Below are 57,079 nucleotides of genomic sequence, written 5' to 3'. Positions count from 1 at the left end.
GACTATCTCTCTAGGATGACTACCTAGAGGGATTTTTTATTTTCATATTTGAAAATGGCTAGTAATTATGATAGAAAGTGATATAATAATATTTGTAAGCGCTTTAAATCAAACGATTAATCATCATTTTTGGGAGGCTACGATGTTTAAAGAAATTTGGGCATATATTAGGATAGTTGATTTGTTACTTGCTATTTTGTTGGTACTGGATAGAGGTGTTAAAAGCATTCTAGTGCTTGCGATAGCTATTTTTATCATTTCTGCTGCTGTGCAGTTTATGATGTCTTATAAACGCTTAAAATTCACAGCGCATCCGTAACATTTATTGTAGAGGTAGAATAAAAAACATAGATTAAGTCTTGGACATTGTGTCCGAGGCTTTTTGCTTTTGCTAAAAATCACGTGTGATACTAAAATAATTTCTTACAATTCTGTAAGAGTTTGTGGTGAAAATTTGGTTAAACTGAACTTTAGAGGAATTGCCACAAATTTGCCCTAGTTTTGCAACAATTTGCCCAAGATTTCTCCAGTGAATTTGATTATACTGATTTAGTATGAGGAGCAAGTCATGAAAGAAATAAGTCAATTTATCCTAAAGACATTATTTTATGTGTTGATTTTTTTAGCATTAATTTACTTTTTCAGTTATCTTGGGCGTGGTCAGGGTAACTTCATCTACAACGAATTTTAGAAAGGTAAGTTTTCATGTTACACGATATGATTGAAAGAATTGAGCATTTTGCACAAGTACAAGCTGATTTTCCTGTCTATAATATTCTGGGAGATGTTCACACTTATGGTGATTTAAAGGCTGATTCAGATGCCTTGGCAACCTATATTGATTTTTTGAAAATCGAGGAAAAGTCGCCAGTTTTGGTTTTTGGCGGTCAAGAATATGAAATGTTAGTCAGTTTTGTTGGGCTGACAAAGTCAGGTCATGCTTATATTCCAGTTGACCAACACTCAGCTCTTGAGAGAATTGAAGCTATTTTGGCAATAGCAGAGCCAAGCTTGATTATTGCCGTTGGTGATCTTCCTTTGGAAATTACACACATTCCTATCATTAAATCTGCAGAGCTCAAGACTATTTTTGCTCAACAATCAGATTATCATATCACACATTCTGTCAAAGGTGATGATAATTATTATATTATTTTCACATCTGGCACAACGGGTCAGCCAAAGGGCGTGCAAATTTCGCATGATAATTTGCTTAGTTTTACCAATTGGATGATTGAAGCAGAGGCTTTTTCTGTTCCGCAGCGCCCACAAATGCTGGCGCAGCCACCGTATTCATTTGATTTGTCGGTCATGTACTGGGCACCGACTTTAGCATTGGGTGGCACGCTTTTTGCGCTTCCAAAAGAGTTGACAACAGACTTTCAACGTCTTTTTATGACGATTAATCAATTGCCGATTGGTGTTTGGACATCAACGCCTTCTTTTGTTGATATGGCAATGTTATCAAATGATTTTAATCATGAAACCTTACCCAACTTGACGCATTTTTATTTTGACGGCGAAGAATTAACGGTGAAAACCGCTCAAAAATTGCGCAGTCGTTTCCCAAAAGCTCGCATTGTTAATGCTTATGGTCCAACGGAGGCGACCGTGGCTCTTTCTGCGGTAGCTATCACAGATGAGATGTTAGCGACTTGCAAGCGTCTGCCAATTGGTTACACCAAAGCCGATTCTCCCACTTTTGTCATCGATGAAAATGGCAATCCTTTGCCAAATGGAGAACAAGGCGAAATCATCGTATCCGGTCCAGCTGTTTCTAAAGGTTACCTCAACAATCCAGAACGCACGCAAGCTGCTTTCTTCGAATTCAATGGTTTGCCAGCCTATCACACAGGTGACTTAGGTATCATGACTGACCGCGGTATGCTTCTTTACGGTGGGCGCATGGATTTTCAAATAAAATTCAACGGCTACCGTATCGAGCTTGAGGAAGTCTCACAAAATCTGAATAAATCAACCTATATCAAGTCGGCTGTGGCTGTCCCGCGTTACAACAAAGACTACAAAGTACAAAATCTGCTGGCTTACGTTGTTTTAAAAGACGGTGTTGCAGAGCAATTTGAGCGTCAACTGGACATTACTAAGGTAATCAAAGAAGAACTCAAAGACATCATGATGGATTACATGATGCCGTCTAAATTCCTCTATCGTGACAGCTTACCACTCACACCGAATGGAAAAATCGATATTAAAGGCTTGATGAACGAGGTAAATCGCCGATGAGTGAGTTTCTTCAGCAATTACCGCATTTAGAAGCTTATGGCAATCCGCAATATTTTCTGTATTTGATTGTGGCTGTGCTTCCCATTTTCATCGGATTATTTTTCAAGAAACGCTTTCCGCTGTATGAAGCTTTGGTTAGCCTAGCTTTCATTATTTTGATGTTAACAGGAAAAACGGCTAATCAGCTTGTGTCGTTGTTAGCTTATGTCGTTTGGCAAGTAATTCTCGTCTTTTCCTACAAGATTTACCGAAAACGTCATAATCATAAATGGATTTTCTATCTTTGGGTGTTTTTGTCTATTTTGCCATTAGCTTGGACCAAGCTGACACCCTTGATGACCATTGATAATCACCAATCACTTTTTGGTTTTTTAGGAATTTCTTACCTGACTTTTCGTGCGGTTGGTATGATTATGGAAATGCGAGACGGCGTGCTGAGTGAATTTACCATGTGGGAATTCTTGCGTTTCTTGCTTTTCATGCCGACATTTTCAAGTGGTCCGATTGACCGTTTCAAACGGTTTAATGAAGATTACGAGAATATTCCTGAAAAAGCTGAGCTTCTGAATATGTTAGAAGAAAGCGTGCATTACTTGATGTTTGGTTTTCTTTACAAATTCATTTTGGCTTATGTTTTTGGTAGCTTGCTATTGCCACAGCTAAAAGAGTGTGCCCTGCAAATGGGTGGTGTGTTTAACATTGCAACGCTTGGTGTCATGTATGCTTATGGGTTTGATTTGTTCTTTGACTTTGCAGGTTATAGCATGTTTGCCCTTGCTATTTCTAATCTTATGGGCGTTAAGAGCCCTGTTAACTTCAATCAACCTTTTAAATCACGTGATTTAAAGGAATTCTGGAATCGTTGGCACATGAGTTTGTCATTTTGGTTCCGTGATTTTGTTTTTATGCGTTTGGTCAAGGTTTTAGTTAAACACAAAGTTTTTAAAAATCGAAACGTCACCTCAAGTGTTGCCTACATTGCCAATATGCTAATCATGGGCTTTTGGCATGGATTGACTTGGTATTATATCACTTACGGTCTTTTTCATGGTATTGGGCTTGTGATTAACGATGCTTGGGTGCGAAAGAAGAAAAAGATTAATCGAGAGCGTAAGGCGCAAGATTTGCCACCTTTGCCAGATAACAAATGGACTCAGGCACTTGGTGTTTTTATCACATTTAACGTTGTGATGTTGTCATTTTTACTATTTTCAGGTTTCTTAGACCAGTTGTGGTTTCCAAAAACAGTTGGGAAATAAACCGTTTCAGATTTAAAAGGAGTTTATCACATGGATATTAAAACAGATGTATTAGCGATTATTGATGACCTTTTCATGGAAGATGTTTCTGACATGATGGACGAAGATTTATTTGATGCGGGTGTGCTAGATAGCATGGGAACGGTAGAACTCATTGTGGAATTGGAAAGTCATTTTGACATTGATATTCCGATTTCAGAATTTGGGCGTAATGACTGGAACACAGCTAATAAAATCATTGCAGGAATAGAGGAGCTTTGCCATGTTTAAGCGCCTCTGGCAGATTTTAGGACCAGTTGTCTGTGCTGTACTGATTGTTCTTTTGGTTTTTATCTGTGTTCCAACAGCTAATCAAAAGCATGATTTAAAAGCTGAGAAAAAAGATGCGGTCTCATTAAGCAAAACGAGTTTTAAGAGTAAATATAAAAAGGTACGTGCTTTAACAGATGCTAAGCACCGTTTTGTGCCCTTTTTTGGCTCTAGCGAATGGCTGCGCTTTGATAAAATGCATCCGTCTGTCTTGGCAGAAAAATATCATCGCAACTATACGCCTTATTTACTCGGACAACGTGGCTCGGCTTCACTAACGCATTATTTTGGTATTCAGCAGATTAATAAAGAACTCAAAAATAAACAAGCTGTTTATGTAATTTCACCACAATGGTTTACATCTAAGGGAGCGAGCGCTAGCGCTTTTCAAGAATATTTTAGCAGCGGACAAGCGATTGATTTCCTAAAACATCAAAACGGCAGTGTTTATGACCGCTACGCTGCTAAACGCTTTTTGAAAATGTACCCTGACTCTTCTTTTAAGGATATGATGGAAAATGTTGCGGCAGGAAAATCGTTGACTGCCTCTGACAATGAAAACCTCAACACGCAACAGATGATTTTCCAGAAAGAAGATGCTCTTTTTAGCCAAATCCCTATGTTTGACAATTACGACAGCAAGATTAAACCGCAAGCTAAGAAATTGCCAGCTTGTTTTTCTTACAGCAAACTCGGTGGCATAGCTATTGCTGACGGAAAAAAACGAAGTAGTAATAATACCTTTGATATCGACAACACTTTTTTTGACACACGTCTTAAAGCGCAACTCAAACGATTAAAACAGTCTCAAACAAAATTTAATTACTTAAACTCTCCAGAATACAATGATTTACAACTAGTGCTCAGTCAATTTGCACAGGACAATACCAATGTTCTCTTTGTTATCCCACCAGTCAACAGAAAATGGGCAAATTATACTGGTCTTAATCAAGCTATGTACCAAAAAACAGTCGCTAAGATAAAGTATCAATTACAAAGCCAAGGCTTTACCAATATTGCTGATTTTTCAAAAGATGGCGACAAACCTTTCTTTATGCAAGATACTATTCACATGGGGTGGACTGGCTGGTTAGCCATGGACAAAGTTGTTAATCCGTTTCTAAGTCAGAAACAAGCCACGCCAAGTTATCACTTAAATGACCAATTTTTAACGAAAGTTTGGGCAAGCTACGACGGCTCTGTTCAGCAGTTTAATGCAAATTCTTAAAAAAATTCCTTGTCATAATCGGCAAGGAATTTTAATATTTCTGTTGTTGAATTTTCATATTTGAAAATTTCTGAAAATAGTATCTTTTGGGAGTACAATATCCTTGTGAGCGCTTTATGGATCGAAAATCATTACATTTTAGTAACTTTTCTTGGGTAATAAATGTCGTTACATGGTCAGGTTTAACGGGCATGGTTGCGACAAACCCAACCAATGGTGGTGACGCCCAAGTCAACGGCGTTTCTTATAACAATATTTTCGACTGGCTAAACGCCCAAAACGCAACCAATTAATCACCCCCCTCCTTATAGGATTTATAAGGAGGGGTTAGTGTTTATAAAGTTATTATCATTTTGCTAAGGAAAGTCCACTAAGAAATTTTTTCGATTAGGCGGACCAAATCTTTGGCTTCTTTTGAGAGGATAGCATGTCGTGAATGGGCGTAGCTGACGTAGAAAGAGATACGGTCTTGCTCAGCCAGAGGCACTTTAACCAATTGGTCAGAACCTGACGTTAGCGCAATATCAGACAGCAATGAAATGCCCATGTTTTCCGAAACCATTTGCTTAATCACCGAAACATCATCGATTTTAAACAAAATTGAAGCTTGGTCATGGTAACGATGATTGAGCTGATTAAAAGCGGTTAGGTGGATATTATGCTCATCTAACAAGATAAATTTTTCGTAAAGAATATCCTGAAAAGACAGTTCTTTCTGGTTTGCCAAAGGGTGTTTTGGAGAAAGAATGACATAAAAATCTTTTTTAAACAGCGGATGAATAATCAACTGGTCATTTTTGAGCGGCGCTAGCGAACCCAACAGACTGAAATCCAATTCTCCATCTAGCAATTTCATCATTAAACTATTAGAGCCACCACGCACAGCCTTAACTTGTGAAAATGGGGCGATACTTTCATTTTTGTGAAGGAGTTCCGTCAGCAAATAATTGCAGATAATCGGTGGCAATCCAACAGCCATCATAGGATCGAGTGACTGATGCACCTCGTTGACCGCTGTCTTTATTTGAAGTAGAACATCTTCAACATGGCTTTGAAAAATATCACCTTGCAAAGTAAGTGCTGCTGAGCGATGTGACGGGTCTTTGATGACCAAATCACAGCCTAATTCTTTTTCAAGCCGTTTAATAGCATAAGTAATTGTCGGTTGACTAACTTGAAAATACTGTGCAGCAGCGGTATAAGATTTTAGCTTTGCTAATTGGTAAAAATATTCTAAATCTCGTAAATTCATTCAGACCTCCTTGCTTTATTTTACCATAATCTTTTAAAACTTATTATAAATAATATTTATTAAAACTAAGGTGTTTGACTATAAGAACTGGAACAGTTTATAATGACCCGCGTAAGAAATTTCATCTTATTTAAATACATCTTTAGGAGGATACGTCATGCGTGGACATGATATTTTAAACAACCCATTCTTAAACAAGGGTACTGCTTTTACCATGGAAGAACGTAAAGAACTAGGATTGCTTGGTATTTTACCACCTTACGTTCAAACAATCGAAGAACAAGCTGAACAAGCTTATCAACATTTCTTGCGTAAACCATCAAATCTTGAAAAACGCCATTTCTTAATGGAAATTTTCAATACAAACCGTACGCTTTTCTACTACCTATTCAACCAACACATCGTTGAATTTAACCCAATCGTGTATGACCCAGTTATCGCTGAAACAATTGAAGAATATAGCGAATTGTATGTTGACCCACAATACGCTGCTTACCTTGATATTAATCACCCAGAAAACATCGAAGAAACACTAAAAAATGCTGCTGGTGACCGTGACATTCGTTTAATCGTTGTGACAGATGCCGAAGGAATTCTTGGTATTGGTGACTGGGGTGTCCAAGGTGTGGATATTTCTGTTGGTAAATTGATGATTTACACAGCTGCTGCTGGTATTGACCCTGCTTCAGTTATGCCACTTGTTATCGATGCTGGTACAAACCGTAAAGAACTTTTGGAAAATCCAATGTATCTTGGGAACCGTCACGAACGTGTTACTGGTGATAAATACTATGAATTTATCGACAAATTCGTTCAAACTGCTGAAAATATGTTCCCTAAATTGTACCTTCACTGGGAAGACTTCGGTCGTTCAAATGCTGCCAACATTCTTAACAAATACAAAAAAGAAATTCCAACATTTAACGATGACATTCAAGGAACTGGTATCGTTGTTCTTGGCGGTATCTTTGGTGCTATGGACATCACAGGTGAAAAATTAACTGACCAAGTTTACCTTTGCTACGGTGGTGGTTCTGCTGGTGCTGGTATTGCTGACCGTGTTCACGCTGAAATGGTTTCAGAAGGACTTTCATCAGAAGAAGCTTACAAACATTTCTTCATGATTGACAAACAAGGTCTCCTTTTTGACGATATGGAAGATTTGACACCTGCCCAAAAACCATTTGCTAAAAAACGTGAAGATTTTGCAAATTGCGGTGATATGACTAAACTTCTTGACGTTATCAAAGCTGTTAAACCAACAATCTTGGTGGGAACATCAACAGATGCTGGTGCTTTCACTAAAGAAGTCGTTGAAGCAATGTGCGAAAACACTGAACGCCCAGTTATCTTCCCAATTTCTAACCCAACTAAGAAATTAGAAGCAACTGCCAAACAAGTTATCGAATGGTCAGACGGTAAAGCCTTCGTTGCGACTGGTATGCCTTCAGGTACAGTAAGCTACAAAGGTGTTGATTACCAAATTGGTCAAGCAAACAACGCCCTAATCTACCCAGGTCTTGGTCTTGGTATGTTGGCTTCTGAAGCATCACTTCTTACAGATGAAATGATTGGTGCTGCAGCTCACTCACTTAGTGGTCTTGTAGATCCAGGTCAACCAGGAGCACCTGTTCTTCCTCCATTCCAATACGTTGCTGAAGTGTCAATCAAAGTTGCGGAAGCTGTTGCTAAAAAAGCTCAAGAACAAGGCTTAGCTCAAGCTGAAGAAAAAGACATGGCTAAAGCTGTTCGCGAGCTTAAATGGTATCCAAAATATTAGTTTAGGAGGATAACCATTCGTATGAAAAAGTTATCTAATATCAAAATTGCGGGGCTTTCTCTTCCGCTTTATACGGCTCTGGTTATTATTTTAGCTGTTGTTATTGCAATGGGGAAACTACCGCTTAACATGGTTGGAATCACTTTCATGTTGGTCGTTTTAGGACATCTTTTCTATTTCCTTGGTGAACGATTACCGTTTTGGAATACTTACCTTGGTGGTGGGTCAGTCTTTACCTTGCTGTTAGCCGCAATCTTAGCTTCAACAGGGTTGATTCCAAAATCAGTTGTCTCAGCCACTTCTACTTTTATGAGTGATTGGGGCTTTCTAGATTTTTATATTGCAGCGCTTATTTGTGGCTCAATTCTAGGAATGAACCGCAAACTTTTGGTGAAAGCCTCTGCTAAATTCATTCCTGTCGCTCTTTTATCAATGGTTATCGGTTTCTTTGCCACTGGTGCTGTTGGAGCTTGGCTTGGTCAAGGCTTTGGACATTCTGTCATGTACATTTCATTTGCCCAAATGGCAGGAGGGATGGGTGCAGGAATCGTGCCATTATCTAAAATCTATGCGGCTGGATTGCACACAGATGCCTCATCAATCTTGTCACAATTAGCCCCAGCAACCACGCTAGGAAATATCTTTGCCATTATCGGTGCCATTGTGTTAGCGCGTGGATTTGCTAACACCAAATTCAATGGGAATGGTGTGCTCATTCGTGTTGATAAAGACGATTTGAAAAAATCTGAAGCTCCGCTTGACCCTACAAAAATCGGTGTCGGAATGATGCTTGCCTTTGCCCTTTTCCTTATCGGCGTTATCTTAAATGCCTTTATTCCAAAAGTGCACAGCTATGCCTTTATGATTATTATTGTCTTCGTTCTCAAAGCGCTTGATATTGTACCAAAACCATTAGAAGAAGCAGTGGTCATGTTTAATCGTGTGATTATGACTAACTTGACACACGCTGTTTTGGCAGGTATCGGGCTTTCAATGATCGATTTGAGTTCTTTAGCGCAAGCCATGACATGGCAATTTGTCCTTATCAGTTTAACATCTGTTGTGTCAATGGGACTTGCTAGCTGGATTTTGGGACAAGTTCTCGGTATGTATCCAGTCGAAACAGCTATCGGTGCTGGGATGATTAACAATTCCATGGGCGGTACAGGAAATATCGCTGTGCTTTCTGCGGCGGACCGCATGGAAATGATTGCCTTTGCCCAAATGGCAAATCGTCTAGGTGGTGCAATTGTCCTCATTTTAGGAGGAATCCTCATCCAATTTTTACATTAATTCAACAACTTCTGGAAAAATATTCATCCTTGTTCTTTGGCAAGATTGAATATTTTTTAGATGATATAAGAACCATGTAAGCTATCTGTAGTGAGTTGAAAAATGACTAGAAAGTTCTAGTCATTTTTTTAAGCTCTAAATTTTAATCAACTTATTTTTAAATAATACTTGACACCGTAATTTAATTAAGTTATATTAAATATAAAATTAAGCACACTTAATTTTGCGAATATAAATATTTTAAGGGGAGTTCTATAATGAAAAAGATAACATCACTCATATGTTTATTACTAATAATATGTATTTTGGGAGCATGTGCTACTACAAAGACATCAGAAAAGAGTAAGTTAAATGTTGTTGTGACTAATTCTATATTAGCTGATATTACTCAAAACATTGGTAAGGATAAAATAAACCTACACAGTATTGTTCCTATCGGTCAGGATCCACATGAATATGAGCCACTTCCTGAAGATGTTAAAAAAACAACAAATTCAGATATTATTTTTTATAACGGTATCAATTTAGAGACTGGTGGAAATGCATGGTTCACCAAATTAGTTAAAAATGCTCATAAAGAGGCTAATAAAGACTATTTTGCGGTAAGCGATGGTATTGATGTCATATATCTTGAGGGAAAGAATGACTTAGGAAAAGAAGATCCACATGCATGGTTAAACTTAGAAAACGGTATTATTTATGCAAAAAATATTGCGAAACAATTGATAGCTAAAGATCCTAAAAATAAAGAATTTTATACCAAAAATCTTACTAGCTATATTAATAAACTTGATAAATTAGATCAGGAAGCTAAGCAAAAATTTTCAAAAATCTCAGAAAATAAAAAATTAATTGTTACAAGTGAAGGATGTTTTAAATATTTTTCTAAAGCGTATGGCGTGCCATCAGCCTATATTTGGGAAATTAATACTGAGGAAGAAGGAACACCTGAGCAGACTACTAGCTTAGTTAGGAAATTAAAAGAGGGACCAACGCCGTCAGCATTATTTGTGGAGTCAAGTGTTGATGACCGTCCAATGAAAACAATTTCTAAAGAAACAGGAATTAGTATCTATTCAAAAATTTTTACGGATTCTATTGCTAATAAAGGTGAAGAAGGGGACAGCTATTATAGTATGATGAAGTGGAATTTAGATAAAATAGCCGAAGGATTATCTCAGTGATGATATGTATGATAAAGTTGGTGAAACTATGAAAGGAAATAAATGATAGAGATACAAGGATTAAATGTTATTTATAATAATGATTATCAAGCCTTAGCTAATGTGTCAATTACTTTAGAAGAAGGAAATATTATTGGTGTTATTGGACCAAATGGTGCAGGGAAATCAACTTTTATGAAGGCACTATTAGGGTTGGTTTCTTGTACAGGAATGATCACTATTTCACACGAAAGAGTTAATAGTTTACGTGGGAAAGTGGCTTATGTTGAGCAGAAAAGTCATGTTGACTATCATTTTCCTATTACTGTTAAGGAGTGCGTATCCCTTGGTACTTATCAGCGAGTTGGACTTTTTCGACATTTAAGCAAAAAAGAGTGGGGAAAGGTTGAGAATGTTTTAAGGCAAGTAAAGTTAGAAGAATTTAGTAATCACCCTATTTCCACTTTATCCGGAGGACAATTTCAACGAATGTTAATTGCTCGATGTTTGATTCAAGAGCAAGATATTCTTTTTCTAGATGAACCATTTGTTGGGATAGACCTAGTGAGTGAACAAATTATTATGAATTTATTGCAATCACTAAGAAGAGAGGGAAAGACAATTGTGATTGTTCATCATGATTTAAGTAAGGTAGTGGATTACTTTGATAAAGTAGTCATTTTGAATAAAAAGTTGGTAGGCTATGGGAACGTAGCTACTACTTTTACTCCTGATGCTTTAAAAAAAGCTTATGGGGATTCGATTGTTATATTATAAGAGGGTATTTATGGAATTTATTAACGATTTAATGACCTATCATTTTTTACAAAATGCTTTGGTAACGGCTGTTGTTATTGGAATTGTTTCAGGAGCTATTGGCTGTTTTATTATTTTACGTTCAATGTCACTGATGGGAGATGCAATCTCACATGCAGTATTACCCGGAGTAGCTATATCTTTTATTTTAGGAATTAACTTTTTTATTGGAGCAGTTATTTTCGGTATATTAGCTTCTTTCATCATAACTTTTATTAAAGAAAATAGTGTTATTAAAGGGGATACAGCTATTGGTATTACGTTTTCTTCTTTTCTAGCGTTGGGTGTTATTCTGATAGGAGTAGCCAATAGTTCAACAGACCTCTTTCATATTCTATTTGGAAATCTTTTAGCCGTACAAGATAGTGATAAATGGGTTACCATAGTTATTTCAGGAATTGTAATAGGGCTTCTTATTATTTTTTTCAAAGAATTGTTAGTAACCTCTTTTGATCCAATTTTAGCGGAATCAATGGGGATGAATGTCAAATTTTTTCACTATCTTTTGATGGTACTATTAACTTTAGTTTCTGTAACAGCGATGCAGAGCGTAGGGACTATTTTAATTGTAGCAATGCTGATTACCCCCGCGGCTACAGCCTATCTTTATGTGAATAGTCTTAAGGTGATGGTACTCCTATCATCAGGAATTGGAGCGATTACTTCGATTGTAGGGTTATTTTTAGGCTACACGTTTAATATAGCAGTAGGCTCTAGTATCGTTTTAACCTCAGCCTTTATCTTCTTAGTTAGCTTTTTCATATCTCCAAAACAATCTTTTATGAAGTGATATTAGGTAAACAATGTATCCTAATAGAAATTAGAACCTATTTTATTGTAAAAGTCTAAACGCTTAGATATCTGGAATATGAAGAAATACGTTTGTATGTGCTAATAATAAAGATATTAATTACTATCAGTTCAGAAATACCTTATTTTTAGAATTACCAAGTACTGTCAGCTAGTTGATAACCATAGTTGTAGTGCAGAGCGTAGGCAAACCCTCTCAGCAGTATAAATATTGTAAATTTAGAGTGTGTCTACCGATTTGAACAAACTCTTAAAAATGCTGATATAACGGCGTTTCTAAGAGTTTTTATTTTTTAACAAAAAGAAAAAAGATTGAAGAAAAATATCCAAAATGGACTTTTCTTCAATCTGACAGTTACTAATAAGTACCTGTTTTGTACGGTATAAAAGCTGTATTTTCTACTAGTTTTCCTCGTAAAATAGATTCTATATCTCTATAATTTGGTCAAATAGTGCTCTATTTTCGTCATAGAGATGATGAGTAATCATGATAACTGTTAGTTCTTTGGTCTGAAGCAGACGTCGTTCAATATTAATAGCGGTCGTTTTGTCTAGGTTTGAAACACCCTCGTCCATGATGAGTATTGGTTTGTTACCAATTAATTCACGGGCAATAGAGATTCTTGCTCTTTGTCCACCAGACAAGTCATCGTTGTAGATTTGATTCAAACGTCCCTCAATAAAGTTGTCCACATGTGACAGTGATAAAGTTTTTTCAAACTGCTCTTTATCCACAGAACGACCAAGTGTCAGATTATCAAGTAAAGATTCTTTAAAAATATGTGGTTTTTGAGGAATCAAGGCAAAAATAGTTTGTAAACTTTCTAGCAACGTATCTTTGTAATGATGATTATCAATCACAATGTCACCGTCATAGCGGGTCAACTCTCCTGTTAATACTCGGATTAATGTTGATTTTCCAGCGCCCAATCCGCCAACAATAGCAACCTTTTCTCCTTTCTTAATCGTAATATTAGGATAAGTGATGCTATTGCTATTTTCAAAAGTGACACACAAATCGTGAATAACCAATTCTTGATTAAAGTTAGTTACAGTATCGAGATTCTCAATACTTACTTTTTTAGGATATTTCTCTAGCAATTTAAAGGTCGCTTTAAAGGTAACAATGTTATAAGCAGCTCCTCTGGTGTAGTTGAATAGGCAACTGGTTAGATTGGCAATTGAGAAAATAACCCCCGTAGTGATTTCCCCCTTAATGACTAGATAACCAGTAACCATAAAAATAATTACTTGTGCCACAACACTTGACATCAATGAAAGAGAATTAGCCGTACTAGAGCTTCTTGCCAACTTAACCTTGGATTTTACCACTGTGGAAAAGTCTGCTAAAATGCGATTTTTAAAGTAAGCAGTTTGATTATTGTGGAAAAAAATGTCAAAACCACTTAAATAATCACTTGTACGATTTAAAGCAACAGTCAAATCAGATGAGACAACCTCCGTTTCTTGTGCAATATTATTTTCAAAAATTTTAGGAAGAAAGTAAACTAAAGCAGTCATTAAAATACTAACCGCAAGTAGTAGCCAATGAAAATAAATGATAGCAAAAGCGTTAAATAGCACAGTTATAATACTTTCAATGGTGTTGTATAACTGATTAAAACCGTTATCTTTTAATAAATTCATGTCATTAATTAACCATGAATTGTATTCGTCCTTGCTATGATGAGAGTTACCTGCATATGAATGACTAATTAAAGAATCTAATAAATCATTACGAATAAGATTGACTTCTTCCTGACACAGCTTTTCTTTCAAGGAATCTTTCCAAATCTGAAAAATACTGTATCCTCCCCAACAAAGAATATCAATCACACTCCAAAAAACAAAGCTATCCCATCTACTTTTTATCAATGAATCCAACATCCATGTCAAGGATAGCGAACTCATGACATTAGTAATAACCCAGAAAATGATGATAGCAAGCAAAAGTAGATTTTCTTTTTTAAATTTCCATAGATATGTCAACATAGGCATCCAGCTCTTCTTTTTTTAATGTTTTGTTTATATTTATTATACAAAATAAACGCCACCAAGCAAGCGATTGCATAAAGGGGGGAGAGAGAAAGAGTTAAAGGTAAGAAATAAAGTAACTAAAGAACCATTTTTGAATTTTATTATCTTATTTATCTTTGATATTTCACCATTTTCTTCGCACTTGGTTTTGGTCTCTCTTGTGGTCTGTGTTATAATAAAATCATGGAAATATTTGACACACATACGCATTTAAACGCCGATGATTTTGCTGGGCGTGAAGCAGAAGAATTGGCACTTGCTAAAGAAATGGGCGTCACTCGACATAACGTTGTTGGGTTTGACGCACCAACTATTAAACGTGCTATTGAGTTAGCTGAAAAATACCCTGAAATCTACGCCACGATTGGGTGGCACCCAACGGAAGCAGGTTCATATACTCAAGAAATTGAGGATATGATTGTTGCCCATCTATCACACCCCAAAGTGATTGGTCTTGGTGAGATTGGACTAGATTATCATTGGATGGAAGACCCAAAAGACGTCCAAATTGAGGTTTTTAAACGTCAGATTCAGCTTTCAAAAGATCACAACCTCCCTTTTATTGTCCACACTCGTGATGCGCTTGAAGATACTTACGCTGTCATCAAAGAAGCAGGCGTTGGACCTCGCGGCGGGATTATTCATTCATTTTCAGGCTCTTTGGAAATGGCAGAGCGTTTTATCGAGCTTGGCATGATGATTTCATTTTCAGGGGTTGTTACCTTTAAAAAAGCACTTGATGTTCAAGAAGCTGCGCAGAAATTGCCGCTTGATAAGATTTTAGTTGAAACGGATGCGCCTTACCTTGCTCCCGTTCCAAAACGTGGTCGTGAAAACCGCACCGCTTATACTCGCTATGTTGTAGATAAAATTGCAGAGCTCCGTGGTTTGACCAGTGAAGAAGTGGCAAAAGCGACATCAAATAATGCAAAGAGGTTGTTTAACTGTGACTGAAAAAATCAAAATTCAAGAAGTGCTTGTTGTTGAGGGGAAAGACGATACCGAAAATTTGCGCCGTTTTTATGATGTAGATACCTATGAAACCCGCGGGTCAGCTATCAATGATGACGACCTTGAACGTATCGAAAAATTAAATGACCTTCGTGGGGTCATTGTCTTTACGGACCCAGATTATAACGGAGAACGCATTCGCAAAATCATCATGAATGCTATCCCAAATGTTAAACACGCTTTTTTAAATCGTGATGAAGCTGCGCCAAAATCAAAAAGTAAAGGGCGTTCACTCGGCGTTGAGCACGCAAGTTTCGAAGATTTGCAAAAAGCCCTTTCTGGCGTATTAGGAAATTTTGATGATGATAATCAATTCGACATCACAAGAGCTGACCTAATGCGTATGGGGCTTTTAATGGGAACTGATAGCCGCAGGCGCCGTGAATATTTGGGCGAAAAGCTCCGCATTGGTTACAGCAACGGCAAACAACTTCTCAAACGCCTAGAACTCTTTGGTATCACTTTAGCCGAAGTAGAAGAAGCTATGGAGAGATATGAGGGATGAAAAAAGTTGCGCTTTTACGGGGAGTTACGCCAGTTGGGCAGAATTGTATTCCTAAAATGGCTTATCTGGCAGAGATTTTAACAGAAGCAGGTCTTGAAAATGTTAAGACATATATTCAAAGTGGCAATATCGTTTTTGAGACAACCTTGTCTGACGGTGACGTTTGTGCATTGATTCATGACACGATTCAGGCAAAAATCGGTGCTGATTTATCGGTTATCCTCAAAACGCAAGCCCAGTTTACGACGGCTCTTGCTGAAAGTCCCTTTGATGAAAGCTACGATGACTCACGTGTTCACTTGGTATTTACCAATGACCATCTTGACCAAGAGATATTAAATGAACTACTAGAGATGGATTTTGGTGCTGAAATTTTGAAAGCTGGTAGTGAGTGCCTGTACCTCTATTTACCAAGAGAAGCAAAGAAAAAGCGACTGAATACCAATTACCTTGAAAAACAGTTACATATCACAGCAACCATGCGAAAACGTCGCAGTATTTTGCGATTGAGCCAGATGTGATACAATAGTAACTTGCATTGATAGAAATGAAAGGAAAGACATCCCTTAACTAATGACATTATCGGTTGGGATTATTAATTATGAGAATTGCAGATTACAGCGTGACGCGTGCTGTCCTTGAGCGTCATGGATTTACGTTTAAAAAATCATTTGGACAGAACTTTTTGACAGATACAAACATTCTTCAAAAGATTGTGGATACTGCTGAAATTGACAAGAACGTCAATGTTATCGAAATCGGTCCTGGTATCGGTGCTTTGACAGAATTTTTGGCTGAAAATGCTGCCGAAGTCATGGCATTTGAAATTGACGACCGTTTAATTCCGATTTTAGCTGATACGCTCCGCGATTTTGATAATGTAAAAGTTATCAACGAGGATATTTTGAAATCAGACCTACAAAGTCGCATCAAAGAATTTGCTAATCCAGACCTTCCAATTAAGATCGTGGCAAATCTTCCTTACTATATCACAACACCAATCTTGATGCACTTGATTGAATCAAAAATCCCATTTGCGGAATTTGTCGTGATGATGCAAAAAGAAGTGGCAGATCGTATTTCGGCAGAGCCAAACACCAAAGCTTACGGCTCGTTATCAATTGCGGTGCAATATTACATGACCGCTAAAGTTGCTTTTGTTGTACCGCGTACAGTCTTTATACCAGCACCAAATGTGGATTCAGCGATTTTAAAAATGACTCGCCGTGAACAACCACTCGTTCAAGTCAAAGACGAAGATTTCTTCTTCCGTGTTTCAAAAATTAGCTTTATTCACCGCCGCAAAACCCTTTGGAACAACCTAACAAGCCATTTTGGAAAAGCAGACGAAACCAAAGCCAAACTTGAACAAGCGCTTGAAATCGCAGAAATCAAACCATCTATTCGCGGAGAAGCCCTCTCAATTGCCGAATTTGCCAAACTAGCAGACGCCTTAAAAGAAGTCGGATTATAAAAATGAACCTCAGTCATTATTATGGCTGGGGTTAAATAATCTACTATTTATTTGATATAAAAATCCATTTTTTATTACTATGAATTTTAAGAGAATTTATTTATAGTAATTATGAGCTATTCTTATCAAAATATCAAAAATCTTTTAATAGCTTGTCTTTGTAATAATTAAAGAAAGTTTTTTTGCCGATAGTGCTGATTGTTTTGCCTTGTAAACCATATTTTAATTTGGAGCTATCTTGTTTATCAGCGGTGGCTAGTGCTGTCACCTCAAAGATATTTCCTTCTTTGGTTTGTGTGGCAGAACTTGCAATTTTACTGATTTTGCCAGTGATAACAATAGCGTGATTGCTAATTTTTTCAAGGGTTAGGCGAACAGTCTGTCCTTTTTTCAATTGACTAACATGAGTGGAGTCAACGTAATAGCGGATAGCGACTTGCTGTGTTTTGGCAATATCTGGGTAAATCTCTGCAATCTGACTGCCTTGCGGCAAGAGCGTTTGCCCTTCAAATTCATCAGAAACATGTAAAATGCCACTTTGACTAGCTTTTAAAACGGTGTCAGCTTTGGAGAGATTTGTCTGGTCAAGCTGCGCTTGCAAATTTTCTTTTTCTTGAGTAATTTGCGTAAGTTGTGTTTCAGCTTGTGTCAATTCCTGCTGACGCAAGCTTTCAATTTGATTAGTGGCACTAGTGTCATAACTTCCCGTTGAATAATTGGAAGCAGCTTGTGTTTGCAAACTAGAGATAGAGGCATTAATGCTATCAATCTGCCCTTGTAGGTCTGTTAAAAATTGATTTTTAACGCTTTCTTTGCTAGCAGAATTGTTGTCAGTTGAACTGCTTTGTGTATCAATTGTTTGAATTTGGCTAAGATAGCTATTAAGAGTAGCTGCATATGGATTATTGCCAGATACGTTTGTTTTATCAGTTTGAATAGCATCTTTAACTTCTTGATATTGACTGGCTTGGGTTTGTAGGTTAGCAATCTGATTGGCGATAGCTGCATTTGCTTGGTTGACACCAGCTTCTTGTTTAGCAACTGATTGGTTTGATTGAGAAACTTGAGCAGTAATTGTTTGAGATTGATTTAAAAAACGCTCAACGGTTGCTAAATAACCAAATTCATCATCACCTGTAAAAAGGTTTTGTCCTTGCTTTAGACTTTCTTTCAATTGATTGAGTGCCTCTTGTTGGCGTTCATATCTTTCGATTTGTGTTTGAATGGCATTAAGTTGACTATCTTCCAATTTGTCGGAGTATTGGATGAGTAAATCCCCCTTTTTGACTGCCTTATTTTCACTAAGATTATTGGTTAAAACGGTGTTATTGCTACTTGATTGGACAACAGCGATGACTTTTGTTGGTCGGATACTACCAAGTGTCGTAACGGTAATTTCCTTTTTACCAATGAGAGAAAAGGCAAGGAGAAAAAAGACCAAGAGTGTCATTGGAATCACTAAGACAGTCGCAAAATTATGATAACGCCTATGATAAAATTCAGCAGATTGAAATAATTTAGGATTCATATGGTCTCCTTTTATTCATGAAATAACTGTGCATAGAAACCTTGATTTTGGATGAGTTGTTTATGATGCCCTTCTTCGATAACTTGTCCTTTATCTAGAACAATGACACGGTCAGATTGTTCAGCAATGCTCAAACGGTGGGCAACAAAAATAATAGTCTTGTCTGTGAGAGATAGTAAATTTTTAATCACACGTTTTTCCGTTAGAACATCAAGACCACTTGTGGCTTCATCTAAAATCAAGACGGGAGCTTGTGTCAGTAAAGCGCGTGCTAAAGCTAAACGTTGCTTTTGCCCACCAGATAACCCAGCACCATCTGAAAGTTCGGTATGGTATGCTAGTGGCATCGATTCAATATCAGCACGGATTTCAGCGATTTCACAAGCATTCAAAATTTCTTCTTGCGTGATATTGTCAGGTGCTCCCAAGGTTAAATTTTCTAAAATCGTCCCTGAAAAGACGTAAGACTGTTGTGGTAGGTAATTAATGTATTGGCGAATGGCTTTTTTATCAATGGTTTTTAAATCGTAGCCACCAAGGGTAATCTGTCCATGGTTAGGTGTGTAAAAATTGACAATCATTTTAGCTAAGGTCGTCTTACCAGAACCGCTGATACCAACTAGGCTAATTTTTTCACCCTTTTTAATGTGTAAATTTACATGACTCAGCGTGTCACGACCAAAACCATATTTATAAGAAACATCATCAAAAATAATATCTCCTTGTAGAAAATGGCTGTCATTTAAGAGTTGTTTGCCATCAAATTCAGACGACACTAAGTAAACTTCATTGAGACGATTGTTAGCTACTTTGGCAGATTGTAGTTTGGTTTGCAGATTAATAATATTTTCCATTGGCGTTGTAAAGTATGACAGAAGCGTATTGTAAGTAATCAATTGTCCTACTGAAATGTTCCCAGCCATGACTAAATGTGAACCATACCAGAGAATGACAACGTTTAAAATCAGCTGTGCTCCCTGTTTTAACGACGTTTGCACAGCTTCATACTTACTAAGCGTAAAACTTTTATCCAAATAATCCACAAATTCACGGTCAATATTTTGATAACGGACTTCCTCACTAGTCAAAGATTTAATTGTTTCAATACCATTGATATCTTCGATAATCGCAGAGCTAACCATAGAATTGGCTTGCATGACATCGTGATTCATTCGCTCAAAAGGCTTCATAAAAGCCAAAATAATAATAGCATAGATAGGCAATGCTATTAAGGTGATGAAAAAAAGATTGGCATTTTGCAGAATTAAGACACTTCCGACAATAAACAAAATACTCACATCTAAAAATAAAGAGAGAATCGTTGATGCCAGTGCATCAATAATCGAGTTGGCATCGGTGAAACGTGAAATAACTTCACCTGTCCGCCTTGTGGCAAAAAAGGACATGGGCAATTCAAAAATGTGACGAATATAAGACAAAATCACGTCAATCGTTAACCGTTGGCTCAGCACAACAAGTAAATAATTTTGTGAAAAGCTCATGATTTGTTGCATTATATAGGTTACAATCAACCCAACCGAGACAATGCCAAGAGTGGATTGCAAATGATTAGGAATATAATCGTCTAAGATTCCTTGCAAATAGTAAGAACCGACAATATTAATCAAGGTCACGAGCAAACTTGCCAGAATGATATAAGTTAGCAGTACCTTTTGTTTGAAAATAATTGGTAAAAAGCTTGTTAAGCCATTTTTCTTATCTTTATGCGGTTGATAATGCGGAGCAGGCGCTAAAAAGATAGCAACCCCAGTCCATTCTTTGGCAAAATGCGCTTTGGACATTTTAGTGACCCCAACGCTCGAATCAGGGTCACCGATAATAAGATAATCTTTTTTTGCTTTGTAGATAACATAGTAATGCGGGAGTTTGCCTTCTTTATTAACATGAACAATAAAAGGATAGGGAATATCAGCCATATCAAACAGTTCCATATTAGCCTGAACGGCGCGTGTTTCAAAGCCGATTGCTTTAGCTGCCTCAACTATCCCTAATGCTGTTGTCCCTTCCTTAGTTGTTTTGGCTAATTCTCTCAAATGAGCCAACGAGAAATCTGATCCATAATGTTTGGCAACTGATGCCAAAGCTGCCACACCACAGTCTCGCAAATCAATCTGACTAACATATTTATATCTTCTCATAACCTTTCCCTTTTAAAAATGAAACTAGAACTATTGTGCCATAAAACAAGATTAAAAAACGCCCAAGTCGTAAAAAGTCAAAAATGGGTCGCAAACGGTCAAAAAATCATGAAAATACAAAAAATTTTACCATTTACGACCTAAAAATGACAAATTACGACTTGGACGTTTATTTTTTCGAAAAAGTATTATACTAAGATTGTAAAGGTTACAACCCTAAAAAATAATTTAAGGAGGTATTCAAATGAATATAAAAACTTTTGAACAATTTGATGTAATGACAGACGCAGAACTTGCTAAAGTTGAAGGTGGAGGCATGGAATGGATTGGAGATGTATTGGGTGCTATAGGTAATGCTGCGCATCCTGTTAACCCTCGTCAAGTGGTAGATCAATTAAATGGAAAGTATCCACGTCGTGGTTCTGTTCGTTCTTGCCCTCCTGGAGGAACACCTAATGCTTGTTGATAATTTGTCTGTAGAAATTTCTAAATAATGTTATTTTAAAGATAATTTAGAAGTTTTTTAGTAAAAAAGAAATACGGTATGTAAATTATGAAAGCATTATATAATGGTCGTCTGTCTGATGTATGGGAAATAAGTAAGACGAATGTTCAACCAGTATGGGTTCAGCAAGCCTTTAAACAAAATTATCTGAAATGGAACGATAATAAATTAATAATTTCTATGAGCGGAATAAATCCGTCTATGAAATTTAATTTGAAAATTAGCTTATTGAGTTATCCTGGTTACGCCTCTTATCCTGTGGGGTATATCGGAGATTTTTTAGATATTACTAACCATCGTGTTGTTTCAAAAAAACAATTTCATAAACATTATCAAATTATTGAGGAGGATCCTCTATAATTCTCATTTATATCTAAAACTACAGTTTAAAGCAGCATAATAGAGATGCCATTCATATTACCCCATTCCCTTATATTTGCAGAGAAAATCGCGGTAAAAAATAATAATTTATTCTGGAAGAAGTTAAGCTACCTTACTTGGCTTCTTTCTTTTTTTAAAAGGAGTATCTATGATAGAAAAACTAAAAACCAAGCTCGTGCCAAAATTGTTAGCTTTATTTTTTATCGTTTTCGAACTATTTGGTGTTGCTGAAATAATGAGTATTATTTTTTGGCAATTTGATTTATCAACAACAGATTATTTTTATCTTGTTCTTAATAGTTTAACTATTCTTTTTGTTGTAGTATAGTCATTTACCTAAAACGAATAAGACCAGAAATGTTTCAAATAACGTCGCTAAAACCTTTGGATTATTTACTAACTCTGCTTGCTTTTTGGTTGATATACGCCTACTATGGCAAACTTTTATTTGTTGGGGCTAATCCTGATTTTGATTTGGTGTTTTTCCGTCACTCACCTCAGGAGTTTTTGGTGGCTTTACAACCCTTGGTTGTTGATCCAATCTTAGAAGAATTACTTTACCGTGGCGTTTTAATGACTAGCTTTTTTGAAAAATCAAAGTATTTCCTCGATTGCTTGTTATCTGCTATTTTATTTTCATTTGCACATTTGCTTTCCTATGGTTTTAGACTGGATTTATTTGAGAAATATGTTGTTTCGGCTTGATTTTAGCCCTTCTTTTCAGAAAAACACGGTCAATTTCCCCATCAATTCTTGTTCATATGGCATGGAATATTTATCTGAGCTGGCACCTTATTACCTTTGTTTTCTTTGGTCAATAAAAATAGTCACATAGTATGAATATAAAAACTTTAAAATAAGTCGCAAACGGTCAAAAAATCATGAAAATACAAAAAAATTTACCATTTACGACATAAAAACAACAAATTACGACTTGGACATGCATTAACCGCACAATCTGTTAAACTAAAATCTGTCAGTTGCGATGACAAAAATTATTGGGAGGTATTCAAATGAATACAAAAACTTTTGACCAATTTGATGTAATGACGGATGCAGAACTTTCTACTGTGGAAGGTGGAGGATGGGTAAAATGTGGACTAGGAACAGTTGGAAGCGCACTAACAGGAGGAGTTGCTGGTGCTGCTGTAGGAACCGTTACGTTACCTATTTTTGGGACAGTATCTGGGACTGCAGCTGGTTTTTGGGGAGGTGCAGCGACTGGAGCTGCTACATTCTGCTAAAAGTCCTTATCATTTAGGATGCGAAATTATTTTAAGGAGGTAGTTAGTATGGATAAGAAGAAAGGTATTTCAACTATTGTATCTATAGGATTTCTTATAGTTTCAATATCAAATTTTTTTAGAGAGCTGTCTCCTATACTTTTCCTCTTGAACATTATTGGATTCTTCTGTTTCCTATTATTACTCTCTGTTAATATTAAAAAAATGGTTCTTAACAAGTGACTTATGCGGCACCAGTTTAAACTGGTGCTGTTTTCTTCAACAATAAACATGCTAGTTTAGAATGAAAACACCACTTTAGGATTTGGCTGAAAAGAAACCAGATTAAGTAATATATTAAACGTATTAAGATTGAAACACGACAAAATAAAAAATATTTCACAGGAGGCATTTGTTGTATGAATATAAAACGTTAAAAATAGGTCGCGAATGGTCAAAAAATCATGAAAATACAAAAACTTTTACCATTTACGACCTAAAAACAACAAATTACGACTTGGACATGCATTAACCGCACAATCTGTTAAACTAAAATCTGTCAGTTGCGATGACAAAATTTATTAGGAGGTATTCAAATGAATACAAAAACTTTTGACCAATTTGATGTAATGACGGATGCAGAACTTTCTACTGTGGAAGGTGGGAAGACAATTTATTATGGTAATGGATTATACTGTAATGCAAATAAATGTTGGGTGAATTGGTCACAAACAGCTACAACGATTGCAAATAATTCAGTAATGAATGGCCTAACAGGCGGAAATGCTGGATGGCATTCAGGAGGAAGAGCTTAATGGCGGGCTTAAGGTGGTTTTCGGGTGGAAAAGAAAGAAAAAATGAAGCAGTAATTATTATTGATGAATTATTAGTATCTTTGAGTGAGGATTCAAAATATATACCGCTTAAAGAATTTTTTCTTTTTTATCGTAAGGAATTAGAGTCAAGTGGAACTTCTACGCCATTGGTATTAAGTAGGATGAATGTAGAGTTATCTAACATTCTGATAGAAAATAAACTTCAATTATCTGATAAACAGTCAGAACAATTAAAGAGACTAAGAAGTTTATCAAATATTAGATATGGTTATTAGATAAAACATTTATTTTCAAGCTGATAGATTGCCTATCAGCTTTTGTTTTAATCAAATTTTACCGTTTACGACCTAAAAATGACAAATTACGACTTGGACGTTTATTTCCAAGAGAATTTGTTAAACTGAACTGGTCAATCGCGGTGACAATCTTAATTAAAAGGAGATTTTATGAAAAAGAATGTTTTAAAATCAACAATTTTATTATTTGCAACTGTTTTATCAATGGCTACCGTTTCTGTCTTTGCTGATGATGAGCTTGTGCCTACAACTGAAACGACAGAAGTTGTGGATAATGGGGATAATGTTACAGAGAATCTAGCAACAGATATTATTGAGCCATCAAATGATATTTCAGAAAGTCAATCCGAAAAAACTGAGGAGGAGTCATCAATTGAAACGGCTGATAATTCAGCAGTTTCAATGGAATCAACCGAAGCAACGGAAACGATAGTATCAGACACATCAGATGAGCCAGAAGAAGCTGAAGTCACCATTCCCCAATATGAAGAAAATGTCGCAGACTTTAATCACGTTCCAATGACAGATGTTTATGCTATGTTCACAGAGGACGGAAAAGAGCACGTGATTTATGTTGGACGTCCGACTTGTTACTATTGTCGTCAGTTTTCCCCAGCTTTAAAAGAGTTCAACACTTTAATGAATAATTGTCTAGAGTATTCCAATACTGACAGTCAGGATTTTGATGAAGAAGCAGCGAACTTTCTTTTTGGAACAGTCGGTATTCCAGGAACGCCTACCATTATTTGTTTGCAAAATGGTCAAATCGTGAGTGCGTGGATTGGTGGCGGTATTTCTGGACAAGAACTTTATGACTATCTCTTTTATGGGAAAATTCCAGCGGCTATGGCAGTAGCAATGTCTGAACAATCAAATGAAGATAATACAGAAACGATAACCTCTGACGCTAAAGAAATAAAAACTGATTCTAATATTCAGAATGTGATTTTTTCACCGCAAAATGATGTTAAAACTGCTGACAGAGCCTTAATTGCTCCAGAAAGCCCACAAGCTTTCTCTAAAAATGAAATAAAAACTAATAACAGCAACGCCCTACCTAAATTAGGCATTAAAGCAAACAACTTTTCAGCATATGGACTGTTAATTTCTCTGTTTGGACTGATTTTAATGAAACTTGGCAGAGGAAAAGTAGCAAATGAATGATAAAGTTTGTAAAAATAGTTTATACACAGCTCTCATATTTGACTTTCTTGGAATATGCTTAATGTTGTTTAATTACTTTGTGTACAATAAAGATTTTTGGAATTCAACAACTTACAATTTATTATTTGGCGGGTTGTTTGTGTTGCTTTTATGCAAAAAAATGTTTCAAAAAAGATATATACTTTATGTATGAACAAGCTAAAGCAATTAGCTAAACTTGTTCAAAATAATATTGAAGCATAAAGGAGACTATTATGGTAACTAAAATCGCTGGTGTTGTGTGCTTATTAATAGCAGTATTTCAATTTTATAACACTTATAAGTTACTTACTGACACTAAAGTAGATGGCAATGAAAACACATCGCAGTTTCTGTTGGCTAGTTTATGGAGCGGCGGCCTATCTGGGATTATTCTTTTTGTTCTTAGATTAGGTTTGTTACTCAATGTCTTTTAATCACTTCTCTAATATGGAAAAACAAAAATTATTCACTAGTTGTTAGTGTACTTAATTTTTGTTTTTTTAGTATATCAGAATATTATTTTACTATGTTACAATAAAAAGTGACCGTTCGTGACCTTATTTTGTCTGTTTATGACTTGGAGATTTTTTTATCAATATTTCCTTTATAATGTTATTGGAGGGAATAATGATTTATGAAATATTTTAAATTTACAATTAACAGGAGAGATTATAAATTGGCTATTGACGATATCCTTTTTATTCAAGTCTCTAAAGAAAAAATTCATATGGTCAAGGTGGTAACCGCCGATAAGGAATATCACATTTATCATCAATTAAAAGATATTGAAAGAGAATATCATCAGTTCCTTAGGTGTCACCGTGATACTTTGGTAAATAGGGATACAATACGGATAATGGATAGAGAGCAGCGACTTTTATATGTTGGAGATGAAAAGCGACCTGTACATTATGCACGAAGTAAAGGAAGTCAACTAAAAGAAATCATCTCAAATGACTGATTTTTAGAGGAGATTTATGTTAGATATTTATGTACTAGAGGATAATATCATACAGCAATTTCGTATGGAACGCGAGATTGCGACCATTATGGCAAAAAATAATTGGGACTATCAGAGAATAGAGGTGTTTAGTTCCGCAAATGAGATTATAGCTAAGGCAACTGAAAAAGGAGAGCATCAAATTTTCTTTCTTGATTTAGAAATCAGAGACGACGAAAAACAAGGAATTGATGTCGCTAAAGCCATTCGTGAACAAGATGCAACGGCTATCATTGTTTTTGTAACAACCCATTCAGAATTTATGCTGCTGACTTACCAAGCGTTAGTAGGGGCGATTGATTTTATTGATAAGAACCTGAATGACCAAGCATTTAGTGAACGCATAGAGTTGTGCCTAAAGGAAGCCATGAAACATCAAAATGATAATTTCGGCGAAAATTCCTTTTTGTTTGAAACTCCTAAAGCACGTGTGCGCGTTCTATATAGTGACATTCTTTATTTCGAAACATCTCCTGCCGTGCACCGTGTGATTTTGCATACGAGAAATGAAAGAGTGGAATTTTATGCGACGATTGCAGAGATTGCTAAATCAGATAAACGTCTTTTCAAGTGTCACCGTTCTTTTATCATTAATGTGGATAATGTGGTCAGATTTGATAAAGCGATACGAAGTGTTTATTTCGAAACTGGGGACTCTTGCTTAGTTTCGAGGGATAAAATAAAACCTCTATTGAATGAGATGAGGTGAGAAGCTAATGAGTGATTATCTAAGTGAACTAGCTTACTATCCTGTGATTATGTTGATTTACTCTAATGTTAGAGGAGAAAAACTGAAATTGTGGGAAATAGTAACGATAGCTGTTGCTTTCTTCGTCATTGATTTTACATGGTTTTATACTATTATCGGTCGTATTTTAATATTGATGTTTCTATCTTATTTGAGAGATAAAACCTTGCCCTTTTCTCTATACGTATTTTATGGGAGTTTCACTTGGGTCATTGAGAGTATTATCATTAGGATGATTAGTTTTTTTATTCTTCCAATATTTCATCTCAATTATATTGACTTGAGTAAAAGTGATGGGTTGTTTGCTATTGTAGAAACTTTAGTAGTAATCATATATTTCTTAATGGTAAAACTTTCTAAAATTGATTTTCAAACTTTCATTATGCTGAGCGAGGTGAAGAAACTAAGAAAAATTTTAATCTTTACTGATATAACTATGGTATTTTATTATATAGCTATAGAATTCTTGACAGGGGTTGAATTTCAAGGAGGAGTTCCAACTTTACTTTATCGCCAATGGTTGGTGGTTCTCTATTTCACTTTCTTCATTTTAATGCTGTTTTATATGAATCGCTCTTATCAAAATTGGCTTGAGAAAGAAGTATCGTTAGCGCGAAAACAAGAACTGCATTCTTTGTCGGTATATAGCAAGCAAATCGAAGGCTTATATGAGGAACTAAGAGCTTTTCGTCATGATTATGCTAATATCTTAGCGAGTTTAAAAGAGGGAATCGACCAAAATGATATGAGTATGGTGAGGAATATTTATAATGCTGTTTTAGAGGATTCTGGAAAGTTTATTCAGCATAATCGCTTCAATATTGGACGATTGACTAATATTGATAATGATGCGATAAAAAGCCTTTTATCAGCTAAATTTTTAGAAGCGGAATCTCATCATATTGAGGTAGAATTAGAAGTTAAAGATAAAATTGGAACTCCAGATATTCCTTTGTTAGATTATGTGCGGCTCGTCTCCATTTTATGTGACAATGCGATTGAAGCGGCTATTGAAGCTGAAAAGCCTGCCATGATTATTGCTTGTTTCTATCAAGGGGATGACTATTTACTAATTATAGATAACACCACAAAAGAAGAGCGAGTTCCTGTGGAATTGATTTACCAGAAGAATTATTCAAGTAAGGGCTTTGGACGAGGTGTTGGTCTTAAAACGGTTAACCAGATGTTGAAAAAGTATCCAAATATGTCGGTACAAACATCAAGCAAGAATTATCATTTCAGACAAACAATACGAATCAAAAAATCATTCGACTGAAATAGTCGAATGATTTTTGGTTTAAGTTTGTTTTTTAGGCTTGTTGTTAAAGTTTTTCAACCAATCAAAAGGTCCAACAATTAAGAAATCCTTATTCTTTCCACCAATCGTTTTCTCTAATTCAGATTGATCTAACTCTTTAAACATTTTTTCTGTCATCATTTTTATAAACCTCCTTAGTAATTAATTGTAGCAGAAAAGTTCTTAAAAGCTTTTTCTAAGTCATAAAACGTCGTTTTTAGGTCGTAAACGGTATTAAAAAAGTCCAAATTATCATTTTTATGTCATTTTAAAATCACAAGATGTCAAAGTCAGTCGTGAACGGCAAGTATTAGAAAATAACCATTCGCGACTGAAAAACAACGTTTTGCGACTTGAGTGTTCGTTATGAATTGAAAAGGAGTATAATGTAGGCGTATTATAGGAAATATAAGTGAAAGCAGGTGATTGTCATGTCAGTGGCATCAGTAAAACAATTGATTAAAAAGATTGTTTTTCCAACCTATACGCATGAAAAAATCTATGTTATCGACCAGACAAATCTGACAAAGGAGTTGCAGTTTTCGACGACGTTGAAACCTTTGGAGAAATGGTACATCACAACGGGAAATCATTGGCTTTGTCATTCTGAGCTGACTTTGGATGACTTTCAAAAAAAATTCATTCAACAAGCTCAAGTTTCTACTGACGAAGCTCAAAAGTTAGAATTTACGACGGATTACCTGCCATTTTCTGAAATATTGGGGTTATAGGGAGTATTTATGATAAAAACATTATTTTCACAGTATAAAACAGCGGTTTTGGTTATTGGCATCATTTGTTATTAACCGTTTATTCGCAGATTTAAAAATGATTTACATGTTTGGACGCGATTTTGGTCGTAGTCTTGTCAATGCTTTATTGCCTTAGAAGGAGACATTATGACAAAATTAGTAAAAGAAAAGTTGTTAAATGAGATTTATGACCTTGTCTTGTCTGTTGACATCAAAGATGAAGAACGTCAAGCATTACTAACTTTCAAAAATGCGGTAGAAGCAGGTCAGGATTTTGATAGAGCTGTGATGTCTTTGGCATCTGATTTACGTCGAATCGGTGTTGCAAATATTGCCAAGAAAACAAAAATGAGCGCATCGGTGAACACTTTTTATCAAAAAATCGCGACATATGGAGAATTTGAAAAAAATCTCGGACGTGGTCTTATGGCTATGGGTGTCGTGGGCGGTGGTCATTGATAACTTTAGTATAAAAAAATAATAGAAAACATCATCACGACACTTGGGAAAGCTTGTCAATACAGCAATTATCAAACGATGATTGTAAGTATTTATTTTCAAAATTGTTACTGCTGTGCCAAAAAGACGGGCAAGTCATAAAAAACTCTTAATTGATAATTTTGACCTTTCACGACTATTTTTGGTCATTTCATGACATTAAATGAAATTATCACTCAAAAAGGATTATAGTAATTAGTGGTTATTAAATAACTTTCTGATGTGAGGGAATCGTGGAGAGATGTGAAAAATTTTTCTTGGACAGCTTGCCAAGTGTTCTTGATGATTTAGACTTTCAGGGAGAAAAGATGAAAAAAATAGTTAAAAATCCAATATTAAATAGCTTGATAATAGGAATGGGAGCTGGTGTTGTAGCGGCTTTGCTCGGTACTCGCTTTCTGCCATATTACGTAGTCGCTTTACTCATTGTCACCTTTATTCGTAGCGTTTCTTTTGACTAACTAATATTACCTAACAGCGAGCTAATAAGCAGGTATTTGGAGGGAGATTTATGCCGAATTTAAAGTGGTTTTCTGGGGGAAAAGAAAGAAGAGACGAAGCATTAATCATCATTGATGAGTTGCTAGCAACTCTTGATAACAATATGAAAATCAATCCGTTACGACAATTATTGCAATCTTATCATGAAGAATTAAAAAATAGTGGGACGTCAACGCCCTATATTTTAAGTCGTTTAAATGTTAATTTATCAACTGTTTTGGTGGAAAATGCTATTCACCCAACAAGGAAACAATCAGCAAAATTAAAAAAGCTAAGAGCACTTCAAAACATCAGAATACCGTTTATCAAAAATGCTATTCAAGCAAAGGTGATAATCGTAGTATTGGCTTAGCAACAGTTATTGAATTTCATCAAGAATATGGCAAGCTACCCATTGAAACAAGCAGCTCAAATCACCTCTTTAGATAAATTTTGAAAATTGATGCATTAGAAACACTATGTTTTTTCTGATAATTTAACAAAAAACTTGCATCATCTTTGAAGGTATATACTTTGTTTGAATACACGATAAACAAATTCCGAATGAAAAGAGGTATTTTATGTTAGAAGTTTTAGCTGGTATTGCTTGTTTATTGTTAGCTGGTTATCAATTATTTACAGCTTACAAATTGTTTGACAACAGAAAAAAACATGGTAACAAAAATACGTCACCATTTCTTTTGAATAGTTTGTGGAGTGGAGCTCTTATAGGTATTATCCTACTATCAGTAGGTACTGGTCTTATTGTTAATATTTTTTAAAAAATTGTGTTATTCAATGCTCAATAGGGCATTTTTAAAACCTTAACGTTTAAAAATGAGAAAGTCAACTTCTGTTGAAGTTGGCTTTATTTGTTATTGTAAGGAAAGGACGGGATTTGAACCCGCGTGTGAATAACATCCACTTGCCAGATTTCGAGTCTGGTGCCGTACCAAGCTGAGCCACCTTTCCAAATGTCGTATTTAAGCGTTGTTTGATGTCAAATGATAATGTTGCTCAAAATACCATGCGGAAAAAGGGAGTTGAACCCTCACGCCCATACTGGGCACATGCGCCTGAAGCATGCGTGTCTGCCGTTCCACCATTTCCGCAAAAGACAAAGTCATTATACGACTTTTAATCAAAAAAGACAAACATAAGAAATCTTTTGAGCTAGGTACTGAATAAAAGGGCATTTTTTGCTATAATGAGACTATCAATTATAAAAAGGAAGTACATTTGCAAGGTAGAATTATCAAGTCTCTAGCAGGTTTTTACTATGTTGAATCTGACGGAGTCATTTATCAGACACGTGCGCGTGGTAATTTTAGAAAAAAAGGTCAAACACCTTATGTTGGCGATTTTGTTGAATTTTCAGCAGATGACCATTCAGAGGGCTACATTTTAGCGATTCATGACCGAAAGAATAGTTTGGTTCGACCACCGATTGTCAACATTGACCAAGCGGTTGTCATCATGTCAGCCAAAGAACCAGACTTTAATGCCAATTTGTTGGATCGTTTTTTGGTCTTATTAGAGCATAAGGCGATAGAACCGATTGTTTATATTTCAAAAATGGATTTAGTGACAACTCCTGATGAGATAAGGACAATTCAAAGACAATATCAAGAAATCGGTTATCAATTTTGCACGTCTTTGGAAGAATTGTTTCCGCTATTGACCGACAAAGTGACTGTTTTCATGGGGCAAACAGGTGTTGGTAAATCAACATTGTTAAATAAAATTGCTCCAGAACTCAAGTTAGAAACAGGTGAAATTTCGGATAGTCTTGGACGTGGTCGCCATACCACTCGTGCAGTTAGTTTTTACAATGTTAATGGTGGGAAAATAGCAGATACGCCAGGATTTTCATCGCTTGATTATGAAATTACGAATGCCGAAGATCTCAACGAAGCTTTTCCAGAGCTGAGGCACTTTAGTCATTACTGCAAATTCCGTTCCTGTACGCATACGCATGAGCCATCATGTGCGGTTAAGGAAGCCTTGGAATCAGGCGACCTTTGGCAGTCACGGTATGATAATTATCTCCAATTTCTCAGTGAAATTGAAAACCGTCGTGAAACGTATAAGAAAGTTATAAAAAGAAAGTAGGTACTTATGTCAAACAATAAAATCGCACCATCAATTTTAGCAGCTGATTATGCAAATTTCGCTTCAGAATTAAAACGTATCGAAGAAACAAGTGCAGAATATGTTCATATCGACATTATGGATGGGCAATTTGTACCAAATATCAGTTTTGGTGCAGATGTCGTGGCTAGCATGCGTAAACACAGCAAACTCGTTTTTGATTGTCACCTTATGGTGGTTAATCCAGAACGTTATGTTGACGCATTTGCGCAAGCTGGTGCAGATATTATGACAATTCATGCGGAGTCAACTCTTCATATTCATGGTGCTTTGCAAAAAATTAAAGCAGCAGGCATGAAAGCAGGTGTTGTTATCAACCCAGGAACACCAGTTTCAGCTATTGAATCTGTCTTGAGTTTGGTTGACCAAGTGCTTATCATGACAGTCAACCCAGGATTTGGTGGACAAGCCTTCATTCCTGAAACGCTTGAAAAAGTGGCAAAAGTTGCTCAACTCCGCGATGAAAAAGGCTATGATTTTGACATCGAAGTTGACGGTGGCGTTGATAATAAGACTATCAAAGCTTGTTATGATGCTGGAGCGAATGTCTTTGTTGCTGGTTCATATCTCTTCAAAGCAAGTGATTTAGCTGCACAAGTAGAAACATTGCGTGTGGCGTTAGATGACTAAGATAGCTGTCTTTACTGGCGGTCGTTTGTCAGGTTTTTCGACTGATTTTGAGCTTTTTGTCGGTGTTGACCGTGGTAGTCTTTTCCTATTAAAAAATCAATTACCTTTAGATTTGGCAGTGGGAGATTTTGATTCTGTCAGCAAAGAAGAATTACAAATGATTCAAGAAAAAGCTGGCGATTTCATCAAGGCTGCTCCAGAAAAAGACGACACGGATACAGAGTTAGCCCTAAAGGCGATTTTCTCAAAATACCCACAAGCACAAGTGACGATTTTCGGCGCTTTTGGCGGTCGTATTGACCACATGATGTCTAATCTTTTTCTACCAAGCGACCCAGAATTAGCACCCTTCATGCGTCAGATAACCCTACGTGATGAGCAAAATACCGTGCAGTTTTATCCTGCAGGTTCTAATCAAGTTTTGCCAGAAAAAGAAATGATTTACGTTTCCTTTATGGCTGATGGTGACGCTGATTTGACCATTAAAGGTGCCAAATACGAGCTTGACGCCAGTAATTTTTTCAAGAAAAAAATCTATTCAAGCAATGAATTTCTTGACCAACCAATTACAGTTAACTTAAAATCAGACTATCTTATCGTTATTCAAAGTAAGGATAGGTAAAATGTTAATTATTACATTATTATTAGGACTTCTTAGTGTCGTTTTGTTAATTTATCTTTTGCTGAAAATGGCAAAGCTGACAGAAGATGTTTCACAAAAAATGGACGACAACGCTGATAATTTATCTGACCAAGTCTCATATCAGCTTGATTTAGCGCAAAAAGACCAAGTTTTAGCGTTGAATAATCAGATAAATCGTTTGCAAAATGATTTATACACACAATTAAATGATATTCGCGATGTTCTTCATCAAAGTTTGAATGAAAATCGTGATCGTTCTGACCAGCGTTTAGAAATCATCAACCGCAATTTGACAAATTCTGTCAAAGAAATGCAAGAATCAAACGAAAAACGTTTGGAAGAAATGCGTCAAACAGTTGAAGAAAAACTCGAACAAACCTTGCAAAATCGTTTGAAAGCCTCATTTGAGACAGTTTCTAAGCAACTAGAGTCTGTCAATCAAGGCTTGGGTGAGATGAAAAATGTCGCACAAGATGTTGGTACCTTAAACAAAGTGCTTTCAAATACTAAGACACGTGGCATTCTTGGTGAGTTACAACTGGGGCAAATTATCGAAGATATTATGACGACTAACCAATACGAACGAGAATTTCCGACCATTTCAGGCTCTAGTGAGCGTGTTGAATACGCCATAAAGCTTCCAGGAACAGATGATGATGGCTATGTTTATTTGCCAATTGATTCGAAATTCCCATTGGAAGATTACTATCGCTTGGAAGATGCTTACGAAAGTGGTGACAAAGAACAAGTTGAGCTTTACCGCAAGTCGCTTCTTAACAGCATCAAACGCTTTGCTAAAGATATTAATAAAAAATACCTCAATCCACCTGAGACAACTAATTTTGGAATTATGTTTTTACCAACAGAAGGTTTGTATTCAGAAGTGGTTCGTAATGCTAGTTTCTTTGATAGCTTGCGACGTGATGAAAATATTGTCGTAGCAGGACCGTCAACCTTATCAGCTCTATTAAATTCGCTTGCTGTCGGCTTCAAAACTCTCAATATTCAGAAAAATGCAAACGATATTAGCAAAGTTTTAGGAAATGTTAAGGTAGAATTTGAAAAATTTGGCAATATGTTGGTTAAAGCTCAAAAACAAATCAATACCGCTAATAATACTTTGGATAGTCTCATTTACACAAGGACAAATGCGATTATTCGAGCTTTAAATACTGTTGAATCTTATCAAGACCAAGCAACGGCAAGTTTACTTAACCTCCCACCACTAGAAGATGAGGAAAATCATGAAAATTAATCAAATGAAAAAAGATGAACTCTTTGAAGGGTTCTACTTAATAAAATCCGCAGAGATTCGTAAGACGAGAGCGGGCAAGGATTATATTGCCTTTACTTTCCAAGATGATACTGGTGAAATTTCTGGTAATCTTTGGGATGCTCAACCCTATAATGTTGAAGAATTTGTCGCTGGCAAAGTAGTATACATGAAAGGTCGTCGTGAGGTCTATAATGGAACACCTCAAGTCAATCAAATTACCCTTCGTAATCCACGTGAGGGTGAGCCAAACGACCCAAGTGACTTCCGAGAAAAATCACCAGTCGACGTTGTTGATGTCAAAGATTATCTTGAGCAAATGATGTTCAAAATTGAAAATGCTGTTTGGCAACGTGTTGTTCGTGCGCTTTATCGCAAATACGACAAGGAATTTTTCACTTATCCTGCAGCTAAGACAAATCACCATGCTTTTGAATCTGGATTAGCCTATCATACAGCAACCATGGTGCGTTTAGCGGATGCAATTGGTGATATCTATCCACAACTCAACAAAAGTTTGCTTTACGCTGGTATCATGCTTCATGACTTGGCGAAAGTTATTGAGTTAACTGGTCCGGACAATACCGAATACACTGTACGTGGCAATTTAATCGGTCACATTGCTTTGATTGATGAAGAAATCACAAAAGTTCTCACAGAATTAAACATTGATGACACCAAAGAAGATGTTATCATTTTACGCCATGTTATCCTAAGTCATCATGGCTTGCTTGAATACGGCAGCCCAGTTCGTCCACGTGTGATGGAAGCAGAGATTATTCATATTATTGATAATATCGACGCCGAAATGATGATGATGACAACGGCATTGAGTCGTATTGACGAGGGCGAAATGACAAATCGTATTTTTGCAATGGATAATCGTTCATTCTATAAACCAAAATTATAAGAGGCAATAAGAAGTAGAATATTTTAACATTACTCACTCGAAGACCTCTTTACATTAGGGAAAAGCACAAAAAAATGGACATTTTTTATTAAAATGTTCGTTTTTTTCACCTTCTTATGATATAATGACAAAAAACAGATATGAAAATGGAGAAATTATGAAATTACGACGTAGTGAACGCATGGTTGTCATCTCCAACTATTTGATTAACAACCCCTATAAATTGACAAGTTTAAACACATTTGCTGAAAAATATGAAGCAGCAAAATCTTCAATCTCTGAAGATATCGCCATTATCAAAAAAGCTTTTGAAGAATCAGGAATCGGCGAAATTGAAACAGTTACAGGGGCGAGCGGAGGTGTCATTTTTACACCAGGAATCTCTGATGAAGAAGCTAAAGCAGTCATCGAAGAATTACGTGACCGCCTTTCAGAAAGCAATCGTATTCTTCCTGGAGGTTATATCTACTTATCAGATTTATTAAGTACCCCTAAAATTTTACAAAGTGTTGGACGTATCATTGCTAATGCTTTCAAGGGAAATAAAATTGATGCGGTTATGACAGTAGCAACCAAAGGTGTGCCTTTGGCAAATGCCGTTGCAAATATCTTGAATGTTCCATTTGTCATCGTTCGACGTGACCTTAAAATTACGGAAGGTTCAACCGTTTCTGTCAATTATGCAAGTGGCTCAAGTGACCGTATTGAAAAGATGTTCTTGTCTAAACGCAGCTTGAAACCGAATAGTCGTGTCTTGATTGTTGACGACTTCCTTAAAGGTGGGGGAACGATTTCTGGTATGGTCAGTCTCTTGAAGGAATTCGATAGTACTCTTGTAGGTGTCGCAGTCTTTGCTGAAAATGCCCAAGAAAAACGTGACCGAATGACTTACAAATCACTTCTAAAAGTTTCAGAAATTGATGTTAAAAACAACCATGTCAAAGTAGAAATTGGTAATATTTTCGATTAAGAGAGGGAGTTCCCCTTTTTCTTTAAAAGTTATATTGTTCAAGAACGTTTAATCTTTTTTGGGACTATAACGAATTTAGTAGCTACCAAAAATTTTATAAAAGCTATAAAATACGACTAAATCATTTGACAGACGGTGAAAGTTATGTTATCATAATGAACGGTACTTTTTACTTTTGGTCTCTCCAGAGTGTACAGAGACGTGCTGACAAATGTTGCAAAGTACACATTTTAGATAAGGACTGTCACCAAGTACCTTATCAACCAAAATAAAAAATCTTACAGGAGAAAAGTAGATGCCTACAATCAACCAGTTGGTACGTAAACCACGTAAATCTAAAGTTGAAAAATCTAAATCACCAGCACTTAACGTTGGTTACAACAGCCACAAAAAAGTTCAAACTAACGTATCTTCACCACAAAAACGTGGTGTTGCAACTCGTGTTGGAACAATGACACCTAAAAAACCTAACTCAGCCCTTCGTAAATTTGCTCGTGTACGTTTGAGCAACCTTATTGAAGTTACTGCATACATCCCAGGTATCGGACACAACCTTCAAGAACACAGTGTTGTTCTTATCCGTGGTGGACGTGTAAAAGACCTTCCAGGGGTACGTTACCACATCGTTCGTGGTGCACTTGATACTGCAGGTGTTGCTGATCGTAAACAAAGCCGTTCTAAATACGGTGCTAAACGTCCTAAAGGATAATAGAAGGGGGATAAGAAAAAATGAGTCGTAAAAATAGAGCGCCTAAACGCGAAGTATTGCCAGATCCATTGTACAATTCACAACTTGTAACACGTCTTATCAACCGTGTTATGCTTGATGGTAAACGTGGTACAGCTGCATCAATCGTTTATGATGCATTTGAACAAATCAAAGAAGCTACTGGAAACGATGCACTTGAAGTATTCGAAACAGCTATGGAAAATATCATGCCTGTTCTTGAAGTACGTGCTCGTCGTGTTGGTGGTTCTAACTACCAAGTCCCAGTTGAAGTTCGTCCAGAACGTCGTACAACTCTTGGACTTCGTTGGTTGGTAACTGCATCACGTGCTCGTGGTGAACACACTATGAAAGATCGTCTTGCAAAAGAAATCTTGGATGCTGCTAACAACACTGGTGCTTCAGTTAAAAAACGCGAAGACACACACCGTATGGCAGAAGCAAACCGTGCATTCGCACACTTCCGCTGGTAATCTGCGATATACAGATACAAAGCTTCGAATACAATTAAAGCTTTTTACTACGGGTGTTCAGGCTGTGTTTAGTAAGTGTTTTGCTTACTGACATGTATCAAATTTAATAAAGCATGTTTAGAACGGGTAGGTCCTGCCTATCCGTTCTAAAAGTATGCTATAATAGAGTAGTAAATTAAATTTATAATAGGAGAAAAAAATGGCTCGCGAATTTTCACTTGAAAAAACTCGTAACATTGGTATCATGGCTCACGTCGATGCTGGTAAAACAACAACAACTGAGCGTATTCTTTACTATACTGGTAAAATCCATAAAATCGGTGAAACACACGAAGGTGCTTCACAAATGGACTGGATGGAACAAGAGCAAGAACGTGGTATCACAATCACATCTGCCGCTACAACTGCACAATGGAAAGACTACCGTGTAAACATTATCGACACACCAGGGCACGTGGACTTCACAATTGAAGTACAACGTTCTCTTCGTGTTCTTGATGGTGCGGTAACAGTTCTTGACTCACAATCAGGTGTAGAACCTCAAACTGAAACAGTTTGGCGCCAAGCTACTGAATACGGTGTTCCTCGTATCGTATTCTCAAACAAAATGGACAAAATCGGTGCTGATTTCCTTTACTCAGTAAGCACACTTCACGATCGTCTTCAAGCTAACGCTCACCCAATTCAATTGCCAATCGGTTCTGAAGATAGCTTCAACGGCATCATTGACTTGGTTAAAATGAAAGCTGAAATCTATACTAATGACCTTGGTACAGATATTCTTGAAGAAGATATTCCAGCTGAATACGTAGATCAAGCTAACGAATATCGTGAAAAATTGATCGAAGCAGTTGCTGAAACTGATGAAGAATTGATGATGAAATATCTTGAAGGTGAAGAAATCACTGAAGCTGAATTGAAAGCTGCTATCCGTAAAGCAACTATCAACGTTGAATTCTTCCCAGTTCTTTGTGGTTCTGCTTTCAAAAACAAAGGTGTTCAAATGATGCTTGATGCAGTTATTGACTACCTTCCAAGTCCACTTGACATCCCTGCAATCAAGGGTGTTAACCCAGATACAGACGAAGAAGAAGAACGTCCAGCATCAGATGAAGAGCCATTTGCAGCTCTTGCATTCAAGATCATGACTGACCCATTCGTAGGTCGTTTGACATTCTTCCGTGTTTACTCAGGTGTATTGGACAGTGGTTCTTACGTTCTTAATACATCTAAAGGTAAACGTGAACGTATCGGACGTATTCTTCAAATGCACGCCAACCACCGTAACGAAATCGAAACAGTTTACGCTGGTGATATCGCTGCTGCCGTTGGTTTGAAAGACACTACAACTGGGGACTCATTGACAGATGAAAAAGCTAAAGTCATCCTTGAATCAATTGAAGTTCCAGAACCAGTTATCCAATTGATGGTTGAACCTAAATCTAAAGCTGACCAAGATAAAATGGGTATCGCTCTTCAAAAACTTGCTGAAGAAGACCCAACGTTCCGTGTTGAAACTAACGTTGAAACTGGTGAAACAGTTATCTCTGGTATGGGTGAACTTCACCTTGACGTCCTTGTTGACCGTATGAAACGTGAATTCAAAGTTGAAGCAAACGTAGGTGCTCCACAAGTATCGTACCGTGAAACATTCCGTCAAGCTACTCAAGCACGTGGATTCTTCAAACGCCAATCTGGTGGTAAAGGTCAGTTTGGTGATGTTTGGATTGAATTTACGCCAAATGAAGAAGGTAAAGGATTCGAATTTGAAAATGCTATCGTCGGCGGTGTCGTTCCTCGTGAATTTATCCCTGCAGTAGAAAAAGGTCTTCAAGAATCTATGGCTAACGGTGTTCTTGCTGGTTATCCAATGGTTGACGTTAAAGCTAAACTTTATGATGGTTCATACCACGATGTCGATTCATCTGAAACAGCCTTCAAGATTGCTGCATCACTTGCACTTAAAGAAGCTGCTAAAACTGCACACCCAGTTATTCTTGAACCAATGATGCTTGTTACAATCACAGCTCCAGAAGAAAACCTTGGTGACGTTATGGGGCACGTTACAGCTCGTCGTGGACGTGTTGATGGTATGGAAGCTCATGGTAACAGCCAAATCGTTCGTGCCTTTGTTCCACTTGCTGAAATGTTCGGTTATGCAACAATTCTTCGTTCTGCAACTCAAGGACGCGGTACATTTATGATGGTATTTGACCACTATGAAGACGTTCCTAAATCAGTACAAGAAGAAATCATCAAGAAGAATTCTGGTGAATAATTCCTGATAGAAAGGATGCTCAAAAGAGCATCCTTTTTTATTATGAAAACGGTAATAATATTTGCAATTTTGGTGAAATAGTTATATAATACTAACGTTGAAAGGTTGATTTGTGCCTACGTAAGTTAATCTTTTCACAATTGTCTAAAAGGGAAACCTTTTAAAATAAAAATTTTTTTGATTTTCATAAGGAGGAAATCACTAATGGTAGTTAAAGTTGGTATTAACGGTTTCGGTCGTATCGGTCGTCTTGCATTCCGTCGTATCCAAAACGTTGAAGGTGTTGAAGTAGCTCGTATTAACGACCTTACTGACCCAGCTATGCTTGCACACTTGTTGAAATACGATACAACTCAAGGTCGTTTCGACGGTGACGTTGTTGTTAAAGATGGTGGTTTTGAAGTTAACGGTCAATTCGTTAAAGTTTCTGCAGAACGTGACCCAGAACAAATCGACTGGGCTAACGATGGTGTAGAAATCGTTCTTGAAGCAACTGGTTTCTTTGCAACTAAAGCTGCTGCTGAAAAACACTTGCACGAAGGTGGAGCTAAAAAAGTTGTTATCACAGCTCCTGGTGGATCAGATGTTAAAACAATCGTATTTAACACTAACCACGAAATTCTTGATGGTACTGAAACAGTTATCTCAGCTGGTTCATGTACAACAAACTGTCTTGCGCCAATGGCTGATGCTTTGAACAAATCATTCGGTCTTAAAGTTGGTACAATGACTACAGTTCACGGTTACACTGGTGACCAAATGACTCTTGACGCACCACACCGTAAAGGTGACTTCCGCCGCGCACGTGCTGCTGCTGAAAACATCGTTCCTAACTCAACTGGTGCTGCTAAAGCTATCGGTCTTGTTATCCCAGAATTGAACGGTAAACTTCAAGGTCATGCTCAACGTGTACCAGTTCCAACTGGATCACTTACTGAACTTGTTTCAGTTCTTGACAAAAAAGTAACTGCTGAAGAAGTTAACGCTGCTATGCAAGCTGCTGCAACTGAATCATTCGGTTACAATACTGACCCAATCGTTTCACGCGATATCGTAGGTATCTCATTCGGTTCATTGTTTGACGCAACTCAAACAGAAGTAACCGAAGCAACTGACGGTACTCAATTGGTTAAAACTGTTGCATGGTACGACAACGAAATGTCTTACACTTCACAACTTGTTCGTACTCTTGAATACTTCGCAAAAATTGCTAAATAATCAATGAGTTAGCTGAAGAAGAGAGGATTCATTCCTCTCTTTTTTTATATATTGTAAAATGATACAGAAATTCACACATTTCCTCGTTTAGTAGTGGCTGGCGTACAAAATGTACTGATTTTGCTATCTCTTTTACAGGTTTTGTGATATAATTAGCATGTATAAAAAATAATAAGGAGTCCTATCAAATGGCTAAATTGACTGTTAAAGACGTTGATTTGAAAGGCAAAAAAGTTCTTGTCCGTGTTGACTTTAACGTGCCTTTGAAAGATGGCGTTATCACTAACGACAACCGTATTTCTGCGGCTCTTCCAACAATCAAGTACATCATCGAACAAGGTGGTCGTGCAATTCTTTTCTCTCACCTTGGACGTGTTAAAGAAGAAGCTGATAAAGAAGGTAAATCTCTTGCTCCAGTAGCAGCTGATTTGGCAGCTAAACTTGGTCAAGAAGTTGTCTTCCCAGGTGTTACACGTGGTGCTGAACTTGAAGAAGCTATCAACAACCTTAAAGACGGTGAAGTTCTTCTTGTTGAAAACACTCGTTTTGAAGATGTTGACGGTAAAAAAGAATCTAAAAACGATCCAGAACTTGGTAAATACTGGGCTTCACTTGGTGACGGAATCTTCGTTAACGATGCATTTGGTACTGCACACCGTGCACACGCATCTAACGTAGGTATCTCTGCAAACGTTGAAAAAGCTGTTGCAGGTTTCCTTCTTGAAAACGAAATTGCATACATCCAAGAAGCTGTTGAAAAACCAGTTCGTCCATTTATCGCAATCCTTGGTGGTTCAAAAGTTTCAGATAAAATCGGTGTTATCGAAAACTTGTTGAAAAAAGCTGATAAAGTCCTTATCGGTGGTGGTATGACTTACACATTCCTTAAAGCACAAGGTATCGAAATTGGTAATTCACTTGTCGAAGAAGACAAACTTGATGTTGCTAAAGAACTTTTGGCTAAAGCTGACGGTAAATTAATCTTGCCAGTTGACTCAAAAGAAGCTAACGCTTTTGCTGACTATACTGAAGTTAAAGATACTGAAGGTGCAGCAGTAGATGCTGGATTCCTTGGTCTTGATATCGGTCCAAAATCTATCACTAAATTTGACGAAGAATTGACTGGTGCTAAAACAGTTGTTTGGAATGGGCCTATGGGTGTGTTCGAAAATCCTGATTTCCAAGCTGGTACAATTGGTGTAATGGATGCTATCGTTAAACAACCAGGCGTTAAATCAATCATTGGTGGTGGTGACTCAGCTGCCGCAGCTATCAACCTTGGTCGTGCTGACAAATTCTCATGGATTTCTACTGGTGGTGGAGCTTCTATGGAACTTCTTGAAGGTAAAGTACTTCCAGGTCTTGCAGCACTTACTGATAAATAATAATTTCTTCGTTGAGAAGATTTAAAGAGGACGGTGTTACCGTCCTTTTTTGTGTATAAAATCCGTAAATGGGAAGAAAATATTTTATTGCATGAAAGTGGTACTATTATTTTGGTTTTTGGAATGCAAGTGAGAGATATTTTGTGGTAAACGCATTCATATCAGTAGAACGTTCGCAAATCAATTTGAAAATATGTTAAAATAAAGAAAATGTAAATTGGTTGTGAGTTATGAATTATTTAAAAAATCTTTTATCGAATTATAAGTTTGACCCGAGTAAATTTAAATTGGGCATGCGCACCTTTAAGACTGGTTTAGCTGTTTTTTTGGTTTTATTAATTTTCCATTTATTTGGATGGGAAGGGCTGCAGATAGGAACGCTGACAGCTGTTTTCAGTTTACGTGAAAGTTTGGACAAGAGCGTTCATTTTGGCTTCTCACGTGTGGTTGGAAATAGTGTTGGTGGTTTGCTATCTCTGCTCTTCTTTTTTATCAATCAGTTTTTCCATAATCAGTTTTGGGTAACGTTGATTTTTGTTCCAATTTTTACCATGTTAGGAATTATGATTAATGTTTCAATTAATAACAAAGCAGGAATCATTGGTGGAACATCGGCACTTTTGATTATTACTCTATCAATTCCTGCTGGTGATACCATTTTATATGTATTTGCTAGGGTATTTGAAACATTTTGCGGGGTCTTTGTAGCTATTCTTGTTAATTCTGATGTTGATAAGATTAAGGGACTTTTACGCCAAAAACACTAAAAATTTTTCATTTATGTTATATTTTCTTACATAAGGGGTTGACGGTTTAGAATTTTCAGACTATAATAAGTGTCGGAAGGAGGTCATCATGAAAGAAAAAGAACTCAGACGTTCAATGGCGGTATTTCCTATTGGAACAGTAATGAAATTGACGGATTTAACAGCACGCCAGATTCGTTATTATGAAGATCAGGGTTTAATTACCCCAGAAAGGACGTCGGGAAATCGTCGTATGTATTCGTTAAATGATATGGATCGATTGCTCGAAATTAAAGATTTTCTTGATGAGGGGCTTAATATTGCGGCTATTAAGCGTGAATATGCGGAGCGACAAGATAAAGCACATCAGAAACAAAAATCTTTAACTGATGCTGATGTTCGTCGTATCTTACAAGATGAACTCCGTAACCAAGGTCGTTTTTCGGCCCCATCACAGTACATTGGCAACTGGCGCATCTAAAAACACGCGCCGCTCGGTTATTTCGGTTTTAAAAAGGAGACCTTAATTCATGACTATTACAGCAGCTGACATTCGTCGCGAAGTCAAAGAAAAAAATGTAACTTTTTTGCGTTTAATGTTCTCAGATATCGCTGGGACATTGAAAAATGTGGAAATTCCAGCAACTGATGAACAACTTAACAAAGTATTGGCAAACAAAGCAATGTTTGACGGTTCTTCAATCGAAGGTTTTGTTCGTATCAACGAATCTGATATGTTCTTACATCCAGACCTTGATACTTGGACAGTGTTCCCTTGGGGGAGTGAAAATGGTGCTGTTGCAGGTTTAATCTGTGACATCTATACTGCTGAAGGAGAACCATTTGCAGGTGACCCACGTGGAAACTTGAAACGTGCTCTTCGTCATATGGAAAAAGTTGGTTTCAAATCATTTAATCTTGGTCCAGAGCCAGAATTCTTCTTATTCAAATTGGATGAAAAAGGTGAAGCAACTCTTGAAGTAAACGACCGTGGTGGTTACTTCGACCTTGCACCAACTGACCTTGCAGATAACACTCGTCGTGAAATTGTTAATGTTTTGACTGAAATGGGGTTTGAAGTTGAAGCTAGTCACCACGAAGTGGCTGTTGGCCAACATGAAATTGACTTTAAATACGCTGATGTTTTGAAAGCTTGTGATAACATTCAAATTTTCAAACTTGTTGTTAAAACAATTGCTCGTAAACATGGTCTTTACGCTACATTCATGGCTAAGCCTAAATTTGGTATCAACGGTTCAGGTATGCACTGTAACATGTCATTGTTCGATTACGATGGCAATAATGCCTTCTACGATACTGAAGATCCAAAAGGTATGCAATTGTCAGAAACAGCATATTATTTCCTTGGCGGTTTGATGAAGCATGCTTATAACTACACTGCAATCATGAACCCAACTGTAAACTCATACAAACGTTTGGTTCCTGGTTATGAAGCACCAGTTTACATTGCATGGGCTGGACGCAACCGTTCACCACTTATCCGCGTTCCTGCATCACGTGGTATGGGAACCCGTTTGGAACTTCGTTCTGTTGACCCAACTGCTAACCCATATCTTGCACTTGCTGTCCTGCTTGAAGCAGGTCTTGACGGTATTGAAAACAAAATTGAAGCTCCAGCTCCAGTTGAATCAAATATCTATGTCATGACTGAAGGAGAACGTAAAGAAGCAGGTATCCGTGACCTTCCTTCTACTTTGCACAATGCTGTTAAAGCTTTACAAGAAGATGAAGTTGTCAAAGCAGCGCTTGGTGAACATATCTTTGTAAACTTTGTGGAAGCTAAGAAAATTGAATGGTCAAGCTATGCGGCCTTTGTTTCGCAATGGGAAGTTGATAACTATCTAGACTTATACTAAGAAGTAGTGAAGGAGACAGCTTCTGGCTGTCTTTTTTTTACCCCAAATTACCACATTTGTAATTAGAAAGTTCAAATAAGAACTATTCTAATCTAACATAAAGTGGTATAATTTAAAGTAAATATTCTGAATAATTAGACCGTTTTTGACTATTTGTACTAATGATAGGAGTAGAAGCTATGAATGAAAGTGCTTTGAGAGCGCAACAGACAACGCTTTGGGATCCATCTTTTGAATCGGATGCTTGTGGTATGGGGTTTGTTGCACAGCTTGATGGTAAAGCCAGCCATACTTTGATTGATTATGCCTTAACCATGTTAACTCGTATGAATCACCGTGGAGGTACAGGTGCAGAACCTGATACAGGAGACGGTGCAGGAATGTTGCTTACTTTGCCTGATGAATTTTTCCAATTAAAAGCTAAAGAAGCAGGTTATGTTTTGCCTAAAAAAGGCGATTACGCCGTTGCACAATTATTTTTACCTCAGGATACTGAAGCTAAGGTAAGTCTTTTGGAAGCTGTTAATGCTGAAATTAAATTAGCAGGTTTTCATGTTTTGATGACACGTGATGTGCCATTTAATTACGATAATTGTGGTCCAGCAGCCCAAGAAATTATGCCAAGTTTTGTACAAGTTTTTGTTAAGAAGCCTGATGACACAAAAGCTGGCCGTGATTTTGAGGATAAATTGTTCCGCTTACGTCGCCAACTTGAAAAGAGTTTTTCAGCTGATGAATTTTTCATTTGCTCACTTTCAAGTAAGACAATTGTGTACAAAGGAATGCTTCATGCTTTCCAAGTTGGGCTTTTTTATCCTGATTTGCAAGATGAACATTTCAAATCTCATATCGCGTTGACACACTCACGCTTTTCTACAAATACTTTCCCATCTTGGGATCGTGCACAGCCATTCCGTTTTTTGGCTCACAATGGTGAAATTAATACTCTCCGTGGTGCTGAAAATTGGATGCACAGTCACCAGATTGAAGTTTATAACGAAGAAAATTCGGACTCTGCCAAGTTGGAAAACTGTCTAGAATATCTTTACCGTAATGGTCGTGATATTCCACAAAGTCTTTTAATGATGGTACCTGAAGCTTGGGGTGATGAATCAGGGCTTTCAGATGATTTGAAGGCATTTTATGAATATGCGTCAAGTTTTGTGGCTCCATGGGATGGTCCAGCAGCGCTTGTTTTCACTGATGGTGATATGGTTGGTGCGCGTTTGGACCGTAATGGATTGCGTCCTAGCCGTTATTCATTGACAAAAGATAATTTCCTTATTTGCTCAAGTGAATCTGGTGTTGTCGATCTTGAACCAAGTCGCGTTATTGAAAAAGGTGTGCTTGGACCTGGTAATATGATGTTGATTGACACGACTTCAGGAAAATTAATGCGCAATGAAGAAGTGAAAGCATACTATGCTGCACAACATCCATACAAAGAGTGGGTTGACGAAAACATTGCTCATCTTAACGACTTTGAGGCTGCTGAATTGACTCAAGAAACAAATGACATTGAAACAATGTGGAAGGCTTATGGCTACAATGAAGAAGTTATTCGTACGGTCATTCTACCAATGTCTGAAAAAGGTGAAGAACCTGTCATTTCAATGGGATTTGATAGCCCACTAGCGGTTCTCTCTAATAAGAACCAATCGCTTTTCACTTTCTTCAAGCAACAATTTGCGCAGGTTACTAATCCGCCAATTGATGCCATTCGTGAACAAATCGTTGTGTCAACTAGTGTTTACCTTGGTGGTGATGGGAATTTCAAAGCTGATGGTGCTGATAACTGTGTCAAAGTAAAAATTGACAGCCCGGTTCTTTCAAGTCAAGATTTTGCGAAAATTGCTAACTTGAAAGATGACCGTTATTGTGCAACAACCCTATCTACGGTTTATGACGTGGTTGAGCCGTCACATAATCGTTTGCAACGTGCGCTAGAAAATCTTTTCAAAGCTGCTGAAAAAGCCGTTGATAATGGTAGTAAGATTATTATTCTTTCAGACCGTAATGTTAAAGAAAATCAGACAACTATTCCAATGTTGTTAGCTGTTTCTGGTTTAAATAACTACATGGTTGTCAAAGGAAAAGCTAGCCAATTTTCAATTGTTGTCGATACAGCGGAAGCTATTGAAGTTCATCATTTTGCAACCTTGGTTGGTTATGGTGCGGCTGCGGTTCACCCTTATGGCGCTTATGCGACATTGAAAGAATATGGTAAAGACGAGCTTGCTTTTGAAAAATATCGTAAAGCTGCTGAAAAAGGTATTGTCAAAGTTATGAGTCGTATGGGGATTTCAACAATCCTTGGTTACAAAGGGGCTCAATTATTTGAAGCCGTTGGTTTATCTGACTCTGTTGTTAACAAATACTTTACAGGTACAGTAACTCGTATCGGTGGTTTGTCACTTGACCAAATTGAAAAAGAATACCTTCAACGTATGGAAGATGCTTTTGGTCCTCGTCGTGGAGATTATCTCCAAAGTGGTGGTATTTATCAATTTAAAGTAGATGGCGAGTATCACCTTTTCAATCCACATACCATTTATAATTTCCAACAAGCTGTTCGTAAAGGGGACTACAAACTCTTTAAAGAATACACAGCTGAATTGGACAAAGAAGCATTGTCAACGCCGACAACACTTCGTTCTATTTGGGAATTTAAATCTGACCGTCCAAAAGTTGACCTTTCTGAGGTAGAACCAGTAGAAACTATTGTTAAACGTTTCAAAGTTGGTGCCATGAGTTTTGGTTCACTTTCTAAAGAAGCACATGAAACAATTGCTGAAGCCATGAACTCAATCGGAGCGAAATCAAACTCTGGTGAAGGTGGCGAAAATCGTAATCGTTTCAAAGTGCAACCAGACGGACGTAATTTGAACTCTAAAATCAAACAAGTTGCTTCTGGACGTTTTGGTGTCAATGCAGAATACCTCATGTCTGCTGAAGAACTTCAAATTAAATTAGCACAAGGTGCGAAACCTGGTGAAGGTGGTCAATTGCCTGGTCAAAAAGTCTTCCCTTGGGTTGCAGAAATTCGTGGTGCAACGCCTGGTGTACGCTTGATTTCACCACCACCTCACCATGACATCTACTCAATTGAAGATTTGGCGCAATTGATTTATGACCTTAAAGCCATTAATCCTTATGCTAAAATCAATGTTAAATTGGTTTCAAGTACTGGTGTTGGTACAATTGCTACGGGTTGTGTAAAAGCTGGTGCTGATAAGGTTGTTATTTCTGGTTATGATGGTGGTACAGGAGCTTCTCCACGTAACTCTGTCCGTGATGCTGGGCTTCCATGGGAAATGGGCTTGGCTGAAGCACACCAAACATTGTCACTTAACCGTCTCCGTCAACGTATGACTCTTGAAACTGATGGTAAATTAATGACTGGTCGCGATGTTGCCATTGCCACTCTTCTTGGAGCGGAAGAATATTCATTTGCAAGTCTAGCATTGATTTCTATTGGTTGTGTGATGATGCGTGTTTGCTCATTGAATACTTGTCCTGTTGGTGTAGCAACTCAAAATCCAGAACTTCGTAAACATTTTGCAGGTAAACCTGAACATGTGATTAACATGATGATGTTTATGGCAGAAGAATTGCGTGAATATATGGCTGAACTTGGTTTCCGTTCTGTTGACGAAATGGTTGGTCATTCAGAAATCTTGAAAGCGAAATTCATTCCAAAAGGTAAAGCAAAATCGCTTGATTTTTCACGTATGCTTGGTACAGCTTATCCAATTGACCGCAAGACAGAAGATCCATTTGCTGAAGCACGTCAATGGAAAGAATTGGACGGATTTGCCAAAGCTGCTGTTGATAATGGTGCAAGCGTGACGATTAAAGAATCAATTAACAATGTTCAACGTGCAGTCGGTGCTCGAATGGCAGGCTGGATGGCTGAACGTTATGGAAATGATACCGTTGAACTAGGTTTGATTAAATACGAATATACTGGTATTGCTGGTCAATCATTTGCAAGCTTTATCACACAAGGTATGGAATTAACGCTAGTTGGTGAAGCAAATGACTACATTGCCAAATCAATGTCAGGTGGACGTTTGATTGTGAAGCCGCCGCATGATGCCGCTTATGATGTTGAAAATTCACCGATCGTTGGTAACGTTGCTCTCTTTGGTGCGGTTAAGGGTGAAGCTTATTTCGCTGGTCGCGCAGGTGAACGTTTCTGTGTTCGTAATTCAGGTGCTAAAGTTGTTGTTGAAGGTGTCGGAGCACACGGTTGTGAATACATGACAGGTGGTGTTGCTGTTATCCTTGGAACAACAGGACGTAACTTCGCTGCTGGTATGAGTGGTGGTGTTGCCTATGTTTATGATGTGGACGGTGATTTTGCCGAAAAAGTTAGCCAAGAAATGGTTGACCTTTACAAAGTCGGTGAAACTCGTGGGGATGATGTCTTGGTTGATATGATTCAAAAACACTATGAATACACAGGTAGCGCTAAAGCAAAACGCTTGCTTGACAACTGGGCACAAGAAGTTGATAAATTCATTAAAGTTTATCCAACTGAATTCCATGAAATTAATAATATTGAATACGCACTTGCTAATACTGGTTTAGAAGGTGATGAACTTGAATTGCGTACCTTCGAAATTGCCACAGGTGGTGCAGAAACTGCTGCCGAGAAAGAAGAACTTCTTGCACAAGTAACAGGAGGTAAATAAAATGGCTAATCCATTTGGATTTTTGAAATATGAACGTAAAGATAATCCGTTTCGTCCTGTTGCTGAACGCATCTTGGACTTTGAAGAATTACAAATTCCATTGTTCGAAGAGGACCGTCAAAAACAAGCTGCACGTTGTATGGCTTGTGGGATTCCTTTCTGTCATTCTGGACAATTCTACGGTGGCGGACGCGCGGTTTCAGGTTGTCCAAATGACAACTTGATTCCTGAATGGAATGATTTGCTTTATAAAGGCGATTACAAACGTGCTTTTGATCGTCTCTCACGTACAAATCCTCTCCCAGAAATGACTGGACGTGTTTGTCCAGCGCCGTGTGAAAAAGGTTGTACAGAAGGCCTTAATGGCTCTGGTGTCACTATCCATGATAATGAACGCTTTATCATCGATACAGCCTTTGAAAATGGTTGGGTAGAGGAGTCAGGTCGTCCAGCCTACCGTACAGGATTTAAAGTTGCTGTTATTGGTTCTGGACCTGCAGGGCTTTCAACTGCTTGGCGCCTTAATAAACTAGGTCATACAGTAACTGTCTATGAACGTAGTGATCGTTTTGGTGGACTATTGATGTACGGTATTCCAAATATGAAATTGGATAAGGAAATTGTTCAACGTCGTATTGATTTGATGGAAAAACTTGGTATCAATTTTGTTGCTAATATGGAAGTGGGACGTGATGTAACAGCGGATGAATTGTTGAAACAATATGACCGTGTTGTTCTTGCAACTGGTGCAAGTGTTCCGCGTGATTTGGATGTCCCAGGTCGTCATCTATCTGGTGTGCGTTTTGCGGTTGATTTCTTAACTGAAACGACTAAAAATGTCCTTGCTTCTGATAATAAAAAACTTGGTCCAACGCTTGAAGGCAAACATGTTCTTGTCATTGGTGGCGGTGATACAGGTAATGATTGTATCGGTACGGCTGTTCGTTTGGGTGCAGCAAGTGTTAAACAACTTGAGATCACTCCAGAACCGCCAGAAAAACGCTTACCAACAAATCCATGGCCACAATATCCAATGATTAAACGTGTCGGTTATGGGCAAGAAGAAGCCAATTTCGTACAAGATACAGAATTGACAACTTATGCTACGTCAACAACTGAGTTTATCGGTGCTGATAGTGGTCAAGTCATTGCTGCTAAGACTATCAAAGTTGGTCCTGGTTTCAAACCAATTGAGGGAACTGAAGAAATCATCAAAGCAGACCTTGTTTTACTAGCAATGGGATTCACAGGTGCTGAAAAATCATTATTTGAACAATTTGGTGTTCAAAGTGTCTATGATGATTATTCAACAAATAATGACCATGTCTTTGTTGCTGGTGACGCGCGTCGTGGTCCAAGTCTTGTGATTTGGGGAATCCGCGAAGGACGCAAAGCCGCAGAGAAAATCGACCAAGGTCTTCGTGTCATGGTTGCACAATAAAACTAAGAAAGCTCGCTGTTATGGCGAGTTTTTTGGTTGGATTCAAGATAGTCTTTAGGTTTGTGGAAAAGGAGAACATACGACTTTATTCATGGGCCTAAAAATTCAAAAGCAAATCGGTAACTTTAAAGAGATTTGATTTTTTAGCTAGTCTTCGTTTTTAGTTGCTAACCTAAAATGATTTACGTTTACTCCTGCACTTTGTCATTTCGTAAACAAAGAAGCTGAGCACTTTTGTCTCAGCTTCGTTAATTCTATTTTTCATCTGGTGTGAGAATCATTGGGATAATGATTGGTTCACGTTCTGTTTTTTCGTATAAGAATGGACGAAGGGCGTTCACAATAGCACCGTTAACAGATTGAATGCTTGCGTCCTGGTTTTTCAAGGCTATGCGAATCGCGTTGAAAAGAACACGTTGACTTTCACGGATGAGGTCGCCTGATTCGCGCATGTAGATAAATCCACGGCTGAGAATGTCAGGACCTGCTAAAATCATTTGTGTGTCAAAATCGACAGTTGCGACAGCAAGAACGACACCGTCTTCTGATAAATCATGACGGTCACGCAGTACAGCAGCGCCAATGTCACCAATACCATTACCATCAACATAAATGTCTTGAGCATTGAAGTGTCCAGCACGGCGAGCTGAACTAGCTGTGAGAGCTAGGACATCACCATTTTCCATGATAAAGATATTATCTTTTGGCACACCTGTGTCCATTGCTAAACCAGCATGAATTTTTAGCATACGGTATTCACCGTGAACCGGCATGAAGTATTTTGGTTTCATCAAGCGGAGCATGAGTTTTTGCTCTTGTTGACCACCATGACCAGATGTGTGGATATTGTTGACTTTACCGTGGATAACTTCGACACCAGCTTCTTGGATAGTATTAATTAGTTTATTAACGCTTGTTGTGTTACCAGGAATTGGGCTAGATGAGAAGATAACGGTGTCACCAGGTTGTAGTGTGACTTGGCGGTGTGTACCATTGGCAATACGTGCTAGCGCAGCCATTGATTCCCCCTGACTACCTGTACACATGATTAAAATTTCACTAGCATGATAGTCTTTGAGTTCGCTTGGTTCGATAAATGTTCCTTTTGGAACCTTGATATAACCAAGTTCGATACCATTGACAATGGCTTTTTCCATAGAACGTCCGAAAACAACAATTTTACGTCCTGTTTTAACGGCAGCTTCGGCAGCTTGTTGGAGACGGAAAATATTTGAAGCAAATGATGCGAAAATAATACGTCCATGAATACCTTCAATAATCTTCAGGATAGATTGTCCAACGACTTTTTCTGAATTTGTAAAGGTTGGAATTTCAGCGTTGGTTGAGTCTGATAATAAACAGAGAACGCCATCTTCACCAAGGGCAGCCATGCGGTGGATATCTGCTGGCTCACCAACTGGTGTCCAGTCAAATTTGAAGTCCCCTGTGCAGACAATTTTACCTTGTGGTGTGTGGATAACGATTCCAAGAGGTTCTGGAATTGAGTGGGTTGTGCGGAAGAAAGTAACGCTAAGGTTTTTAAATGTTAATTCTGTGTTAGCATTGATTTCATAGAGTTTAGCATCACGGAGAAGTCCGTGTTCTTCCAATTTTCCTTTGATAAGTGCAAGAGCTAATGGTCCAGCGTAGATTGGGATATTAGCTTGTTTTAAGAGAAATGGGATTCCACCAATGTGGTCCTCGTGACCGTGGGTAATAACGAGCCCTTTGATACGGTCAATATTTTCAACGATATAAGAATAATCTGGAATGACATAATCGATTCCGAGAAGGTCATCTTCAGGGAATTTGATACCAGCATCAACGATGATAATTTCATCTTTGTACTCAATACCGTAAGTATTTTTTCCGATTTCTCCAAGACCACCAATTGCGTAAACCCCAACTTCTTCGGGTTTTAAATTGATTTGTGACATGTTATAACTCCGTTAATTTAAAGACACCTGTTTCTTTTTCGTAAGCTAGGTGTTTATCTGATAGAAGCTCAATAAATTCAACGTTGTAAGGTGTCTTTTCTTCAACGAGTTTGCGTGTTTTGATGCGTCCTTCGAGTTCAGTTGTGGCATCAACGTCTAAGTAGAGCACTTTAGTTTGCTCACGGTGTGGGTTACGTTCTTTTGTTTCTTGGTAAAAAACTTTATAAATCATAGTTTTCCTTTCTTTATACCTGTGGCTAATCAAACTACAAAAAACCTGCCAAATAGCTTTATATCTACTTGACAAACATCTATGAAATTTTTACGAGTAATTGATTTAACCTTGATTCGTTGCAATTATTAAAATTATATCATAAAATAAGAGGTAGAATCAAGTGAGGGAATTTAAATGATGAAAGTTTTAGCCTTTGATACTTCAAGTAAGGCTTTATCTGTTGCTATTTTAGATGGCAAGAATTTGTTAGCCGATGTAACGGTCAATATTAAAAAAAATCACAGTATAACATTAATGCCTGCGATTGATTTTTTGATGACATCTGTGGATTTGCAACCAAGTGATTTAGATAGAATTGTTGTAGCGCAAGGTCCAGGGTCCTATACTGGTTTGCGCGTGGCGGTTGCGACAGCTAAAACATTGGCATATACGTTAAATATTGAGCTAGTAGGGGTGTCAAGTCTGTATGCACTTGCTGCGGCAGCTGATTTTGATGGCTTGGTTGTTCCTATCATGGATGCCCGTCGTAATAATGTTTATGCTGGGTTTTATAAAAATGGTCAGTCTGTTAAAGCAGACCAACACATGAGTTTTACAGCTGTTTTAGAAGCCGTTAAGGCTGAAGCTAAGGTTATGTTTGTTGGTGAAGTGGATAATTTCCGCGACCAGATTGAAGAAGCTCTACCACAAGCTGTTATTTTACCTGTTTTGCCATCAGCTTATGCTATTGGAAAATATGGTCAAGGTCTTGAACCAGCTGGTGTTGACAGTTTTGTACCAAATTATCTTAAACGTGTGGAAGCAGAAGAAAACTGGCTTAAAACGCATAAAGAAGATTCAACTGCAGATTATGTCAAACGTATCTAACATGAAAGATTTATCGGAAAGAGTGACTGCTGTTTATGCTATTTTGTCTGATGTCTATGAAGTGTCACCATGGACAAAAAAGCAAATTTTAGCAGATATGCAGCAGGATAGTGTGGATTATTTTTTTGTGAAAAAAGACAAGGAAATGGTTGGCTTTCTGGCAATTCAGCAACTTGTTGGCGAATTAGAAATCACAAATATTGCGGTTAAGAAAGCTTATCAAGGTTGTGGTTTAGGCAGTCAGTTATTGACCAATTTAGACCAGATTGACTTTCCCATTTTCTTGGAAGTGAGAGCATCAAATACTTCTGCGCAAGCTTTGTACCAAAAATTTGGATTTAAGGTGATTGGTGAGCGTAAGCAATATTACCATAATCCAATTGAGGATGCGATTATCATGAAGCGTGAAGGTAATGAGAGGTAAAAAAGATAAATGAAAGATAGATATATTTTAGCTGTGGAGAGCTCTTGTGATGAAACAAGTGTTGCCGTTTTAAAAAATGAAAGCGAGATTTTGAGCAATATTATTGCTAGTCAAATTGAAAGTCACAAGCGTTTTGGTGGCGTGGTGCCAGAGGTTGCTAGTCGTCACCATGTCGAAGTGATTACAACGTGTTTCAAAGATGCTTTGGATGCGGCAGGAATTGAAGTGAGTGACCTTGATGCGGTTGCTGTAACTTACGGTCCTGGCTTGGTTGGAGCGATTTTAGTGGGGATGGCTGCTGCTAAAGCTTTTGCTTGGGCGAACCATTTGCCATTGATTCCTGTTAATCATATGTCTGGGCACTTGATGGCAGCTCGTCAAGTCAAAGAATTAGCCTATCCATTAATGGCATTATTGGTTTCTGGCGGACACACAGAACTGGTTTATGTGTCTGAACCTGGCGATTATAAAATTGTCGGTGAAACGCGTGATGACGCTGTTGGTGAAGCATATGACAAGGTTGGTCGTGTCATGGGCTTGACTTATCCTGCTGGACGTGAAATTGACCAATTGGCACATCAAGGAAAGAATATTTATGATTTTCCGCGTGCCATGATTAAAGAAGATAACCTCGAATTTTCATTTTCAGGTTTGAAATCAGCTTTTATTAATTTACACCATAATGCTGCGCAAAAAGGTGAAACACTCTCAAAAGAAGATTTATCAGCATCATTTCAAGCTGCCGTTTTGGATGTTTTGATGGCGAAAACAAAAAAAGCTTTGGAAAAATATCCTGTCAAAACACTCGTTGTAGCTGGTGGTGTGGCTGCTAATCAAGGCTTGCGTGAACGTTTGGCAGATGAAATTACAGAAGCAGAAGTTGTTATTCCGCCATTACGTCTTTGTGGCGATAATGCTGGCATGATTTCGCTAGCAGCAGCGATTGAATACGATAAAGGGCACTTTGCTGACTTAGACTTAAACGCTAAACCAAGTTTAGCTTTTGATAGTTTGGTTTAGGGGATAAAGGTAATAGAAGAACTCTTGAAAATTTATTTTCAGGAGTCTTTTTATGTGCTATAATGGAAAAAATTGTTTGAACAATGAGTAGCTGCAGAGACTTCATATGGGTTCTCTGCTTATTGAATATTTAGGGAGTTTGTATGCAGGAAAAAGGGTTTAAAGAGGGGCTTCAAGCTGCACTTCCAACGGCTTTGGGTTATATTTCGATTGGTTTAGCTTTTGGAATTGTGGCATCTGCTTCAGGATTATCAGCTTTAGAAGTTGGCTTGATGAGTCTTTTGGTCTATGGTGGTTCAGCTCAATTTGCCATGTGTGCCATGTTGCTTGCTCATGCTGATTTGGCTTCAGTAACGTTGACCGTTTTTTTAGTTAATTTGCGTAATATGTTGATGAGTTTGCATGCAACAACTATTTTTACCAAAACAAGCTTTCTCAATAACATTGGGATAGCTAGCTTAATTACAGATGAAAGTTATGGTGTTTTGTTGGGGGAAAATGTTCACAATAAATCAATTGTAGCTAGCTGGATGCATGGTAATAATCTACTGAGTTATGCAGCATGGGTTTTATCCACAATTGTAGGGACACTCCTAGGAGGTATTATCCCAAATCCAGAAAGTTTTGGGCTTGATTTTGCTCTGATTGGTATGTTTATTGGTTTACTTGTCTTTCAATTTGATGCGATGTTGAGTGAAGGCTTTAAAAAACTATTGCTTGTACTAGCAGCTGTGGCTATTAGTTTTTTAGTCTGTGCTGTTTTTCTATCAAGTGCCTTAGCGGTTTTAGTGTCAACATTAATTGGTTGTAGTGTGGGGGTAATGTTGGATGAGCGTTAGTAGTTATGTTTTGGTAGCCATTCTTTTAGGATTTGTTGTGTCGTGGGTTCCGCGAGTTGCCCCTTTTATCTTGGTAAAATATAAAGGCTTGCCCGAAATTGTCATTCGTTTTTTGAAATATTTGCCCGTTTCCATTTTATTTGCTTTGACGTTTTCAAGCCTTTTTGACGTTGAAATAGGGCATTTGCCACAAGTAAAAGACTTGGAAGTTCTAGCCAGTCTTCCCACTTTTTATGTCGCTTTAAAATCTAAAAATTTATTATATGCCG

At 37.4% G+C, this 57,079-nt stretch carries 62 protein-coding genes and 2 tRNA genes (1 of these 64 running past the window's edge); 55 read left to right on the top strand and 9 right to left on the bottom strand.

Annotated features, from left to right (window positions below):
• Positions 1-142: 142 nt before the first annotated feature.
• The 7 genes from CCC20_RS04805 to CCC20_RS04775 all read left to right on the top strand — a co-directional run bounded on the left by CCC20_RS04805 (position 143) and on the right by CCC20_RS04775 (position 5,333).
• Complete coding sequence (locus tag CCC20_RS04805; protein WP_238374702.1) at positions 143-319, top strand: hypothetical protein; 177 nt, start codon at positions 143-145, stop codon at positions 317-319.
• 249 nt (positions 320-568) lie between these two features.
• A complete protein-coding gene (locus tag CCC20_RS04800; RefSeq protein WP_013852287.1) occupies positions 569-691 on the top strand; it encodes a teichoic acid D-Ala incorporation-associated protein DltX in 123 nt (40 codons plus the stop codon).
• Between the two features lie 14 nt (positions 692-705).
• Entirely contained in the window at positions 706-2,244 is a 1,539-nt protein-coding gene (gene dltA / locus CCC20_RS04795; RefSeq protein WP_048791080.1) for a D-alanine--poly(phosphoribitol) ligase subunit DltA, read from the top strand.
• On the top strand, positions 2,241-3,503 hold the full coding sequence (dltB, locus tag CCC20_RS04790) for a D-alanyl-lipoteichoic acid biosynthesis protein DltB (protein WP_048791081.1): 1,263 nt from the start codon (positions 2,241-2,243) through the stop codon (positions 3,501-3,503). The genes dltA and dltB overlap by 4 nt, the downstream gene beginning before the upstream one ends.
• A gap of 30 nt (positions 3,504-3,533) precedes the next feature.
• Positions 3,534-3,773: a D-alanine--poly(phosphoribitol) ligase subunit DltC gene (gene dltC / locus CCC20_RS04785; RefSeq protein WP_048791082.1), complete on the top strand. Its 240-nt coding sequence runs from the start codon at positions 3,534-3,536 to the stop codon at positions 3,771-3,773.
• Positions 3,766-5,040 carry a D-alanyl-lipoteichoic acid biosynthesis protein DltD gene (gene dltD / locus CCC20_RS04780; protein ID WP_048791083.1) on the top strand — a complete coding sequence of 425 codons (1,275 nt, stop codon included), beginning with the start codon at positions 3,766-3,768 and terminating at the stop codon, positions 5,038-5,040. Before dltC ends, dltD begins: the two co-directional genes overlap by 8 nt.
• 116 nt (positions 5,041-5,156) lie before the next feature.
• Complete coding sequence (locus CCC20_RS04775; protein WP_160312946.1) at positions 5,157-5,333, top strand: hypothetical protein; 177 nt, start codon at positions 5,157-5,159, stop codon at positions 5,331-5,333.
• 77 nt (positions 5,334-5,410) lie between these two features.
• Here CCC20_RS04775 and CCC20_RS04770 read toward each other — a convergent pair whose 3' ends face one another.
• Positions 5,411-6,292: a LysR family transcriptional regulator gene (locus CCC20_RS04770; protein WP_048791084.1), complete on the bottom strand. Its 882-nt coding sequence runs from the start codon at positions 6,290-6,292 to the stop codon at positions 5,411-5,413.
• Between the two features lie 157 nt (positions 6,293-6,449).
• Between CCC20_RS04770 and CCC20_RS04765 the strand changes: the two genes are divergently transcribed.
• From CCC20_RS04765 to CCC20_RS04745, 5 genes are all read left to right on the top strand, one after another.
• Positions 6,450-8,072, top strand: a complete 1,623-nt coding sequence (locus CCC20_RS04765) for a malolactic enzyme (RefSeq protein ID WP_287179351.1) — start codon at positions 6,450-6,452, stop codon at positions 8,070-8,072.
• Positions 8,073-8,093: 21 nt separating this feature from the next.
• On the top strand, positions 8,094-9,365 hold the full coding sequence (locus CCC20_RS04760) for a 2-hydroxycarboxylate transporter family protein (RefSeq protein WP_058692543.1): 1,272 nt from the start codon (positions 8,094-8,096) through the stop codon (positions 9,363-9,365).
• Between the two features lie 257 nt (positions 9,366-9,622).
• Positions 9,623-10,549 (top strand): metal ABC transporter substrate-binding protein, encoded by a 927-nt coding sequence (locus CCC20_RS04755; protein WP_058692542.1) that lies wholly within the window; start codon positions 9,623-9,625, stop codon positions 10,547-10,549.
• A 42-nt stretch (positions 10,550-10,591) separates the two neighbouring features.
• Positions 10,592-11,305: a metal ABC transporter ATP-binding protein gene (locus CCC20_RS04750; RefSeq protein ID WP_061100347.1), complete on the top strand. Its 714-nt coding sequence runs from the start codon at positions 10,592-10,594 to the stop codon at positions 11,303-11,305.
• Positions 11,306-11,315: 10 nt separating this feature from the next.
• Positions 11,316-12,134, top strand: coding sequence for a metal ABC transporter permease (locus CCC20_RS04745; RefSeq protein ID WP_230321657.1), 819 nt, complete (start codon positions 11,316-11,318; stop codon positions 12,132-12,134).
• Positions 12,135-12,580: 446 nt separating this feature from the next.
• On the opposite strand, the gene CCC20_RS04740 is transcribed toward CCC20_RS04745, so the two are convergent.
• A complete protein-coding gene (locus tag CCC20_RS04740; RefSeq protein ID WP_287179346.1) occupies positions 12,581-14,146 on the bottom strand; it encodes an ATP-binding cassette domain-containing protein in 1,566 nt (521 codons plus the stop codon).
• A 228-nt stretch (positions 14,147-14,374) separates the two neighbouring features.
• Between CCC20_RS04740 and CCC20_RS04735 the strand changes: the two genes are divergently transcribed.
• The 4 genes from CCC20_RS04735 to rsmA all read left to right on the top strand — a co-directional run bounded on the left by CCC20_RS04735 (position 14,375) and on the right by rsmA (position 17,181).
• Positions 14,375-15,145, top strand: a complete 771-nt coding sequence (locus CCC20_RS04735; RefSeq protein WP_048791090.1) for a TatD family hydrolase — start codon at positions 14,375-14,377, stop codon at positions 15,143-15,145.
• On the top strand, positions 15,138-15,707 hold the full coding sequence (gene rnmV / locus CCC20_RS04730; protein ID WP_058692541.1) for a ribonuclease M5: 570 nt from the start codon (positions 15,138-15,140) through the stop codon (positions 15,705-15,707). Before CCC20_RS04735 ends, rnmV begins: the two co-directional genes overlap by 8 nt.
• Entirely contained in the window at positions 15,704-16,228 is a 525-nt protein-coding gene (locus CCC20_RS04725) for a DUF1697 domain-containing protein (RefSeq protein WP_048791092.1), read from the top strand. Before rnmV ends, CCC20_RS04725 begins: the two co-directional genes overlap by 4 nt.
• A gap of 80 nt (positions 16,229-16,308) precedes the next feature.
• Positions 16,309-17,181, top strand: coding sequence for a 16S rRNA (adenine(1518)-N(6)/adenine(1519)-N(6))-dimethyltransferase RsmA (gene rsmA / locus CCC20_RS04720; RefSeq protein WP_287179344.1), 873 nt, complete (start codon positions 16,309-16,311; stop codon positions 17,179-17,181).
• Between the two features lie 133 nt (positions 17,182-17,314).
• Here rsmA and CCC20_RS04715 read toward each other — a convergent pair whose 3' ends face one another.
• Both CCC20_RS04715 and CCC20_RS04710 read right to left on the bottom strand, forming a co-directional pair.
• Positions 17,315-18,709 carry a bacteriocin secretion accessory protein gene (locus CCC20_RS04715; protein WP_287179343.1) on the bottom strand — a complete coding sequence of 465 codons (1,395 nt, stop codon included), beginning with the start codon at positions 18,707-18,709 and terminating at the stop codon, positions 17,315-17,317.
• A gap of 11 nt (positions 18,710-18,720) precedes the next feature.
• On the bottom strand, positions 18,721-20,868 hold the full coding sequence (locus CCC20_RS04710) for a peptide cleavage/export ABC transporter (RefSeq protein ID WP_058692513.1): 2,148 nt from the start codon (positions 20,866-20,868) through the stop codon (positions 18,721-18,723).
• Positions 20,869-21,112: 244 nt separating this feature from the next.
• Here CCC20_RS04710 and CCC20_RS04705 point away from each other — a divergent pair, with 244 nt between their 5' ends.
• The 13 genes from CCC20_RS04705 to CCC20_RS04645 all read left to right on the top strand — a co-directional run bounded on the left by CCC20_RS04705 (position 21,113) and on the right by CCC20_RS04645 (position 28,318).
• Positions 21,113-21,334 carry a bacteriocin gene (locus CCC20_RS04705; RefSeq protein ID WP_048791095.1) on the top strand — a complete coding sequence of 74 codons (222 nt, stop codon included), beginning with the start codon at positions 21,113-21,115 and terminating at the stop codon, positions 21,332-21,334.
• A gap of 87 nt (positions 21,335-21,421) precedes the next feature.
• Positions 21,422-21,733 (top strand): hypothetical protein, encoded by a 312-nt coding sequence (locus CCC20_RS04700; RefSeq protein ID WP_003066586.1) that lies wholly within the window; start codon positions 21,422-21,424, stop codon positions 21,731-21,733.
• A gap of 169 nt (positions 21,734-21,902) precedes the next feature.
• Positions 21,903-22,082, top strand: a complete 180-nt coding sequence (locus tag CCC20_RS04695; RefSeq protein ID WP_003066584.1) for a hypothetical protein — start codon at positions 21,903-21,905, stop codon at positions 22,080-22,082.
• 29 nt (positions 22,083-22,111) lie between these two features.
• A complete protein-coding gene (locus CCC20_RS04690) occupies positions 22,112-22,459 on the top strand; it encodes a CPBP family intramembrane glutamic endopeptidase (protein WP_231729919.1) in 348 nt (115 codons plus the stop codon).
• Positions 22,456-22,575, top strand: coding sequence for a CPBP family glutamic-type intramembrane protease (locus tag CCC20_RS04685; RefSeq protein WP_253066439.1), 120 nt, complete (start codon positions 22,456-22,458; stop codon positions 22,573-22,575). The genes CCC20_RS04690 and CCC20_RS04685 overlap by 4 nt, the downstream gene beginning before the upstream one ends.
• A 192-nt stretch (positions 22,576-22,767) precedes the next feature.
• Entirely contained in the window at positions 22,768-22,998 is a 231-nt protein-coding gene (locus tag CCC20_RS04680; RefSeq protein WP_058692512.1) for a bacteriocin class II family protein, read from the top strand.
• Between the two features lie 575 nt (positions 22,999-23,573).
• Positions 23,574-23,792, top strand: a complete 219-nt coding sequence (locus tag CCC20_RS04675) for a Blp family class II bacteriocin (RefSeq protein WP_003066580.1) — start codon at positions 23,574-23,576, stop codon at positions 23,790-23,792.
• Positions 23,792-24,088, top strand: a complete 297-nt coding sequence (locus tag CCC20_RS04670; RefSeq protein WP_003066579.1) for a bacteriocin immunity family protein — start codon at positions 23,792-23,794, stop codon at positions 24,086-24,088. Before CCC20_RS04675 ends, CCC20_RS04670 begins: the two co-directional genes overlap by 1 nt.
• A 171-nt stretch (positions 24,089-24,259) precedes the next feature.
• Positions 24,260-25,273, top strand: a complete 1,014-nt coding sequence (locus CCC20_RS04665; RefSeq protein WP_003066577.1) for a DUF6568 family protein — start codon at positions 24,260-24,262, stop codon at positions 25,271-25,273.
• A 254-nt stretch (positions 25,274-25,527) separates the two neighbouring features.
• Positions 25,528-25,728, top strand: coding sequence for a hypothetical protein (locus CCC20_RS04660; RefSeq protein WP_058692510.1), 201 nt, complete (start codon positions 25,528-25,530; stop codon positions 25,726-25,728).
• A 242-nt stretch (positions 25,729-25,970) separates the two neighbouring features.
• Positions 25,971-26,255, top strand: coding sequence for a LytTR family DNA-binding domain-containing protein (locus tag CCC20_RS04655; RefSeq protein ID WP_003066573.1), 285 nt, complete (start codon positions 25,971-25,973; stop codon positions 26,253-26,255).
• A 16-nt stretch (positions 26,256-26,271) separates the two neighbouring features.
• Positions 26,272-27,003 carry a response regulator transcription factor gene (locus tag CCC20_RS04650; RefSeq protein WP_058692509.1) on the top strand — a complete coding sequence of 244 codons (732 nt, stop codon included), beginning with the start codon at positions 26,272-26,274 and terminating at the stop codon, positions 27,001-27,003.
• Positions 27,004-27,010: 7 nt separating this feature from the next.
• Positions 27,011-28,318 (top strand): sensor histidine kinase, encoded by a 1,308-nt coding sequence (locus CCC20_RS04645; protein ID WP_270619824.1) that lies wholly within the window; start codon positions 27,011-27,013, stop codon positions 28,316-28,318.
• A 21-nt stretch (positions 28,319-28,339) separates the two neighbouring features.
• Here CCC20_RS04645 and CCC20_RS04640 read toward each other — a convergent pair whose 3' ends face one another.
• Positions 28,340-28,480 carry a competence protein gene (locus CCC20_RS04640; protein ID WP_195990863.1) on the bottom strand — a complete coding sequence of 47 codons (141 nt, stop codon included), beginning with the start codon at positions 28,478-28,480 and terminating at the stop codon, positions 28,340-28,342.
• A gap of 290 nt (positions 28,481-28,770) precedes the next feature.
• Here CCC20_RS04640 and CCC20_RS04635 point away from each other — a divergent pair, with 290 nt between their 5' ends.
• The 5 genes from CCC20_RS04635 (at position 28,771) to CCC20_RS04615 (ending at position 30,851) form a co-directional block, all read left to right on the top strand.
• Positions 28,771-29,070 carry a DUF3884 family protein gene (locus tag CCC20_RS04635; RefSeq protein WP_195990865.1) on the top strand — a complete coding sequence of 100 codons (300 nt, stop codon included), beginning with the start codon at positions 28,771-28,773 and terminating at the stop codon, positions 29,068-29,070.
• A 168-nt stretch (positions 29,071-29,238) separates the two neighbouring features.
• Entirely contained in the window at positions 29,239-29,550 is a 312-nt protein-coding gene (locus CCC20_RS04630; RefSeq protein WP_048791097.1) for a bacteriocin immunity family protein, read from the top strand.
• A gap of 272 nt (positions 29,551-29,822) precedes the next feature.
• Positions 29,823-30,050 (top strand): hypothetical protein, encoded by a 228-nt coding sequence (locus CCC20_RS04625; RefSeq protein ID WP_048791098.1) that lies wholly within the window; start codon positions 29,823-29,825, stop codon positions 30,048-30,050.
• 50 nt (positions 30,051-30,100) lie between these two features.
• The gene (locus CCC20_RS04620; protein ID WP_195990867.1) at positions 30,101-30,442 is read left to right on the top strand and encodes a bacteriocin immunity family protein; all 342 of its coding nucleotides are present in this window, start codon (positions 30,101-30,103) and stop codon (positions 30,440-30,442) included.
• Between the two features lie 208 nt (positions 30,443-30,650).
• Positions 30,651-30,851, top strand: a complete 201-nt coding sequence (locus tag CCC20_RS04615; protein ID WP_058692506.1) for a hypothetical protein — start codon at positions 30,651-30,653, stop codon at positions 30,849-30,851.
• 101 nt (positions 30,852-30,952) lie between these two features.
• On the opposite strand, the gene CCC20_RS04610 is transcribed toward CCC20_RS04615, so the two are convergent.
• Together CCC20_RS04610 and CCC20_RS04605 are read right to left on the bottom strand one after the other, a co-directional pair.
• A tRNA-Ser gene (locus tag CCC20_RS04610) sits at positions 30,953-31,041 on the bottom strand.
• Between the two features lie 56 nt (positions 31,042-31,097).
• Positions 31,098-31,181: transfer RNA gene (locus CCC20_RS04605), tRNA-Leu, on the bottom strand.
• Positions 31,182-31,308: 127 nt separating this feature from the next.
• Here CCC20_RS04605 and rsgA point away from each other — a divergent pair.
• The 16 genes from rsgA to CCC20_RS04525 all read left to right on the top strand — a co-directional run bounded on the left by rsgA (position 31,309) and on the right by CCC20_RS04525 (position 51,488).
• A complete protein-coding gene (gene rsgA / locus CCC20_RS04600; protein WP_058692505.1) occupies positions 31,309-32,181 on the top strand; it encodes a ribosome small subunit-dependent GTPase A in 873 nt (290 codons plus the stop codon).
• 6 nt (positions 32,182-32,187) lie between these two features.
• The gene (gene rpe / locus CCC20_RS04595; protein WP_003066548.1) at positions 32,188-32,850 is read left to right on the top strand and encodes a ribulose-phosphate 3-epimerase; all 663 of its coding nucleotides are present in this window, start codon (positions 32,188-32,190) and stop codon (positions 32,848-32,850) included.
• Complete coding sequence (locus CCC20_RS04590; protein WP_013852267.1) at positions 32,843-33,472, top strand: thiamine diphosphokinase; 630 nt, start codon at positions 32,843-32,845, stop codon at positions 33,470-33,472. Before rpe ends, CCC20_RS04590 begins: the two co-directional genes overlap by 8 nt.
• A 1-nt stretch (position 33,473) precedes the next feature.
• Entirely contained in the window at positions 33,474-34,748 is a 1,275-nt protein-coding gene (locus CCC20_RS04585; protein WP_270619827.1) for a DNA recombination protein RmuC, read from the top strand.
• Complete coding sequence (locus CCC20_RS04580) at positions 34,738-35,676, top strand: 3'-5' exoribonuclease YhaM family protein (RefSeq protein WP_013852265.1); 939 nt, start codon at positions 34,738-34,740, stop codon at positions 35,674-35,676. The genes CCC20_RS04585 and CCC20_RS04580 overlap by 11 nt, the downstream gene beginning before the upstream one ends.
• 157 nt (positions 35,677-35,833) lie before the next feature.
• Positions 35,834-36,646: a pur operon repressor gene (gene purR, locus CCC20_RS04575; RefSeq protein ID WP_012962508.1), complete on the top strand. Its 813-nt coding sequence runs from the start codon at positions 35,834-35,836 to the stop codon at positions 36,644-36,646.
• A gap of 295 nt (positions 36,647-36,941) precedes the next feature.
• Positions 36,942-37,355, top strand: a complete 414-nt coding sequence (gene rpsL / locus CCC20_RS04570) for a 30S ribosomal protein S12 (protein WP_003066537.1) — start codon at positions 36,942-36,944, stop codon at positions 37,353-37,355.
• Between the two features lie 20 nt (positions 37,356-37,375).
• Positions 37,376-37,846, top strand: coding sequence for a 30S ribosomal protein S7 (rpsG, locus tag CCC20_RS04565; protein ID WP_003066535.1), 471 nt, complete (start codon positions 37,376-37,378; stop codon positions 37,844-37,846).
• 199 nt (positions 37,847-38,045) lie between these two features.
• Entirely contained in the window at positions 38,046-40,124 is a 2,079-nt protein-coding gene (gene fusA, locus CCC20_RS04560) for an elongation factor G (protein WP_003066533.1), read from the top strand.
• A gap of 204 nt (positions 40,125-40,328) precedes the next feature.
• On the top strand, positions 40,329-41,342 hold the full coding sequence (gap, locus tag CCC20_RS04555) for a type I glyceraldehyde-3-phosphate dehydrogenase (RefSeq protein ID WP_003066531.1): 1,014 nt from the start codon (positions 40,329-40,331) through the stop codon (positions 41,340-41,342).
• Between the two features lie 188 nt (positions 41,343-41,530).
• Positions 41,531-42,727 carry a phosphoglycerate kinase gene (locus CCC20_RS04550; RefSeq protein WP_003066528.1) on the top strand — a complete coding sequence of 399 codons (1,197 nt, stop codon included), beginning with the start codon at positions 41,531-41,533 and terminating at the stop codon, positions 42,725-42,727.
• A gap of 230 nt (positions 42,728-42,957) precedes the next feature.
• Complete coding sequence (locus tag CCC20_RS04545) at positions 42,958-43,494, top strand: FUSC family protein (protein ID WP_240207945.1); 537 nt, start codon at positions 42,958-42,960, stop codon at positions 43,492-43,494.
• Between the two features lie 88 nt (positions 43,495-43,582).
• Positions 43,583-43,954, top strand: coding sequence for a MerR family transcriptional regulator (locus CCC20_RS04540; protein ID WP_003066523.1), 372 nt, complete (start codon positions 43,583-43,585; stop codon positions 43,952-43,954).
• A gap of 49 nt (positions 43,955-44,003) precedes the next feature.
• A complete protein-coding gene (gene glnA / locus CCC20_RS04535) occupies positions 44,004-45,350 on the top strand; it encodes a type I glutamate--ammonia ligase (protein WP_003066522.1) in 1,347 nt (448 codons plus the stop codon).
• A gap of 179 nt (positions 45,351-45,529) precedes the next feature.
• The gene (gltB, locus tag CCC20_RS04530; protein WP_287179328.1) at positions 45,530-50,047 is read left to right on the top strand and encodes a glutamate synthase large subunit; all 4,518 of its coding nucleotides are present in this window, start codon (positions 45,530-45,532) and stop codon (positions 50,045-50,047) included.
• Between the two features lies 1 nt (position 50,048).
• Positions 50,049-51,488, top strand: coding sequence for a glutamate synthase subunit beta (locus CCC20_RS04525; RefSeq protein ID WP_058692502.1), 1,440 nt, complete (start codon positions 50,049-50,051; stop codon positions 51,486-51,488).
• 254 nt (positions 51,489-51,742) lie between these two features.
• Here the strand turns inward: CCC20_RS04525 and rnjA are convergent, their stop codons facing one another.
• Positions 51,743-53,425 (bottom strand): ribonuclease J1, encoded by a 1,683-nt coding sequence (rnjA, locus tag CCC20_RS04520; RefSeq protein ID WP_048791104.1) that lies wholly within the window; start codon positions 53,423-53,425, stop codon positions 51,743-51,745.
• Position 53,426: 1 nt separating this feature from the next.
• Positions 53,427-53,657: a DNA-dependent RNA polymerase subunit epsilon gene (locus tag CCC20_RS04515; RefSeq protein ID WP_003066514.1), complete on the bottom strand. Its 231-nt coding sequence runs from the start codon at positions 53,655-53,657 to the stop codon at positions 53,427-53,429.
• Between the two features lie 180 nt (positions 53,658-53,837).
• On the opposite strand from CCC20_RS04515, the gene tsaB reads away from it, so the two are divergent.
• The 5 genes from tsaB to CCC20_RS04490 form a co-directional block, all read left to right on the top strand.
• Positions 53,838-54,527, top strand: coding sequence for a tRNA (adenosine(37)-N6)-threonylcarbamoyltransferase complex dimerization subunit type 1 TsaB (gene tsaB / locus CCC20_RS04510; RefSeq protein ID WP_043910455.1), 690 nt, complete (start codon positions 53,838-53,840; stop codon positions 54,525-54,527).
• A 1-nt stretch (position 54,528) separates the two neighbouring features.
• Positions 54,529-54,951, top strand: a complete 423-nt coding sequence (rimI, locus tag CCC20_RS04505; protein ID WP_069789069.1) for a ribosomal protein S18-alanine N-acetyltransferase — start codon at positions 54,529-54,531, stop codon at positions 54,949-54,951.
• Between the two features lie 9 nt (positions 54,952-54,960).
• On the top strand, positions 54,961-55,971 hold the full coding sequence (tsaD, locus tag CCC20_RS04500; protein WP_069789068.1) for a tRNA (adenosine(37)-N6)-threonylcarbamoyltransferase complex transferase subunit TsaD: 1,011 nt from the start codon (positions 54,961-54,963) through the stop codon (positions 55,969-55,971).
• Between the two features lie 143 nt (positions 55,972-56,114).
• Complete coding sequence (locus CCC20_RS04495; RefSeq protein ID WP_069789067.1) at positions 56,115-56,810, top strand: AzlC family ABC transporter permease; 696 nt, start codon at positions 56,115-56,117, stop codon at positions 56,808-56,810.
• On the top strand, positions 56,800-57,079 hold the 5' portion of the coding sequence (locus tag CCC20_RS04490; RefSeq protein ID WP_069789066.1) for an AzlD domain-containing protein. Its footprint extends 47 nt past the window's final position; only the first 280 of its 327 coding nucleotides appear in the window; it begins with the start codon at positions 56,800-56,802; its stop codon lies off the right edge, out of view. Before CCC20_RS04495 ends, CCC20_RS04490 begins: the two co-directional genes overlap by 11 nt.

Source organism: Streptococcus sp. LMAG:39, assembly GCF_008680485.1.
Lineage (GTDB): Bacteria > Bacillota > Bacilli > Lactobacillales > Streptococcaceae > Streptococcus > Streptococcus pasteurianus.
This window is presented reverse-complemented; position numbering and strand designations above follow the sequence as displayed.

Bases quoted from the DNA above. Each gene is read 5' to 3' on its own strand.
- dltD (WP_048791083.1), top strand. From the start codon at position 3,766: ATGTTTAAGCGCCTCTGGCAGATTTTAGGACCAGTTGTCTGTGCTGTA.
- CCC20_RS04760 (WP_058692543.1), top strand. From the start codon at position 8,094: ATGAAAAAGTTATCTAATATCAAAATTGCGGGGCTTTCTCTTCCGCTT.
- rpsL (WP_003066537.1), top strand. From the start codon at position 36,942: ATGCCTACAATCAACCAGTTGGTACGTAAACCACGTAAATCTAAAGTT.
- tsaD (WP_069789068.1), top strand. From the start codon at position 54,961: ATGAAAGATAGATATATTTTAGCTGTGGAGAGCTCTTGTGATGAAACA.
- CCC20_RS04495 (WP_069789067.1), top strand. From the start codon at position 56,115: ATGCAGGAAAAAGGGTTTAAAGAGGGGCTTCAAGCTGCACTTCCAACG.
- CCC20_RS04805 (WP_238374702.1), top strand. From the start codon at position 143: ATGTTTAAAGAAATTTGGGCATATATTAGGATAGTTGATTTGTTACTT.
- rpe (WP_003066548.1), top strand. From the start codon at position 32,188: ATGTCAAACAATAAAATCGCACCATCAATTTTAGCAGCTGATTATGCA.
- CCC20_RS04630 (WP_048791097.1), top strand. From the start codon at position 29,239: ATGACAAAATTAGTAAAAGAAAAGTTGTTAAATGAGATTTATGACCTT.
- CCC20_RS04770 (WP_048791084.1), bottom strand. From the start codon at position 6,292: ATGAATTTACGAGATTTAGAATATTTTTACCAATTAGCAAAGCTAAAA.
- CCC20_RS04660 (WP_058692510.1), top strand. From the start codon at position 25,528: ATGGTAACTAAAATCGCTGGTGTTGTGTGCTTATTAATAGCAGTATTT.
- CCC20_RS04700 (WP_003066586.1), top strand. From the start codon at position 21,422: ATGAAAGCATTATATAATGGTCGTCTGTCTGATGTATGGGAAATAAGT.
- rpsG (WP_003066535.1), top strand. From the start codon at position 37,376: ATGAGTCGTAAAAATAGAGCGCCTAAACGCGAAGTATTGCCAGATCCA.
- CCC20_RS04640 (WP_195990863.1), bottom strand. From the start codon at position 28,480: ATGATGACAGAAAAAATGTTTAAAGAGTTAGATCAATCTGAATTAGAG.
- fusA (WP_003066533.1), top strand. From the start codon at position 38,046: ATGGCTCGCGAATTTTCACTTGAAAAAACTCGTAACATTGGTATCATG.
- CCC20_RS04515 (WP_003066514.1), bottom strand. From the start codon at position 53,657: ATGATTTATAAAGTTTTTTACCAAGAAACAAAAGAACGTAACCCACAC.
- CCC20_RS04645 (WP_270619824.1), top strand. From the start codon at position 27,011: ATGAGTGATTATCTAAGTGAACTAGCTTACTATCCTGTGATTATGTTG.
- CCC20_RS04710 (WP_058692513.1), bottom strand. From the start codon at position 20,868: ATGAGAAGATATAAATATGTTAGTCAGATTGATTTGCGAGACTGTGGT.
- CCC20_RS04540 (WP_003066523.1), top strand. From the start codon at position 43,583: ATGAAAGAAAAAGAACTCAGACGTTCAATGGCGGTATTTCCTATTGGA.
- rsmA (WP_287179344.1), top strand. From the start codon at position 16,309: ATGAGAATTGCAGATTACAGCGTGACGCGTGCTGTCCTTGAGCGTCAT.
- dltA (WP_048791080.1), top strand. From the start codon at position 706: ATGTTACACGATATGATTGAAAGAATTGAGCATTTTGCACAAGTACAA.
- CCC20_RS04775 (WP_160312946.1), top strand. From the start codon at position 5,157: ATGGATCGAAAATCATTACATTTTAGTAACTTTTCTTGGGTAATAAAT.
- CCC20_RS04620 (WP_195990867.1), top strand. From the start codon at position 30,101: ATGCCGAATTTAAAGTGGTTTTCTGGGGGAAAAGAAAGAAGAGACGAA.
- gap (WP_003066531.1), top strand. From the start codon at position 40,329: ATGGTAGTTAAAGTTGGTATTAACGGTTTCGGTCGTATCGGTCGTCTT.
- CCC20_RS04635 (WP_195990865.1), top strand. From the start codon at position 28,771: ATGTCAGTGGCATCAGTAAAACAATTGATTAAAAAGATTGTTTTTCCA.
- CCC20_RS04680 (WP_058692512.1), top strand. From the start codon at position 22,768: ATGAATACAAAAACTTTTGACCAATTTGATGTAATGACGGATGCAGAA.
- CCC20_RS04745 (WP_230321657.1), top strand. From the start codon at position 11,316: ATGGAATTTATTAACGATTTAATGACCTATCATTTTTTACAAAATGCT.
- CCC20_RS04590 (WP_013852267.1), top strand. From the start codon at position 32,843: ATGACTAAGATAGCTGTCTTTACTGGCGGTCGTTTGTCAGGTTTTTCG.
- CCC20_RS04550 (WP_003066528.1), top strand. From the start codon at position 41,531: ATGGCTAAATTGACTGTTAAAGACGTTGATTTGAAAGGCAAAAAAGTT.
- CCC20_RS04650 (WP_058692509.1), top strand. From the start codon at position 26,272: ATGTTAGATATTTATGTACTAGAGGATAATATCATACAGCAATTTCGT.
- CCC20_RS04580 (WP_013852265.1), top strand. From the start codon at position 34,738: ATGAAAATTAATCAAATGAAAAAAGATGAACTCTTTGAAGGGTTCTAC.
- dltC (WP_048791082.1), top strand. From the start codon at position 3,534: ATGGATATTAAAACAGATGTATTAGCGATTATTGATGACCTTTTCATG.
- CCC20_RS04585 (WP_270619827.1), top strand. From the start codon at position 33,474: ATGTTAATTATTACATTATTATTAGGACTTCTTAGTGTCGTTTTGTTA.
- CCC20_RS04695 (WP_003066584.1), top strand. From the start codon at position 21,903: ATGATAGAAAAACTAAAAACCAAGCTCGTGCCAAAATTGTTAGCTTTA.
- CCC20_RS04525 (WP_058692502.1), top strand. From the start codon at position 50,049: ATGGCTAATCCATTTGGATTTTTGAAATATGAACGTAAAGATAATCCG.
- CCC20_RS04800 (WP_013852287.1), top strand. From the start codon at position 569: ATGAAAGAAATAAGTCAATTTATCCTAAAGACATTATTTTATGTGTTG.
- CCC20_RS04690 (WP_231729919.1), top strand. From the start codon at position 22,112: ATGTTTCAAATAACGTCGCTAAAACCTTTGGATTATTTACTAACTCTG.
- CCC20_RS04755 (WP_058692542.1), top strand. From the start codon at position 9,623: ATGAAAAAGATAACATCACTCATATGTTTATTACTAATAATATGTATT.
- rnjA (WP_048791104.1), bottom strand. From the start codon at position 53,425: ATGTCACAAATCAATTTAAAACCCGAAGAAGTTGGGGTTTACGCAATT.
- glnA (WP_003066522.1), top strand. From the start codon at position 44,004: ATGACTATTACAGCAGCTGACATTCGTCGCGAAGTCAAAGAAAAAAAT.
- gltB (WP_287179328.1), top strand. From the start codon at position 45,530: ATGAATGAAAGTGCTTTGAGAGCGCAACAGACAACGCTTTGGGATCCA.
- CCC20_RS04735 (WP_048791090.1), top strand. From the start codon at position 14,375: ATGGAAATATTTGACACACATACGCATTTAAACGCCGATGATTTTGCT.
- CCC20_RS04750 (WP_061100347.1), top strand. From the start codon at position 10,592: ATGATAGAGATACAAGGATTAAATGTTATTTATAATAATGATTATCAA.
- CCC20_RS04675 (WP_003066580.1), top strand. From the start codon at position 23,574: ATGAATACAAAAACTTTTGACCAATTTGATGTAATGACGGATGCAGAA.
- tsaB (WP_043910455.1), top strand. From the start codon at position 53,838: ATGAAAGTTTTAGCCTTTGATACTTCAAGTAAGGCTTTATCTGTTGCT.
- dltB (WP_048791081.1), top strand. From the start codon at position 2,241: ATGAGTGAGTTTCTTCAGCAATTACCGCATTTAGAAGCTTATGGCAAT.
- CCC20_RS04615 (WP_058692506.1), top strand. From the start codon at position 30,651: ATGTTAGAAGTTTTAGCTGGTATTGCTTGTTTATTGTTAGCTGGTTAT.
- CCC20_RS04670 (WP_003066579.1), top strand. From the start codon at position 23,792: ATGGCGGGCTTAAGGTGGTTTTCGGGTGGAAAAGAAAGAAAAAATGAA.
- CCC20_RS04545 (WP_240207945.1), top strand. From the start codon at position 42,958: ATGAATTATTTAAAAAATCTTTTATCGAATTATAAGTTTGACCCGAGT.
- CCC20_RS04740 (WP_287179346.1), bottom strand. From the start codon at position 14,146: ATGTTGACATATCTATGGAAATTTAAAAAAGAAAATCTACTTTTGCTT.
- purR (WP_012962508.1), top strand. From the start codon at position 35,834: ATGAAATTACGACGTAGTGAACGCATGGTTGTCATCTCCAACTATTTG.
- CCC20_RS04705 (WP_048791095.1), top strand. From the start codon at position 21,113: ATGAATATAAAAACTTTTGAACAATTTGATGTAATGACAGACGCAGAA.
- CCC20_RS04665 (WP_003066577.1), top strand. From the start codon at position 24,260: ATGAAAAAGAATGTTTTAAAATCAACAATTTTATTATTTGCAACTGTT.
- CCC20_RS04725 (WP_048791092.1), top strand. From the start codon at position 15,704: ATGAAAAAAGTTGCGCTTTTACGGGGAGTTACGCCAGTTGGGCAGAAT.
- CCC20_RS04715 (WP_287179343.1), bottom strand. From the start codon at position 18,709: ATGAATCCTAAATTATTTCAATCTGCTGAATTTTATCATAGGCGTTAT.
- CCC20_RS04765 (WP_287179351.1), top strand. From the start codon at position 6,450: ATGCGTGGACATGATATTTTAAACAACCCATTCTTAAACAAGGGTACT.
- rimI (WP_069789069.1), top strand. From the start codon at position 54,529: ATGAAAGATTTATCGGAAAGAGTGACTGCTGTTTATGCTATTTTGTCT.